Annotated in this window: 58 protein-coding genes (1 of these 58 cut by a window edge); 29 read left to right on the top strand and 29 right to left on the bottom strand. The window is 56.8% G+C overall.

Annotated elements, in window-relative coordinates; translation table 11 throughout:
* Positions 1–4, bottom strand: partial view of an aspartate ammonia-lyase gene (gene aspA / locus PLU01S_RS00290; RefSeq protein WP_074820866.1) — the 5' portion only. Its footprint begins 1,427 nt before the window's first position; only the first 4 of its 1,431 coding nucleotides appear in the window; its start codon is at positions 2–4; its stop codon lies off the left edge, out of view.
* Between the two features lie 168 nt (positions 5–172).
* On the opposite strand from aspA, the gene PLU01S_RS00285 reads away from it, so the two are divergent.
* The 5 genes from PLU01S_RS00285 to PLU01S_RS00265 all read left to right on the top strand — a co-directional run bounded on the left by PLU01S_RS00285 (position 173) and on the right by PLU01S_RS00265 (position 3,881).
* Positions 173–1,081, top strand: coding sequence for a LysR substrate-binding domain-containing protein (locus PLU01S_RS00285; protein ID WP_074821665.1), 909 nt, complete (start codon positions 173–175; stop codon positions 1,079–1,081).
* A 207-nt stretch (positions 1,082–1,288) separates the two neighbouring features.
* Positions 1,289–1,780, top strand: a complete 492-nt coding sequence (purE, locus tag PLU01S_RS00280) for a 5-(carboxyamino)imidazole ribonucleotide mutase (RefSeq protein ID WP_074820863.1) — start codon at positions 1,289–1,291, stop codon at positions 1,778–1,780.
* Entirely contained in the window at positions 1,780–2,862 is a 1,083-nt protein-coding gene (locus PLU01S_RS00275; RefSeq protein ID WP_074820861.1) for a 5-(carboxyamino)imidazole ribonucleotide synthase, read from the top strand. Before purE ends, PLU01S_RS00275 begins: the two co-directional genes overlap by 1 nt.
* A gap of 140 nt (positions 2,863–3,002) precedes the next feature.
* The gene (locus PLU01S_RS00270; protein ID WP_010796294.1) at positions 3,003–3,251 is read left to right on the top strand and encodes a GlsB/YeaQ/YmgE family stress response membrane protein; all 249 of its coding nucleotides are present in this window, start codon (positions 3,003–3,005) and stop codon (positions 3,249–3,251) included.
* 78 nt (positions 3,252–3,329) lie between these two features.
* Positions 3,330–3,881, top strand: coding sequence for a DUF3299 domain-containing protein (locus tag PLU01S_RS00265; protein ID WP_019367492.1), 552 nt, complete (start codon positions 3,330–3,332; stop codon positions 3,879–3,881).
* Between the two features lie 53 nt (positions 3,882–3,934).
* Here PLU01S_RS00265 and PLU01S_RS00260 read toward each other — a convergent pair whose 3' ends face one another.
* Positions 3,935–4,312 (bottom strand): glutaredoxin family protein, encoded by a 378-nt coding sequence (locus PLU01S_RS00260; protein WP_010796292.1) that lies wholly within the window; start codon positions 4,310–4,312, stop codon positions 3,935–3,937.
* Positions 4,313–4,507: 195 nt separating this feature from the next.
* Between PLU01S_RS00260 and PLU01S_RS00255 the strand changes: the two genes are divergently transcribed.
* The gene (locus PLU01S_RS00255; RefSeq protein ID WP_074820860.1) at positions 4,508–5,179 is read left to right on the top strand and encodes a uracil-DNA glycosylase family protein; all 672 of its coding nucleotides are present in this window, start codon (positions 4,508–4,510) and stop codon (positions 5,177–5,179) included.
* A gap of 92 nt (positions 5,180–5,271) precedes the next feature.
* Here the strand turns inward: PLU01S_RS00255 and PLU01S_RS26380 are convergent, their stop codons facing one another.
* From PLU01S_RS26380 to PLU01S_RS00225, 6 genes are all read right to left on the bottom strand, one after another.
* Entirely contained in the window at positions 5,272–5,442 is a 171-nt protein-coding gene (locus tag PLU01S_RS26380; RefSeq protein ID WP_353681960.1) for a lysozyme inhibitor LprI family protein, read from the bottom strand.
* Complete coding sequence (locus tag PLU01S_RS00245; protein ID WP_074820857.1) at positions 5,432–5,704, bottom strand: lysozyme inhibitor LprI family protein; 273 nt, start codon at positions 5,702–5,704, stop codon at positions 5,432–5,434. Before PLU01S_RS00245 ends, PLU01S_RS26380 begins: the two co-directional genes overlap by 11 nt.
* Positions 5,697–6,014 carry a lysozyme family protein gene (locus PLU01S_RS00240; RefSeq protein WP_083397798.1) on the bottom strand — a complete coding sequence of 106 codons (318 nt, stop codon included), beginning with the start codon at positions 6,012–6,014 and terminating at the stop codon, positions 5,697–5,699. The genes PLU01S_RS00245 and PLU01S_RS00240 overlap by 8 nt, the downstream gene beginning before the upstream one ends.
* A 262-nt stretch (positions 6,015–6,276) precedes the next feature.
* A complete protein-coding gene (locus PLU01S_RS00235; protein ID WP_074820853.1) occupies positions 6,277–6,978 on the bottom strand; it encodes a hypothetical protein in 702 nt (233 codons plus the stop codon).
* Positions 6,979–7,052: 74 nt separating this feature from the next.
* The gene (locus PLU01S_RS00230; protein ID WP_139208651.1) at positions 7,053–7,550 is read right to left on the bottom strand and encodes a hypothetical protein; all 498 of its coding nucleotides are present in this window, start codon (positions 7,548–7,550) and stop codon (positions 7,053–7,055) included.
* A 177-nt stretch (positions 7,551–7,727) separates the two neighbouring features.
* Positions 7,728–8,126: an acyl-CoA thioesterase gene (locus PLU01S_RS00225; protein ID WP_037030601.1), complete on the bottom strand. Its 399-nt coding sequence runs from the start codon at positions 8,124–8,126 to the stop codon at positions 7,728–7,730.
* 539 nt (positions 8,127–8,665) lie between these two features.
* Between PLU01S_RS00225 and PLU01S_RS00220 the strand changes: the two genes are divergently transcribed.
* Positions 8,666–9,976 (top strand): MFS transporter, encoded by a 1,311-nt coding sequence (locus PLU01S_RS00220; protein WP_010796267.1) that lies wholly within the window; start codon positions 8,666–8,668, stop codon positions 9,974–9,976.
* A 24-nt stretch (positions 9,977–10,000) separates the two neighbouring features.
* Here the strand turns inward: PLU01S_RS00220 and PLU01S_RS00215 are convergent, their stop codons facing one another.
* The gene (locus PLU01S_RS00215) at positions 10,001–11,179 is read right to left on the bottom strand and encodes a M20 aminoacylase family protein (RefSeq protein WP_074820848.1); all 1,179 of its coding nucleotides are present in this window, start codon (positions 11,177–11,179) and stop codon (positions 10,001–10,003) included.
* A 30-nt stretch (positions 11,180–11,209) separates the two neighbouring features.
* Positions 11,210–12,517: an MFS transporter gene (locus tag PLU01S_RS00210; protein WP_074820845.1), complete on the bottom strand. Its 1,308-nt coding sequence runs from the start codon at positions 12,515–12,517 to the stop codon at positions 11,210–11,212.
* A 299-nt stretch (positions 12,518–12,816) separates the two neighbouring features.
* On the opposite strand from PLU01S_RS00210, the gene PLU01S_RS00205 reads away from it, so the two are divergent.
* The 8 genes from PLU01S_RS00205 to PLU01S_RS00170 all read left to right on the top strand — a co-directional run bounded on the left by PLU01S_RS00205 (position 12,817) and on the right by PLU01S_RS00170 (position 23,954).
* Positions 12,817–13,788 (top strand): phosphate ABC transporter substrate-binding protein PstS, encoded by a 972-nt coding sequence (locus tag PLU01S_RS00205; protein ID WP_074820842.1) that lies wholly within the window; start codon positions 12,817–12,819, stop codon positions 13,786–13,788.
* 128 nt (positions 13,789–13,916) lie between these two features.
* Positions 13,917–16,172 carry an ABC transporter permease subunit gene (locus PLU01S_RS00200; protein ID WP_010796263.1) on the top strand — a complete coding sequence of 752 codons (2,256 nt, stop codon included), beginning with the start codon at positions 13,917–13,919 and terminating at the stop codon, positions 16,170–16,172.
* Between the two features lie 60 nt (positions 16,173–16,232).
* On the top strand, positions 16,233–17,903 hold the full coding sequence (pstA, locus tag PLU01S_RS00195; RefSeq protein ID WP_074821661.1) for a phosphate ABC transporter permease PstA: 1,671 nt from the start codon (positions 16,233–16,235) through the stop codon (positions 17,901–17,903).
* 74 nt (positions 17,904–17,977) lie between these two features.
* Positions 17,978–18,799, top strand: a complete 822-nt coding sequence (gene pstB, locus PLU01S_RS00190; RefSeq protein WP_037030598.1) for a phosphate ABC transporter ATP-binding protein PstB — start codon at positions 17,978–17,980, stop codon at positions 18,797–18,799.
* A gap of 323 nt (positions 18,800–19,122) precedes the next feature.
* Complete coding sequence (gene phoU / locus PLU01S_RS00185; protein ID WP_010796260.1) at positions 19,123–19,848, top strand: phosphate signaling complex protein PhoU; 726 nt, start codon at positions 19,123–19,125, stop codon at positions 19,846–19,848.
* A gap of 127 nt (positions 19,849–19,975) precedes the next feature.
* Complete coding sequence (locus tag PLU01S_RS00180; protein WP_074820839.1) at positions 19,976–20,827, top strand: response regulator; 852 nt, start codon at positions 19,976–19,978, stop codon at positions 20,825–20,827.
* A gap of 111 nt (positions 20,828–20,938) precedes the next feature.
* Complete coding sequence (locus PLU01S_RS00175) at positions 20,939–21,841, top strand: peptidoglycan DD-metalloendopeptidase family protein (protein WP_074821658.1); 903 nt, start codon at positions 20,939–20,941, stop codon at positions 21,839–21,841.
* 208 nt (positions 21,842–22,049) lie between these two features.
* Entirely contained in the window at positions 22,050–23,954 is a 1,905-nt protein-coding gene (locus PLU01S_RS00170) for a sensor domain-containing diguanylate cyclase (protein WP_074820836.1), read from the top strand.
* 57 nt (positions 23,955–24,011) lie between these two features.
* Here the strand turns inward: PLU01S_RS00170 and PLU01S_RS00165 are convergent, their stop codons facing one another.
* The 3 genes from PLU01S_RS00165 to phoB all read right to left on the bottom strand — a co-directional run bounded on the left by PLU01S_RS00165 (position 24,012) and on the right by phoB (position 27,490).
* Complete coding sequence (locus PLU01S_RS00165; RefSeq protein WP_074820833.1) at positions 24,012–25,379, bottom strand: hemolysin family protein; 1,368 nt, start codon at positions 25,377–25,379, stop codon at positions 24,012–24,014.
* Positions 25,380–25,448: 69 nt separating this feature from the next.
* Positions 25,449–26,783, bottom strand: a complete 1,335-nt coding sequence (gene phoR / locus PLU01S_RS00160; RefSeq protein ID WP_074820830.1) for a phosphate regulon sensor histidine kinase PhoR — start codon at positions 26,781–26,783, stop codon at positions 25,449–25,451.
* Between the two features lie 17 nt (positions 26,784–26,800).
* Entirely contained in the window at positions 26,801–27,490 is a 690-nt protein-coding gene (phoB, locus tag PLU01S_RS00155; RefSeq protein WP_010796254.1) for a phosphate regulon transcriptional regulator PhoB, read from the bottom strand.
* A gap of 151 nt (positions 27,491–27,641) precedes the next feature.
* Here phoB and PLU01S_RS00150 point away from each other — a divergent pair, with 151 nt between their 5' ends.
* The 7 genes from PLU01S_RS00150 (at position 27,642) to PLU01S_RS00120 (ending at position 35,628) form a co-directional block, all read left to right on the top strand.
* Entirely contained in the window at positions 27,642–28,445 is an 804-nt protein-coding gene (locus tag PLU01S_RS00150; protein ID WP_074820828.1) for an IclR family transcriptional regulator, read from the top strand.
* Positions 28,438–29,412, top strand: a complete 975-nt coding sequence (locus PLU01S_RS00145; protein WP_074820826.1) for a 2-dehydro-3-deoxygalactonokinase — start codon at positions 28,438–28,440, stop codon at positions 29,410–29,412. Before PLU01S_RS00150 ends, PLU01S_RS00145 begins: the two co-directional genes overlap by 8 nt.
* Positions 29,405–30,031, top strand: coding sequence for a 2-dehydro-3-deoxy-6-phosphogalactonate aldolase (locus PLU01S_RS00140; RefSeq protein WP_074820823.1), 627 nt, complete (start codon positions 29,405–29,407; stop codon positions 30,029–30,031). The genes PLU01S_RS00145 and PLU01S_RS00140 overlap by 8 nt, the downstream gene beginning before the upstream one ends.
* Positions 30,032–30,086: 55 nt before the next feature.
* Complete coding sequence (gene dgoD / locus PLU01S_RS00135; RefSeq protein WP_010796250.1) at positions 30,087–31,235, top strand: galactonate dehydratase; 1,149 nt, start codon at positions 30,087–30,089, stop codon at positions 31,233–31,235.
* Positions 31,236–31,430: 195 nt separating this feature from the next.
* Positions 31,431–32,816 carry a sugar porter family MFS transporter gene (locus PLU01S_RS00130; RefSeq protein ID WP_010796249.1) on the top strand — a complete coding sequence of 462 codons (1,386 nt, stop codon included), beginning with the start codon at positions 31,431–31,433 and terminating at the stop codon, positions 32,814–32,816.
* 81 nt (positions 32,817–32,897) lie between these two features.
* Positions 32,898–34,226: an MFS transporter gene (locus PLU01S_RS00125; RefSeq protein WP_074820820.1), complete on the top strand. Its 1,329-nt coding sequence runs from the start codon at positions 32,898–32,900 to the stop codon at positions 34,224–34,226.
* A gap of 184 nt (positions 34,227–34,410) precedes the next feature.
* On the top strand, positions 34,411–35,628 hold the full coding sequence (locus tag PLU01S_RS00120; protein WP_074820817.1) for an aldose 1-epimerase family protein: 1,218 nt from the start codon (positions 34,411–34,413) through the stop codon (positions 35,626–35,628).
* A 59-nt stretch (positions 35,629–35,687) separates the two neighbouring features.
* On the opposite strand, the gene PLU01S_RS00115 is transcribed toward PLU01S_RS00120, so the two are convergent.
* Positions 35,688–36,161 carry a glycine zipper domain-containing protein gene (locus PLU01S_RS00115; protein WP_074820813.1) on the bottom strand — a complete coding sequence of 158 codons (474 nt, stop codon included), beginning with the start codon at positions 36,159–36,161 and terminating at the stop codon, positions 35,688–35,690.
* Positions 36,162–36,396: 235 nt separating this feature from the next.
* Positions 36,397–37,509: a cobalamin-independent methionine synthase II family protein gene (locus PLU01S_RS00110; protein WP_074820809.1), complete on the bottom strand. Its 1,113-nt coding sequence runs from the start codon at positions 37,507–37,509 to the stop codon at positions 36,397–36,399.
* A gap of 141 nt (positions 37,510–37,650) precedes the next feature.
* Between PLU01S_RS00110 and PLU01S_RS00105 the strand changes: the two genes are divergently transcribed.
* Positions 37,651–38,127, top strand: coding sequence for a GNAT family N-acetyltransferase (locus PLU01S_RS00105; protein ID WP_074821655.1), 477 nt, complete (start codon positions 37,651–37,653; stop codon positions 38,125–38,127).
* Here PLU01S_RS00105 and PLU01S_RS00100 read toward each other — a convergent pair.
* The 8 genes from PLU01S_RS00100 to yrfG form a co-directional block, all read right to left on the bottom strand.
* On the bottom strand, positions 38,124–39,113 hold the full coding sequence (locus tag PLU01S_RS00100; protein WP_074820804.1) for a zinc-dependent alcohol dehydrogenase family protein: 990 nt from the start codon (positions 39,111–39,113) through the stop codon (positions 38,124–38,126). The genes PLU01S_RS00105 and PLU01S_RS00100 overlap by 4 nt on opposite strands.
* Positions 39,114–39,153: 40 nt before the next feature.
* Positions 39,154–40,161 (bottom strand): LLM class oxidoreductase, encoded by a 1,008-nt coding sequence (locus PLU01S_RS00095; RefSeq protein ID WP_010796242.1) that lies wholly within the window; start codon positions 40,159–40,161, stop codon positions 39,154–39,156.
* Positions 40,162–40,281: 120 nt separating this feature from the next.
* On the bottom strand, positions 40,282–40,743 hold the full coding sequence (locus PLU01S_RS00090) for a nucleotidyltransferase family protein (protein WP_233432096.1): 462 nt from the start codon (positions 40,741–40,743) through the stop codon (positions 40,282–40,284).
* Between the two features lie 198 nt (positions 40,744–40,941).
* Positions 40,942–43,263, bottom strand: coding sequence for an FdhF/YdeP family oxidoreductase (locus PLU01S_RS00085; RefSeq protein ID WP_074820801.1), 2,322 nt, complete (start codon positions 43,261–43,263; stop codon positions 40,942–40,944).
* 2 nt (positions 43,264–43,265) lie between these two features.
* Positions 43,266–44,114 carry a formate dehydrogenase accessory sulfurtransferase FdhD gene (gene fdhD, locus PLU01S_RS00080; protein ID WP_074820798.1) on the bottom strand — a complete coding sequence of 283 codons (849 nt, stop codon included), beginning with the start codon at positions 44,112–44,114 and terminating at the stop codon, positions 43,266–43,268.
* Positions 44,115–44,229: 115 nt separating this feature from the next.
* Positions 44,230–45,117 carry a LysR family transcriptional regulator gene (locus PLU01S_RS00075; RefSeq protein WP_074820796.1) on the bottom strand — a complete coding sequence of 296 codons (888 nt, stop codon included), beginning with the start codon at positions 45,115–45,117 and terminating at the stop codon, positions 44,230–44,232.
* A gap of 133 nt (positions 45,118–45,250) precedes the next feature.
* Positions 45,251–45,856: a chorismate mutase gene (locus tag PLU01S_RS00070; protein ID WP_074820793.1), complete on the bottom strand. Its 606-nt coding sequence runs from the start codon at positions 45,854–45,856 to the stop codon at positions 45,251–45,253.
* Between the two features lie 141 nt (positions 45,857–45,997).
* Positions 45,998–46,684 (bottom strand): GMP/IMP nucleotidase, encoded by a 687-nt coding sequence (yrfG, locus tag PLU01S_RS00065; RefSeq protein ID WP_074820791.1) that lies wholly within the window; start codon positions 46,682–46,684, stop codon positions 45,998–46,000.
* A 135-nt stretch (positions 46,685–46,819) separates the two neighbouring features.
* Here yrfG and nudE point away from each other — a divergent pair, with 135 nt between their 5' ends.
* Positions 46,820–47,386 (top strand): ADP compounds hydrolase NudE, encoded by a 567-nt coding sequence (gene nudE / locus PLU01S_RS00060; RefSeq protein ID WP_010796235.1) that lies wholly within the window; start codon positions 46,820–46,822, stop codon positions 47,384–47,386.
* 53 nt (positions 47,387–47,439) lie between these two features.
* Positions 47,440–48,276 (top strand): 3'(2'),5'-bisphosphate nucleotidase CysQ, encoded by an 837-nt coding sequence (gene cysQ, locus PLU01S_RS00055; RefSeq protein ID WP_010796234.1) that lies wholly within the window; start codon positions 47,440–47,442, stop codon positions 48,274–48,276.
* A 2-nt stretch (positions 48,277–48,278) separates the two neighbouring features.
* Here the strand turns inward: cysQ and PLU01S_RS00050 are convergent, their stop codons facing one another.
* The 3 genes from PLU01S_RS00050 to PLU01S_RS00040 form a co-directional block, all read right to left on the bottom strand.
* A complete protein-coding gene (locus PLU01S_RS00050; RefSeq protein WP_074820788.1) occupies positions 48,279–48,734 on the bottom strand; it encodes a YiiD C-terminal domain-containing protein in 456 nt (151 codons plus the stop codon).
* Between the two features lie 62 nt (positions 48,735–48,796).
* Positions 48,797–50,185, bottom strand: a complete 1,389-nt coding sequence (locus PLU01S_RS00045) for an ATP-binding protein (RefSeq protein ID WP_074820785.1) — start codon at positions 50,183–50,185, stop codon at positions 48,797–48,799.
* Positions 50,182–50,859, bottom strand: coding sequence for a response regulator transcription factor (locus tag PLU01S_RS00040; protein ID WP_010796231.1), 678 nt, complete (start codon positions 50,857–50,859; stop codon positions 50,182–50,184). Before PLU01S_RS00040 ends, PLU01S_RS00045 begins: the two co-directional genes overlap by 4 nt.
* Here PLU01S_RS00040 and PLU01S_RS00035 point away from each other — a divergent pair.
* Entirely contained in the window at positions 50,858–51,271 is a 414-nt protein-coding gene (locus tag PLU01S_RS00035; protein WP_074820781.1) for a hypothetical protein, read from the top strand. The two genes, PLU01S_RS00040 and PLU01S_RS00035, sit on opposite strands and share 2 nt — an antisense overlap.
* A 235-nt stretch (positions 51,272–51,506) precedes the next feature.
* The gene (locus tag PLU01S_RS00030) at positions 51,507–52,337 is read left to right on the top strand and encodes an NAD-dependent protein deacetylase (protein WP_074820778.1); all 831 of its coding nucleotides are present in this window, start codon (positions 51,507–51,509) and stop codon (positions 52,335–52,337) included.
* A gap of 61 nt (positions 52,338–52,398) precedes the next feature.
* Here the strand turns inward: PLU01S_RS00030 and PLU01S_RS00025 are convergent, their stop codons facing one another.
* Both PLU01S_RS00025 and PLU01S_RS00020 read right to left on the bottom strand, forming a co-directional pair.
* On the bottom strand, positions 52,399–52,614 hold the full coding sequence (locus PLU01S_RS00025) for a hypothetical protein (RefSeq protein WP_010796229.1): 216 nt from the start codon (positions 52,612–52,614) through the stop codon (positions 52,399–52,401).
* Positions 52,615–52,866: 252 nt separating this feature from the next.
* Positions 52,867–53,760, bottom strand: coding sequence for a LysR family transcriptional regulator (locus PLU01S_RS00020; RefSeq protein ID WP_083397797.1), 894 nt, complete (start codon positions 53,758–53,760; stop codon positions 52,867–52,869).
* Between the two features lie 95 nt (positions 53,761–53,855).
* On the opposite strand from PLU01S_RS00020, the gene PLU01S_RS00015 reads away from it, so the two are divergent.
* Entirely contained in the window at positions 53,856–54,605 is a 750-nt protein-coding gene (locus PLU01S_RS00015; RefSeq protein WP_074820772.1) for a CTP synthase C-terminal region-related (seleno)protein, read from the top strand.
* Complete coding sequence (locus PLU01S_RS00010; protein ID WP_074820770.1) at positions 54,605–54,916, top strand: antibiotic biosynthesis monooxygenase family protein; 312 nt, start codon at positions 54,605–54,607, stop codon at positions 54,914–54,916. The genes PLU01S_RS00015 and PLU01S_RS00010 overlap by 1 nt, the downstream gene beginning before the upstream one ends.
* 31 nt (positions 54,917–54,947) lie before the next feature.
* Here the strand turns inward: PLU01S_RS00010 and PLU01S_RS00005 are convergent, their stop codons facing one another.
* Positions 54,948–55,469 (bottom strand): lysozyme inhibitor LprI family protein, encoded by a 522-nt coding sequence (locus PLU01S_RS00005; protein WP_244901219.1) that lies wholly within the window; start codon positions 55,467–55,469, stop codon positions 54,948–54,950.
* Between the last annotated feature and the right edge of the window lie 98 nt (positions 55,470–55,567).

The following is a 55,567-nucleotide window of genomic DNA, read 5'->3' as shown; positions in this document are numbered from 1 at the left end:
ACATGATAGGGGATCACTTCCCGGTGGGTGGCAAAAGCCTGATGCGTTATACAATAAGGCTTCCAGCCAGACGCTGACCAATGCTGTATCGGCGCACCCTATGCCGAAATTGCATATGATGTGATGTGACGCGTCAGGATCGGCAGGCGTATCCATCCCCTTGAGTATGACCATGAACCTTGAACTGAAATGGCTTGAAGACTTTATTGCCCTGGCTGCCACCCATAGTTTTTCCCAGGCGGCCGAGCGCCGCTTCGTGACTCAACCTGCGTTCAGCCGACGCATTCGCAGCCTGGAGCAAAGCCTGGGGCTGACCCTGATTGACCGATCGCGTACACCAGTATCGCTGACCGAGTCCGGACAGCTCTTTCTGGTCACCGCGCGCAGTGTGGTGGAGCAGCTTGGCGAAGTGATCCGCCACCTTCATCACTTGGAAGGCGGGCAGGGCGAGGTGCTGCAATTTGCGGCGGCACACTCCCTGGCGCTGGGGTTCTTTCCGGGATGGATTGCTCGTCTGCGAAGCGAAGGGCTCAACATTGCGAGTCGCCTGATTGCCACTAACGTCGGCGAAGCGGTTCATGCCTTGAGGGAAGGCGGCTGCGATCTCATGATGGCGTTTTACGATCCCGACGCCGCCTTGCAGATGGACCCGGAGATCTTTCCCTCCATTCATCTGGCGCTGACCTCAATGCTACCCGTTTGCGCAGCCAGGGAAGACGGCTCGCCGTTGTACGACCTGGAGAGTGGGCAGAACTTTCCCTTGCTTGCCTATAGTGCCGGGGCCTTTCTCGGGCGCTCGGTCAATTTGCTGCTACGTCAGCGCAAGCTGCGCTATACCACTGTCTACGAGACGGCCATGGCCGATAGCCTCAAGAGCATGGCCTTGCAGGGGCTGGGTATTGCCTGGGTTCCGCAGCTGAGTGTGACCGCTGAGCTCTCCCGGGGAGAGCTAGTACCCTGTGGCGGTGAGCAATGGCAGATTCCACTGGAGATTCGCCTGTATCGCTGCTCGCTCGTGCGCAAGGCAGCGGTGAGGCTGTTATGGCGCAAGCTCGAAGCAGGCGCCGGGACGACTGCGTGAAGTGCCTCTGGACAGGCGGCCAGACATGAAATAGCCCGTCGCTATAAAAGGTCGTTCAACCCCTTTGTCCGGTCTGGCTTTACGGTATACTCAGTGGCCCTTGAGGCCGGTCTACATACCGGTCTGCATATACAAGCCACGTGCGGTCCTCCGACGTGGCTTGTTGGTTTCTGATGCGCCTGCGGGCGCCTGACAAGAGGCACGACGATGAGCGCACTCGTAGGCGTGATCATGGGCTCCAAGTCCGACTGGTCTACCTTGAGCCACACCGCCGACATGCTGGAAAAGCTGGGCATTCCCTTTGAAGTGAAGGTGGTCTCTGCCCACCGGACTCCCGACCTGCTGTTCCAGTACGCTGAAGAAGCGGCGGGGCGCGGCATCGAGGTCATCATTGCAGGCGCAGGCGGTGCAGCACACCTGCCAGGTATGTGTGCAGCCAAGACGCATTTGCCTGTACTGGGCGTGCCGGTGCAGTCTTCCATGCTGTCAGGCGTCGACTCACTCCTGTCGATCGTACAGATGCCCGCGGGCGTTCCTGTCGCCACCCTGGCCATCGGTAAGGCGGGCGCGATCAACGCGGCGCTGTTGTCGGCCAGTATTCTGGGCAGCAAGTATCCCGAGTATCACGAGGCGCTGAATCGCTTCCGTGAGGAGCAGACGCGTACCGTTCTGGACAATCCGGATCCGAGGGAAGCCTGATGAAAATCGGAGTCATCGGCGGTGGCCAACTGGGCCGCATGCTGGCGCTGGCGGGTACTCCGCTGGGTATGGATTTTGCATTTCTGGACCCTGCTCCGGATGCCTGCGCTGCCGCATTGGGCGAGCACATTCGAGCCGACTACAGCGACCAGGATCATCTGCGTCAGCTGGCGGATGAGGTCGATCTGGTCACATTCGAATTCGAGAGTGTGCCCGCTGAAACCGTCGCGTTCCTATCCCAGTTCGTTCCGGTTTTTCCCTCGGCGCAAGCCTTGCGTATCGCCCGTGATCGCTGGTTCGAAAAAACCATGTTCAAGGATCTGGGCATCCCGACGCCTGAGTTTGCCGACATCCAATCCCAGGCTGACCTTGACGCTGCCGCCGTACGCATCGGTCTGCCGGCTGTGATGAAGACACGTACCCTAGGGTATGACGGCAAGGGTCAGAAGGTCCTGCGCAGCCAGGCGGATGTCGAAGGCGCCTTTGCCGAGCTGGGTAGTGTACCGTGCATTCTTGAAGGCTTTGTGCCGTTTACTGGCGAGGTATCGTTGATTGCCGTACGTGCTCGTAACGGCGAGACACGTTTCTATCCACTGGTACACAACACCCATGAAAGCGGAATCCTGCGGCTGTCTATTGCTAGTACAGATCATCCCTTGCAGGCGCTGGCGGAGGACTACGTAGGCCGTGTACTCGACAAGCTCGATTATGTCGGCGTGCTGGCGTTCGAGTTCTTTGAGGTCGATGGTGGGCTGAAAGCCAATGAGATTGCTCCTCGTGTGCATAACTCTGGTCATTGGACCATCGAGGGCAGCGAAAGCAGCCAGTTCGAGAACCATCTGCGCGCTGTGGCTGGATTGCCGCTGGGCTCAACCGCGAAGGTAGGTGAGAGCGCCATGCTTAACTTCATCGGCAAGGTCCCGGCCGTGGAGCAGGTTCTGCAAATCGACGATTGTCACCTGCATCATTATGGCAAGTCATTCAAGGCGGGCCGCAAGGTTGGGCATGCCACACTGCGTTGCAGCGATGCGGCCACATTAAGGGCACGTATTGCTGACGTCGAAACCTTGATTAAAGCGTGACCGAAACGGGCCCTCTTCGCACGAGGGTCCGAGTTCCGCTTCGCTTGATAAAAATTCGCTGAACCCCTGCGTTTTTCTTGCTGTCGGATTAAGCAAGCGGCACATGCCGTATCGAGCAAACCACAGAAGGGGAAAGATTCATGGGCATTATTGGAACCATCATCATCGGCCTCATCGTTGGCTTGATCGCACGTTTCCTCAAGCCTGGCGACGACAGCATGGGTTGGATCATGACGATCATCCTGGGTATCGTCGGCTCGCTGGTTGCCACCTACGGCGGTCAGGCTATCGGTATCTACCGTGCAGGCGAGGGCGCCGGTTTCATTGGAGCAGTCGTCGGTGCCATCATCGTCCTGTTCATCTGGGGTATGGTGACCAAGCGTCGTTAATTTCCCGTCCGGGCAGTTGGGTTCAATGCCAAGAAGCTTCACACTAGTGCAACCCAATTGCCCGATACTCTTCTTGCCATGCGCTATCTCATCCTCGCCGTACTGCTTCTTTTTTCCCAGATTACAACTGCCGTAGCCCGAGAAGGCGAGCCGCCTGAGACCGATTGGCTGGCCCTCATGCCAGAATCGGATCGCAAGGCACTGGAAGACATGCCCGAGATCACCCATGACACGCCCGAATTACCAGGCGGTTTTGAGAGCAAGGGCGGACTCAAGCAAAAAGACAGCAACCTGCCGGCCGTCATGCATTCCACGCGCACAGTGGCTGCCATGAATGGGAAGACAATTCGCCTGGGCGGTTATCCGGTTCCGCTGGAAAGCAACAGCAAAGGCAATTTCACTGAATTTTTCCTGGTGCCCTATCCAGGTGCCTGCATCCATGTTCCACCGCCACCGCCTAACCAGATCGTACTGGTGCGCTTTCCAAAGGGCGTTCCCTTACCGGATATCTACGAGCCTTATTGGGTTATAGGGGCGATGAAGATCGAAAAGGTGGATAACGATCTGGCCGAAGCCTCATATGCCATCGACGCTACTAAAGTCCGTAAAGTAGAAGAAGCCGATCTGTAATCAGTGCAAGCGATAAAGCTATAAAAAAGCCCGACATGATCGGGCTTTTTTATTTAGCGGCTCGCGGGCGCGAAACGTTTGTTCAGATACGCAATGATATCGTTGGACTCATACATCCAGGCGGTACGGCCTTCTTCCTCGATCCGGAGGCAAGGCACCTTGATACGTCCGCCACCTGCCAACAAGGCTTCGCGGTGCTCCGGATCCTTCTTGACGTCACGTAGAGCAATGGGCAGGTTCAGCTTGTGCATGGCTCGGCGCGTCTTTACGCAGAATGGACATGCCTGAAACTGATACAGCGCAAGTCCGGCTGTTTGCTCTTCTACCTGCTTCTGCGCTTCGGCGCTTCGCTTGAGCTTACGCGGGCGTGTCAGCAGATCCAGCCCAACAATGGTTTGGCCCAGGCCAATTCGCAGCGCCTTGATCAACATGTATGGCTATCCCTATAGATGTGAGGCGGGGGAGTTTACCCCATTGCACCGTAACGGAACGGCAATTGGTCGGCGTGAAGCTGCTATCGATGCGATTGAGAAAATGGGTATGGGGCGGAGCGCTACCCGAACCCATGAATTCTTTGCCTTTCTGATCGGTCACATAAACAAGAAGCCGATTACTAAGGATGTCCTATGCCTCTCGACCCAAAGATGCAACAAGCCTTTCGTGAGATCGCTAGCACCATTGAAGGCATCGATACAGAGGTCTATGAGAAGTACCAAAAGGATCCACTGGATCCCATTATTGGCTTGGGGCGTAAGGATGCACCTGTTGGTTTCTTTGGCCGGGATCCGGGGCGTGATGAGGTCAAATACGGCGAACCCTTTATCGGTGCCGGCGGACAGATCGCTCGCAAGGTCATTTATGAGCACTTGCATGGCAAGCCCATGCCAGACTTTGACGCGGGCCGCTCCCTGAGCCAGGAGTTTTTCTGGGCCAACACCGTGCCGTATAAGCCCATCGGCAATAAAGCCTGGTCCGAAAAAATCAAGAAACGCTTTCACCCACTCATGCGACAGTTATTAATCGAACAGTGGCATGGCCGTACCATCATCACTTTCGGCCGCGAGGCCTTTCTCTGGTTTGCCATCGACCAGCCCAAAGAAGAGAAACAACGCCTGGAAGCCTTCTGGAAAAGCGAAGATCGTTTTACAAACCATACCGAGGCCACGCTGACAGCAGAGGAGGGGAAAGGGCACGTGTTTACGCTATACCCACTTCCACATCCCTCGCCCTTGAATCAGGCATGGTTTGATAAGTTTCCGGGGCTTTTAAAAAAGAGACTTCAAGAGCTTCCGGAATAATAATTATCTATTCAGCTTTAGACTATTAATATAATATAACTTATATAATGGAGGAAGTAGTACAATTAAGTAATGCTGCTTAATAACTGAAATTAATATGGTTTGTTTTGATGTGTGTTATTTTTTGGGCGTAACTCTAAAAGTAAGCTTATTCTTTTTTTGGTTAAATCTGTTTTGCATTTATTTGTTTCCGTTTCATGAGCTAGCGTTCCCTCTTTTATTTCAAAAGTCTTTAATTCACAGTCAGCGTCTCTAAGTTTTATCCAAGTTCTCTGTGAGGTTATTAGTTTTTTTTATTAAGGAGTCTCCTATACCTACTGAAGGTTTGTTCTCCTTTTTTATTTCTTCTATGAGATTTTTGTAAGTTTCATTTAGTTCCCTGTCGGCTCTGGAATAATCAAGTTTAGAACATTTAAAAATTTGTTGAGTATTCTCTATATTAGCGCATGTTGTGCTAAGGTCTTCTTGAGCTTTTGCTTTTGGCAAAAAGAGAGCAATAATCACAAGGGGAAAAATTTTATTCATTACGGTTATTTCCATGGTTTCTTAGATAGTTTGCTCTATGTCTTGCCGGCTCATATTGTCTCATTGTTTGATTGTTTTCTATGTAATGAATGAGAATGTCCCTATTGTTAAGCATTCCAGCTTTCATTGGGGCCGGCCCTTTAGTGAATCCTTGGTATACAAAGTCTACCAGTATTTCTCTAATGGCAATATCAAGATTTTCCCAAGGGGTTCTTTCCACCTCATCTACTGTCCAAGTATTATAATTGTTTCTTGCTCTTTCTAAATAATCAGGATAGATAATATTGAAAAGATTTATCTGCTGGTCCATAGTTATGGTGCCAATGTCAGATTTGTATTCGCTTACAAATTCGTTCGCACTGTTTCCTGTTTTCCATGGGCTAGGGAGATTTTGTTAGCCTTTTCATGGTCGATGCCTGCACTAATCATATGATTGTAAATTTCCACTTGGCTTCTTGAACCCATATCATAACCTCGTCCAAGCGTTACTCCTGAAAGTTCATTTCCAGGCCAGTGTATAGTTCTACTGAACCAAGGAGATCCGGGGATATCATTGCCTTCAGCAACAAAAGTTACCCTGCTCGTACTACAGGACTTTGTTTAGATGAAAAATTTGCTAATAAACTATGCAAATGAAAGTGCCAGATTTTAGCGTTTTGTGGAAAATTAAGGTTACGAGCTAAACTTTGCCACCATGAGCAGCTTTCGATACGTATTTTTTCAATTTCCCAATCATTATTTAATTCTTCTTTGTATATAATTTTATTTAGTTCGCTCCATTTTTCATTACTGAAAAACCATTCGCTTTCATAATGGGTTAATAGAAAAGAAATGGATTGAGCGCTCCAAGGGAAAGCTAAAGCAATTTTAATTTCTTCAGGGGTAAGCTTTTTGTCATTGTCAATATCTATGATGTTATAGAGACGTTCTTTAATTGGGCCATTATCCGAAAGATCGATACGTGCCGCATAATCTGCCTGCTCGCTCTCATCTAGCTGGCCCGAATTATCAAAGTGGCAGGCTAGATGGTCCAAGTTGCACGGCGTCTCGCTAATAAAGTCAAATCCTTCCCATTCCCAAGGGCTATGACGCGTAGTAAGTTCGGACTGTTCTGTAAGCCATCCACTAATTTTGTTTCCCTGCTGGTCCGCTAAGATATTATCTAGGCGCCACCAAGTTCTAGTCTTGTTAGTTGTACTACCTGGCGATGTTTCGGTTACTGTAATCTTTCGATCTTGAGGATAATTATTGAGTACCTCAAGATTAAAAATCATGTCTACCCCAATTACCGTCCCTGTATCCGAAAGCTTGGGAGGATTAGAAGCGCTAATATCAGAGCGATGACTTATTAATTTACTAGCCCCCTTGTGAATTTTAAGTAAATTCTTTTTATCATCAGGAAGGCTCGCTGCTGCAGCTTTGGTTTTTCTATGAACGCAGGGACGTCTTCGCAGCTAAACACTTCCAAATGGAACATGGGTTCAGCAGCAGTATCGTCGTGGTTTTGATAGATACCTAAATGTCCTATGATTTCTCCGGCCCTTATAGGGTGGGGCGAATCCAGAACATGAATATCGTTTAGCGTAGGCGGGATTCTACTGGCCTGCAGAAATTCTTTATATACATAACCGCTAATATTCTTTATGCAGTCTTCTTTAAGGGGAAGGATGTCTTGACCTGAAATAAATTCTTTGATCTTGCAATAACGACCAGTATCTGTTTCTAAAGTAAAAGTTACATCTACAGGTATTAGTCCTGTAAGCAAGTTTTTATCTGAACCTATAGCAGCCTTGCGTATGTTTAGTCCTTTCTGCGGTGCCAGTGTTGGCTCAGTGTCATACGGCAAATGTGACCGTTTGAACATTTAGAAGAATTGATGACCCAGCGGTATTTGTTACCGAGACGAACGGTTACCTGTAGCAACCGTTGCGTCTAGAGTGGGCAAACTGCTACCAAGCGTGACGTGCTTTGCATAGGGCGCTTAACAAAAAACACCCTTGGCTGACCGTTTTTTTCGCAGAATCTAGCGGCGAGGAACGGAGCGGGTACGGCCGCTGCCGTCGATGGCGACAAAAACGAAGGCGGCTTCGGTCACCTTGCTCCATTCGTTGGAGAGAGGGTCATCGCTCCAGACTTCAACCATCATGCGAATCGAACTACGACCGACTTCCAGCGCCTGGGTATAGAAAGAAAGCTGCGCACCCACCGGAACCGGGACGAGAAATGCCATGCGGTCGATAGCAACCGTGGCGACGCGACCCTGAGCGATTCGACTGGCCATGGACGTGCCGGCCAGGTCCATCTGGGCGACGAGCCAGCCGCCGTAGATATCGCCAAACCCGTTCGTTTCGCGTGGGAGTGCGGTGATCTGCATGGCCAGATCGCCTTGAGGTATTGGATCTTCTTGTTCGAGTTCTTCAATCATGCGCGGGGCGCCCCTGGAGCCCTTTTCAATTTTGATGGCTGGGAGACCTTTTAAAGCAAGAATATGGCCAACCTGACCGGGCGTGTCGAATGTCGTCTGATCCTGGGCAGTATATAGACTGTGCCGGTCAGGTACGACAGGGTGTTGACAGTTTAAATAAATTCGCCGAACGGCTTGGGCGTCGGTATTTGAATTTGATATCGTGCAGGTTTGCACATGACAGACCCGACCGGGCCGTGTCATGGCTACACAGGTGATGGTTTGCGTTCAACCGGTTCGGGCCAGGTTCGCAATGTTGTCCACAAGATGACGGAGCGAACGTATCACGGCCCAGTGCTCACACGGCTTTTCATTTCCCTGGTTCTCGCTCTTGTATTAATGTCTCGTCTCCGCCTCGTGCGGATTTACGGCCTCCCTGCTTAACTAGGGGAGACGTTCACCGGTGTAGCTCGAACCTGTGTGCGGGAAAACCCTGCTTGTCCAGGTTCCACGGTCTAGCGCGAACGTGTGCATATAATTCTAACGAGACTTGAGCCATGAGACCGCAATCCCATTCCGCCTTGCCCGAATCACGCCCGTTAGGGCGCAGTGACTATAAGACCCTTTCCTTGTCCGCCTTGGGTGGCGCGCTCGAATTTTACGACTTCGTGATCTTCGTGTTTTTCGCCGCCGTAGTAAGCAAGTTGTTCTTTCCTGCCGAGATGCCCGAGTGGCTGCGCCAGATCCAGACCTTCGGCATCTTTGCCGCGGGCTATCTGGCACGTCCGCTGGGGGGCGTAATCATGGCCCACTTTGGCGATCTCTTGGGACGCAAGAAGATGTTTACGCTCAGCATCTTCATGATGGCGCTGCCCACGCTGGGCATGGGCCTGATGCCAACATACGCCCAGATCGGCATTGCTGCACCGCTGCTACTATTGCTGTTGCGCATCATCCAGGGGGCTGCCATTGGCGGTGAGGTGCCGGGTGCGTGGGTGTTCGTGGCCGAACATGTCCCGAACCGCCACGTAGGCTATGCCTGCGGTACGCTGACGGCCGGGTTGACCTTTGGCATCCTGCTCGGCTCGCTGATGGCGACGCTGATCAATACCGTATTTACGCCCGTTGAAGTGCACGATTATGCGTGGCGTTTTCCTTTCCTGATCGGTGGCGTATTCGGATTATTTTCGGTGTATTTACGCCGTTGGCTGCATGAGACCCCGGTCTTCGCCGAGCTTCAGCTACGCAAGTCGCTGGCCAGTGAAGTGCCGCTCAAGGCGGTCCTGCGTGATCACCGGGGAGCCGTTGTCGTATCCATGCTGCTGACCTGGATGCTGACCGCCGGTATCGTGGTCGTTATTCTCATGACGCCCACGCTGTTGCAGACTCAATATGGCTTCTCTGCTGCGGTAGCGCTCAGAGCCAATAGCCTGGCAATCGTGTTCCTGACCGTGGGTTGCATCATATCGGGCTCGCTGTCTGACCGCTTTGGCAGCGGACGGATCTTTTTGATCGGCGGTGCGCTCCTGGGAATCATATCCTGGACGATGTACGCCAGCCTAAAGACGCATCCGGAATGGCTGTTCCCGCTGTATGCGCTGGCAGGCTTGTCGGTTGGAGTGATCGGGAGCGTACCGCGTGTCATGGTACTGGCGTTCCCGGCCGAGGTACGTTTCTCGGGCCTGTCGTTCTCCTATAACCTGGCCTATGCCATCTTTGGCGGCCTGACGCCGATGATCGTGACGCTGATGCTCAAGCAGCACCCTTTGGGGCCGGCCTATTACGTGGTCGGCCTGGCCATTCTGGGCATGCTGGTGGGCGCCTGGCTGCTTAGCCAGGAGCGCCGTGTCGTACCGGTTGCGGCCTGATCCTTCGCGTACTCGAACGCTGCCTCAGACGAGGTAGCGTTCGGCAAGCTTGGCCCAGTAGCGTGCCCCAATGGGCAGTAGGGCGTCATTGAAGTCGTAGGCGGGGTTGTGCAGGCTGGCGCTGTTGCCATTGCCAATGAACAGATAACACCCCGGACACCGCTCAAGCATATAGGCGAAATCCTCGCTGGCGCTGATAGGCGCAAAATTCGGCACAATGGACTGGCTGCCAAAACACTCTTCTGCCACTGATCGTGCAAACGCAGTTTCCTGGGTATGGTTGACCAGTACCGGATAGCCGCGACGGTAATCCAGCTGGGCAGTCGCGCCAAAGCTTTCCGCTTGGGCCTGGGTAACCGCGCGGATACGCTGCTCCAGCTGATCACGCACGCTGTTGCTGAAGGCGCGAATCGTCAGCTTCATGTCTACCGCATCGGGAATGACGTTATTGGCATGGCCGCCATGAATACTTCCTATGCTGATGACCGCTGTTTCCAGCGGATCGATATTGCGCGACACGATGCTTTGCAACGCCATGATCGTCGACGCACTGGCGACCACAGGGTCGACGGCCTTGTGCGGTACGGCGCCATGACCACCCTGGCCGACAATACGCAGGTCGGCAGTATCGGCAGAAGCCATAGCCGGTCCCTCTACAAAGCAGAAGTGGCCGGCCGGTACACCTGGCATGTTGTGGAAGCCAAACACGGCATCGCAGGGGAACAGGTCAAACAGGCCGTCTTCGATCATGCGCAATGCGCCGCCAAGTCCTTCCTCGGCCGGTTGAAAAATCAGATGAAGGGTGCCGTCAAAAGCGCGTGTCTCAGCCAGATAGCGGGCCGCTGTCAGCAGGGTTGTGGTGTGACCGTCATGCCCGCAGGCGTGCATCCGGCCAGCATTGGCACTGGCATAGGGCAGACCGGTGGCCTCTACAATGGGCAGGGCGTCCATGTCTGCGCGGATGCCAAGTCGCTTGCTGCCCGAGCCGACCCTGAGCGTGCCAACCACGCCGGTGCCGCCCAGCCCCCGATGGACTTCATACCCCCAGGCGCTGAGCGAGGCGGCTACCAGGTCGCTGGTGCGACGCTCCTCATAGCCCAGCTCAGGATGCTGGTGGATATCCCGCCGGAGATTGACCATGTCGGGTAGAAAGTCTTCGATTTTCAAGGCAGCGTCGTCACGAAGAAGTGTATCGATAGGCATTTGGATTCCTCTTATTTGCGCGTGGCGAGATCAGTCGAGGTGGCGCTCCTGGAAGGCCAGTAGGCCGGCCAGACCGATGCACAGCATGACGATCAGGTACCAAGCAGGTGCCAGTGGAGCTTGTGTGACTTGCAGCAGCCAAGTCACGATGAACTGTGCCGTGCCACCGAACAGGGTGACGCCGATGGCATAGGTCATGGCAAGACCGGTCGCCCGGACCGAGCGGGGCAGGGACTCGCTGATAAGCAGTAGACCGGCCGTCATGTTCATGCCAAGAGCGGCAACGACGGTCAGGCGGCACAGCAGAGCCAGCCCCTGTGTATCGGGTGAGTCCAGCCAGGCAAAGGCAGGGTAGATAGCCAGAATGGCAACCACCAGGGCGACAGCGGCCAGACGCTTGTGGTGGCCGAAGCGGTCGGCCGCCAGCCCTGCGAACAGGGCGGATATCATCAGGACAGCACTGCTGGCGGTACCCATCCAGTAGGCCGTTGTGGCTGAAAGGTGCGAGACCCGGGTGGTGTACGTCGGCATGTAGAACAGGATGATGTAGGTCATCAGCGTGGCCGACATGATGATCAAAAGACCCAGCAGGAACCCTCGGGTATGGCTACGCAGAAAAGCCATGACCGGGGCGGCTTCTGGCTTGTCAGCGCTTTGTGGCTGGTAGGTTTCATCAACGTGGGCTCGGATGTAGAGGCCAACCGGAATAATCAGTAGACCGATCAGAAAGGGTACGCGCCAACCCCAGCTATGCAGCGCCTCTTCGCTGAGCGAGCCGTGCAGGATCGCAGCCAGCATAGCGCCCAGCAGGGAGCTGCCGCCCTGGCTGATGACCTGCCAGCTGACATAAAAGCCGCGCCGACCCCGGCTGGCTGATTCCAATAGTAACGCGGTGGCTGCCCCAATCTCGCCACCGGCTGAGAAGCCTTGTAACAGACGCCCCACCACTAGAAGCAGGGGTGCGAAAATCCCGATCTGGGCATGGGTAGGCGTCAAGGCGATAAACAGGCTGCCCAATCCCATGAGCAGAATGGTCAGCAGCATGGCCGCCTTGCGTCCGGCACGGTCGGCATAGGCACCCAGGACCATGCTGCCCAGGGGGCGCATCACAAAGCCAACGCCAAAGACAGCAACGGCCATGAGCAGCGAACCGTAGGGTGTATCCGAGGGAAAGTACAACTGGCCGATCAGACTGGCGAAAAAACTGAAGACGGTAAAATCGAACATCTCCAGCCCATTACCCAGGCTGGCAGCAGCGATCAGTTTGGCGCGGGGGAGTGGGGCGGCGACTGCCGATGGCGTAACGGAGGCGGCGTGCGAAGGAAGCGCATGAGCCATGGGGTATCTCCTTGGACGGCCAGAGGTCGATAGCTAGGCAAGCAAGGTTCGCGCCGGAGGGTGTCAACACGCTGAAAATGGCCTGATCGGCTAGAAACTGAGGGAAGAATCTGTGCTGTACAGGCGCCTGAGCGCAGCAGGCAGGCGCTACGATGGTGCACTGTGCACCTAATAGGGTGGGCGCGGCGGTCCATGGGCTTGGATGGCGTCACAATATGTTCATATTTTGGTCATATAGTGGCTCAATGCCCATTTATCGCTAATGGGCGCCACCCAATCATTCTTGCAAGGAATGTGGTATGAGATTCAAAAGGCTGATGGCCGCCATGACGTTTGCCGCTGTGGGACTCAGCGCAACGACTGCTGTAGCGGCCATCGACCCGGCGCTTCCGGATTACCAGAAGGCCAGTGGGGTATCGGGCAACCTGTCCAGTGTCGGTTCGGATACTCTCGCGAACCTCATGACTCTGTGGGCCGAGACCTACAAGCGCAATTATCCCAGTGTAAACATTCAAGTGCAGGCGGCCGGTTCCTCGACGGCCCCTCCAGCCCTGACCGAGGGTACTTCCAACCTGGGACCAATGAGTCGCAGGATGAAGGATTCTGAGGTTCAGGCGTTCGAGCAGAAATATGGCTACCGACCGACTGCGGTCCCGGTGGCAGTGGATGCGCTGGCGCTGTTTGTCCACAAAGACAACCCCATCAAGGGGCTGACCATCGAACAGGTGGATGCCATCTTTTCATCCACACTGCTCTGCGGTGGCAAACAGGACATCAGAACCTGGGGTGACCTGGGCATGACGGGCGAGTGGGCCAACCGGCCTATTCAGTTGTTTGGCCGAAACTCGGTATCCGGCACGTACGGATATTTCAAGGAAGAAGCGCTGTGCAAGGGCGACTTCAAGCCAAACGTGAATGAGCAGCCGGGCTCCGCTTCGGTCGTGCAATCCATTAGCCAGTCGCTCAACGGCGTCGGTTATTCCGGTATCGGGTACAAGACATCCAGCGTACGAACCGTACCGTTGGCTAAAAGAGGATCGGATAAGTATGTGGAAGACACTGAGCAGAATGCCCTGAACGGTAGTTATCCACTGTCCCGCTTCCTTTATATCTATGTGAACAAGGCACCCAACAAGCCCCTAAGTCCGATGGAGAGCGAGTTCCTGAAGATGGTGCTGTCTAAGACAGGGCAAGAGGCAGTCGTGAAGGACGGTTATATTCCGATTCCGGCCAAGGTTGCCGAAAAAGCCAGGAAAGATCTGGGCTTCTGAGCCCGGCTTCTTTTACAGTTGCCCGCCCGTGTTCTGCACGGGTGGGCGTTGGCATGTCTTATTACTGTCATCTGATTGTCATATCTCGTCTTTAGGCTCTGCGCGACGAAGGACCAGGCTTCCTATTCATGAACCAAACCCGATCCCCTGCACGCATCGATTTCGATACGCCTGCGATGCGTCGCAAGCGCCGCTGGCGAGCCAGCATGGATCGTTTCACGCGGTGGTACGTGCTGGTCGGTGGGTTGGCCGTGCTGGCGGCGATCACTCTGATCTTCTTCTACCTGGCCTATGTGGTCCTGCCGCTCTTCAAAGGGGCTACGCTGACAGCCGAGGCCGTACAGACACCTGCCTGGCTACAACAGGCCGGAGCGCCACTTGTGCTTAGCGTGGAGGAACAGAACGAAGTCGGCATGCAGGTCACCCCGGCGGGCGATCTGGTCTTTTTCAGGGTCAAGGATGGTACGGAGCTGAGTCGGCAGGCTTTGCCGATTCCCTCGGGTACCCAGGTGGTTTCGGTTGCCCAGGACCTGGTCAAGCCGGTGCTGGCACTAGGGCTCTCTAATGGACGGGCACTGCTGGTCCGACATATCTATAAGTCGACTTATCCTGAAAACAAGCGGGTCATCGTGCCTCAGGTCGATTATCCCTACGGGCCGGCACCGGTCGTGGTCGATCCTGAGGGGCGCGCCCTGGAGCATCTGAGCCTGACGGCAGGCGAAGGCGAGTTGACCCTGGCCGCGTCCAATGCATCCGAACTATTAGTGTTCAAGCTGACCCGTACGGAAGACATGCTGACGGGCGAAACCACCCTTGAGCAGCAGCGAATCGACTTGCCTCGCCTCTCACAAACGGTGCAGGCGTTGCATCTGGACCCTCGGGGTCAATGGCTGTATGTGATTAATGGGCGCTCGGCAGCAGATGTTTTTGATCTGCGCGACCGCACCCTTAATGGTCATTACAGACTGATCGATGATGCGCATAACCAGGTTACCGTGACGGCGCAGTTGCTTGGCGGGATTTCGCTGCTCGTAGGCGATGCCAAGGGAGGTATCAGCCAATGGTTCATGGCACGTGGCAAGGACGGCGAACCCCAGCTTCAGCACATTCGCACTTTCCATCTCAAGGACGCGCCGATCACGCAGATCGTGGCCGAGCAGCGGCGCAAGGGATTTATCGCACTGGATGAAAAGGGCAACCTGGGCGTTTTCCACAGCACCGCCGGGCGTACGGTGCTGGCCGAGAAGATCGCTGACGGCAACGGCCGGCTGGCGCTCTCGCCGCGGGCCAACCATGTCCTGCTTGAGCGTGACAGCCAGCTCATGAATTTCGCGCTTGACAATCCACACCCGGAGATCTCCTGGTCAGCCCTGTGGGGCAAGGTCTGGTACGAAAACTACGAAAAGCCGTCCTATGTCTGGCAATCCACCTCGGCAAGCAATGACTTCGAGCCCAAGCTGAGCTTGGCACCACTGACCTTTGGTACGCTCAAGGCCGCGTTCTACGCCATGCTGCTGGCGGCCCCGCTGGCTATTGCTGCCGCGGTCTACACCGCGTATTTCATGGCGCCGCGCATGCGCCGCAAGGTCAAGCCGGTCATTGAACTGATGGAAGCGCTGCCTACCGTAATTCTGGGCTTTTTCGCCGGTCTGTTCCTGGCTCCTTATGTAGAGGGTCATCTGCCAGGAATTTTCAGCCTGATCCTGCTGGTACCGATCGGTATTGTCCTGGCAGGGCTTGTGTGGTCGCGGCTGCCTGAATCCATTCGCTTCCGCCTGCCCGACGGCTGGGAAAGCCTGCTGCTTATTCCTGTGGTGCTGCTTACAGGCTGGTTTGCGCTGAGCATGAGCCCTCATCTGGAAACCTGGTGGTTCAATGGTGATATGCGTTTGTGGCTGCATGAGCACCACATTACCTATGACCAGCGCAACGCCTTGATCGTAGGCCTGGCGATGGGGTTTGCCATCATCCCGAATATCTTTTCCATTGCCGAAGACGCCATTTTCAGCGTGCCGCGCAGCTTGACTTACGGCTCGCTGGCGCTGGGCGCAACGCCGTGGCAGACCCTAACCCGGGTCGTGATCCTGACGGCCAGCCCAGGCATTTTCTCAGCCTTGATGATTGGTCTGGGGCGTGCCGTAGGCGAGACCATGATCGTACTGATGGCTACCGGTAACACCCCCATCATGGATGCCAATATCTTCGAAGGTATGCGGACCCTGGCGGCCAACGTGGCGGTGGAAATGCCGGAGTCGGAAGTTGGCGGCACGCATTACCGCGTGCTGTTCCTGGCGGCACTGGTGCTGCTTTCCTTCACCTTCGTGATGAACACGCTGGCGGAAATGATCCGTCATCGACTGCGTAAGAAATATGCCTCGTTGTAAGCGCTGCCCTGGCGGCTGTAGCACCCTGGAAGGGGCTGGAACTGATAAGTGAAGAACTCCGTGAAGCAGGACTCCCTGAAGCAGTGGTTCAAAAGCGGTGCGCCGGGTATCTGGTTGAGCGGGGGCGCCGTGGCCATTGCTGTGATCATGACCATTGGTTTGATCGCCATCATCGCCGTGCGCGGTCTGGCCCATTTCTGGCCGTCTGATGTGATCGAGGCGCGTTATGCCGTACCCGGCGAGACGCCCCGCATGATCATGGGTGAGGTTGTCCAGACCGAAGGGGTACCTCGGGAGCGACTCAAGAGCGCCGGACTGCCTGTCGAGGCGGAAGGATCAACCCTCATGACTCGGCAACTCGTCAAACTGGGCAACCGGGAGCTGTACGGCAGTGATTTCGTCTGGGTCGTAGGTGATTGGCTTCAGGAACAGAAATCTCCCAAGGATGCTATTGCGCTGGAGCGCCGCGAATGGGGCAACTTCTACGGTTATCTGGTCAACGTCAAGGAGGCGGGCAGGGTCGTTGCGGAAGGGGATGCGGCTCTGCCGGCGATGCGTGAACGTCTCAAGCGCATCGATTCGCTGGCTAGCCGGATCAGCCGTATCGAGAAGGTCGAGATTGGTGGTGTCAACCACAATATCGAGCGTCTCCGGCTCCAGATGCGTAGCCTTGAGCTGGACGATCGGCTTGACGCGGCTGCCCAGGCGGATCTGGCTGCCGAGCGCAGCGAGCTGGATGCCCGCTACCATGACCTCGAGACACAGCTGAACGCATTGCGCCAGGAGTTCGAACGCGACAGCCTCACGGTGCGGGATGCCTCCGGGCAGGAAACCGAGATTCGCCTGGGTAACGTCGTCCACGCCTACCAGCCCAACGCCATGAGCAGCCTTCAGAAGCTGGGCTTCTATTTCGCCAAATTATGGGAGTTTCTGTCTTCCGATCCACGCGAGGCCAATACCGAAGGCGGGGTGTTCCCAGCTATTTTCGGAACGGTGATGATGACCTTGATCATGGCTGTGATCGTGACGCCTTTTGGTGTGATTGCTGCTGTGTATCTACGCGAATATGCCAAGCAGGGGCTGATGACGCGCCTGATCCGTATTGCCGTCAACAACCTCGCCGGTGTTCCAGCCATCGTCTATGGCGTATTTGGGTTGGGTTTTTTCGTCTACGTGCTGGGCGGTTCGATTGACCAACTGTTCTTTCGCGCGTCGCTGCCGGCTCCGACCTTTGGGACACCCGGCCTGCTGTGGGCCTCCCTGACCCTGGCTATTCTGGCTGTACCGGTGGTGATTGTAGCGACCGAAGAAGGACTGGCCCGAATTCCAAGAAGCGTACGCGAGGGGTCATTGGCGCTGGGTGCGACTCAGGCTGAAACCCTGTGGCGCGTCGTGCTGCCGATGGCCAGCCCGGCCATGATGACAGGGCTGATCCTGGCGATTGCGCGCGCAGCGGGCGAAGTGGCGCCGCTGATGCTAGTGGGCGTGGTAAAGCTTGCGCCGACACTGCCCGTGAATCTGAATTACCCCTATCTGCACCTGGATCAAAAGATCATGCACCTGGGCTTTCATATCTTCGATGTCGGCTTTCAGAGCCCGAACGTCGAAGCGGCCCGGCCGCTGGTTTATGCCACGGCGTTGCTGTTGGTCCTGGTGATTGCTGCGCTCAATCTCTCGGCGGTGGCGATCCGTAATCGCCTGCGGGAGAAGTATCGGGCGATGGACAACTAAACGAATCCGGGCGCTCGGCATACCGTGGCGCCCCAACGCGGCCGAGAGGCCCAATGGAGTCATCCATGCGTGAAATGCAACGGCCGAGGTTCGGGCTCAATGTTGGCAGGCGTGAGCGGCAAGGGCTTGACCCGGCGGCTGAGCCCGTGGCCCTGGAAGTACCCGGCTTGAACCTGTTCTATGGACAGAAGCAGGCGCTGTTCGACATCAACCTGAACATTCCCAAACAACGTGTCACATCTTTTATCGGGCCTTCGGGCTGCGGCAAGTCCACGCTGCTGCGTTGCTTCAACCGGATGAACGATCTGGTCGATGGCTGCCGGATCAATGGCGAGATTCGCCTGGATGGACAGAATATCTTTGCCAAGGGGACCGACGTGGCCGAACTGCGGCGCCGGGTCGGCATGGTATTCCAGAAGCCCAACCCGTTTCCCAAAAGCATCTATGAAAATGTGGTTTATGGCCTGCGCATTCAGGGCATCAAGAAAAAGCGCATGCTTGACGAGGCCGTTGAGTGGGCGCTCAAGGGGGCTGCACTCTGGGAGGAGGTCAAGGATCGCCTGCATGAGTCGGCACTGGGCCTCTCCGGCGGTCAGCAGCAGCGTCTGGTGATTGCCCGAACCATCGCTGTGCAGCCGGAAGTGCTGCTACTCGACGAACCCAGCTCCGCCCTGGATCCGATCTCTTCGCTCAAGATCGAGGAGCTGATCTATGAGCTGAAGACGCGATACACCATTGTCATCGTGACGCACAACATGCAGCAGGCCGCTCGTGTATCCGATTACACGGCTTTCATGTATATGGGCAAGCTAATCGAGTATGGCGATACCGACACCGTGTTCACCAACCCGACCAAGAAACAGACCGAAGATTACATTACAGGGCGTTACGGGTAATGAAACCGTCACACTCTATAGCCTACCTTATGTCTATTTAACTATCGGGTTTCCCACTGAAAGGTGTTGCTGACCAGGAAGTCAATCACTACCCCTATACTCAAGCGCGTTTTTGCCGATAACCCAATCGGGCGCTGCGCATGGCTTCAGGTGGTGTTACCGCTCAGCATCTTTTCAGAAAGGAATCTAAATAAACCGGGCAGTCTGACGATACAGTGGCAATCACAGCTTTATAGGTAAGCAGTGCCACGTAGTTGATGCGGTCTGTTCCAGGGAGCGCCGCCCGAGGGGGTTGGCTCCATTCTTTACAGGACGACAACGCCATGATCAGCAAAGAAAGCCTCAACCACCACATATCGCAGCAGTTCAACACCGAACTCGAAGAGGTCCGTAGCCATCTGCTGGCGATGGGTGGGTTGGTCGAGAAGCAGGTCAGTGATGCCGTAAGTGCCCTGATCAACGCCGACTCCGGTCTGGCGCAGCAGGTGCGGGAAATCGATGATCAGATCGACATGATGGAGCGCAACATCGACGAAGAATGCCTGCGCATCCTGGCGCGTCGGCAGCCGGCAGCGTCGGACCTGCGTCTGATCATCAGCATTTCCAAGTCGGTGATCGACCTTGAGCGGATCGGCGATGAGTCCTCGAAAATTGCACGTCGTGCCATCGAGCTCTGTGAAGACGGTGAAGCCCCGCGTGGCTATGTGGAAGTGCGCCATATTGGCGAACAGGTACGCAAGATGGTTCAGGAGGCACTGGATGCGTTCGCGCGCTTTGATGCTGAGCTGGCCCTCTCCGTCGCCCAGCACGACAAGATCGTCGACCGTGAATACAAGACGGCGATCCGCGAACTGGCGACCTACATGATGGAAGACCCGCGGGCAATTTCCCGCGTACTCAGCGTCATTTGGGCGCTGCGTTCGCTGGAGCGCATTGGCGATCACGCCCGCAACATTGCGGAGCTGGTGATCTACCTGGTCCGTGGAACGGATGTACGCCACCTGGGGCTGACCCGGATGGCAGAGGAAGTCAACAAACCGCGTGACTGATGCCATGGCCCCCGACAGGAAGGCGGCCATGTTCTCAGCTACGCTTTTGGGCTGCGAGTAAGCTTGCTTTCCCGACGTGGCGTTCAGCGATCCATGAAGCTGCGCTCGGGGCTTCATGGAGTAATCGATGGGTAAGGTATCTGTACTGATCGTGGATGACGCACCATTTATCCGCGACTTGATCAAAAAAGGGCTACGTAGCCAACTTCCGGGTATCGAAATGGAGGATGCAGCGGACGGACGCAAGGCTCAGGCAATGTTGAGCAAGCAGTCTTTCGATCTGATCCTGTGCGATTGGGAGATGCCGGAGATGTCCGGTCTTGAGCTGCTGACGTGGTGCAGAAGCGAACCGGCTCATCAGAAAACACCTTTCATTATGGTGACTAGCCGTGGCGACAAGGACAACGTCATGCAGGCCATTCAGGCGGGTGTTTCCGACTTTGTTGGCAAGCCGTTCACCAACGAACAACTGATCACCAAGGTCAAGAAGGCCCTGAGCCGTGTCGGCAAGCTGGAAGCACTCGTGGCTCGCGGTCCTCAGCGTGCAGCCTCGGCTTTTGCCAACGACTCGCTGAGCGCATTAACCGGTAGCCAGCCCGGGCAGGCTGCAACGCGTGCTTCTTCCGGGGGTGGAAAAGTCAATTTTGGGCAAGGGCAACTGCGCTTGGCCAATACCAGCATGGCTTGCGTAATCAAGGCCCTGAGCCTCAAGGAAGCCGTTCTGATCGTCAAGCGGGGCGATGTCCTCCCTCAGGTGCTGGATAACGCTGTGCTGGATCTGGAGCAAGGTGAGGAGGCGCAGGAAATTGCCCGCCTCAACGGTTACCTGCATTCCGTTGCAGCGCTGGAACCCAAGCCCTCCAGCGAGTGGCTACAATTATTCTTCCGCTTTGTAGACCATGATCCGGCCAAGCTGGATTACCTGTCCCGCCTGATCGCCCGCGGTACGGCGCAAAAGCATTACGTTCCCGGCGCGTAAGTTTCCATCATGCCGGTGCCGATCATCACATCCCGACGAGTGAAGCCTCGTCGGGAGCGTGTTCCACTGATAGGCTTGCGCCCCCTGAAAAGCGCCTGGTTCTGCACCTGCATGTTGAAACGTCTCTTTTTGCTATGTGGCTCGTTCACGCTGGCGGCAGCGACGTGGGCTTCTCCCATCTACAAATACACGGATGCCAACGGTGTGGTGACCTATACGGACAAGGTTACCAAGGGTGCCAAGGTACTTGTCTTCGAGGACGATACCAACGAGCGTATCGAGCGTCAGGTTCGACTGAATACAAAAAAATTGGGCAACGAGACTGTTTTCGAGGCCCGTAACGATCTGCTGGTGCCGGTTCAGGTCGAGCTTCGTCTGGATCAGCTCAAGAACGTGGCTGGTATCAACGAGTCAGCTTCGGTCCGCCGCGTTCTACCCCCCAACAGCACCATTACCCTGATGCGCTTGAAGAAGGAGGTGCAGGGAGTGGAGATTCATTACAAGCCGACCTTCAACTATGCGATGGGCGACCCAGGACAGGGCGCGCGAGATTATGCCTATCCGCTGCCATGGGTGGGAGGGCCGTTCCGGATCAGTCAGGGGGCAAACGGTGCGTTTAGCCACAACACGCCCAGAGGACGTTACGCCATAGATATTGCGATGCCAGAGGGCACGCCCATCATTGCGTCGCGTCCAGGTACTGTGGTCAAGGTTGAAAACGATCAGCAGCAGGGCCGTAGCGCCAACCCTTCGGGCAATTTCGTGCGTGTCTTGCATGATGACGGCACCATGAGTGTGTACCTGCACCTGATGCAGGGCTCGGTCAAGGTGCGGGAGGGACAGCGTGTGATGACCGGTACGCCGCTGGCGCTGTCCGGCAATACGGGTCACAGCACCGGTCCGCACCTGCATTTTGTGGTACAGCGCAATACGGGACTGGCGTTGGAGTCGATTCCATTCCGGTTTGCCCAGCCGGTCGACAGCCTGCCTAATTTTGCTGTGGGTGGGCCGTAACGCTTGATTGTTTTGCGGTTTACCTCTCAAATTTCTTTCTAGCGTCGTTCTGACTCGCCATACTTGTCTCATTAGAGAGCGGCGGGTTGTTGGGAACGCCCAGTAATTGCAAGCTTTCGGTTGTTTGCAGTGATGGAATGCTGCATAGAAAGCCTTGCTTTCTTAACGTATGAACCGAGCATTCTCAGGTTTGGTCGAGGAATGACTGATGCGTCTGTATGGGGTAATGCTGTTCTGGATCGTGTTCTTCAGCGCGTCGCTGCAGGCTGAGACCTTGTTCGATCCATTGCCCCAGGCGGTGATTCTGAACGACGCGCAGGAGAAGGTCTCGCTGCACTCGGTGAGCTACCTGCAGGCTTCCGCTACCCTGACCTTCGAGCAGGCAGCGGCGGCAGGGCTTGAGGATCGCTGGCAGTCACTGGGGGATGAGACGGTCAATCTGGGTCGGCAACAGATCGGCGCCTGGCTACGCTTCGAAGTGCATAACCCCACCGATCGCGCTCAGCAGCGCTACCTGGTGATTCAGCCACCCATTCTTAATCAGGTCGATGTGCGGGTTCGCTCCCAGTCCAGCGAGTCATGGGGGCCGGTCGAAACCGCTGGGGATAGCTTGCCCATGAGCATACGCTCCCTCAAGGAGCGGGCGTTTGTCTTTCCTCTAACCCTTTCGGCAGGTGACAAGGCGTTCGTCTACCTGCGCCTGCGCTCCTATGAGCCGATGCTGGTTCCGATGTGGCTGATGACACCGGAGCATTACCAGGCGCAGGAGAAGACTTCGCTCGCCCTGCTGACGCTCTTCTTTGGCTTCATGCTGGCCCTGCTGGTTTATAACGGTAGCCGGTACTGGCGGCAGCGCGACCCCAATCATTTATGGTATTGCCTCTACTTGGTCAGCATCCTGGGCTATGAACTCAGCCTGACCGGCATCGGCCAGCGCTATCTATGGCCGGAGTGGCCTGCGTTTTCCATCCGAACTTATGTAGGCTTTGGCTGCTTGAGCTTTCTTACGGCCATCGTGTTTGCCCGGCGCTTCCTCAATGTGGATCGCTACCGGGGATGGCGGCTGATCGTCCTGGGATTGATCGGTTATTGGGCCTTGGCAGCAGCATTGATTGCTATCGAGCCGATGCTGGTCCGCTTCCTGATGATCGAGCCGGCAGGTCTTGTGAGCTGCCTGCTGGGGATTGCCATGACCCTGTCGTTGTGGCGAAAGGGCAATCCGTCGGCCAAGTACCTGGCCATTGCCTGGTCCGTACTGGCGGTGAGCACGATACTGATGCTCATGGCCATCCTGGACTGGATCACGCTATCACCGTTTATTCTGGATGCGCAAATCATCGGCTTTGCCTTCGAGTTCATGCTGCTGTCCGTTGCGCTGGATATCCGCCATGACCATGAGGGCGCCGAGCGTTTGAGCATACAGAAGAAAGCCCTTTTGGCCAGCAATCAGCAGGTGCAGCGGCATAAGCAGGCTTTGCAGGCTCAGCAGCAGACACTGGAGCGGCAGCACAAGCGTAACGAGGAGCTGCAACAGCATATCGAGGCGCAGGTGGATGTGCTCGAGCGGGCCAATGAGGCATTACGAGCAGCCAATGACGAGGTCATTCGTCTGAGTACGATCGATACCCTGACCGGAGCCTTGAGCCGTCCATGCTTTGATCGCCACTTCACCGAAGAGGTCAACCGCGCCAAGCGCAATCAGGTGGTTGTGTCGCTGGTCGTGATCGACATTGACCATTTCAAGGAAATCAACGATGCCTTTGGCAGCCCGCTCGGCGATGAATGCCTGCGAGCGCTGGCCGGTCTGCTGAAGAACTACACTAAGCGCGCAGGCGACATGGCCGCGCGCTTCCGGGATGACACGTTCGTGCTTGTCCTGCCGGCCACTGGCGAGGCTGATGCAGTGGCGCTGGCCAATCGGATCTGCGCCGAAACAAGTATGCTGCGCCTGGAGTACGGCAGTGCAACCGTCAGCTTCAGCGTTAGCGCCGGCATCGCCAGTATCGTGCCGACCCTGGACGACAGTGACAAGAGTCTGATCAACACGGCGCTCAAGGCGTTGAGCCATGCTAAACAGGAAGGCCGCAACCGCGCCTACTTTGGCGAAGTGTAAGCGTGTATGAAAAGAAAAAGGCCGGCATCAATGCCGGCCTTTTTTTATGGGCATCGATCAGTGATGACGTGGGGCATCTTCTTCGCCGCCCAGCTTGATGACTTTGGCCAGAATGATCTTCGGACCTTTCATCTTCTTGATGATGATGCGCAGGCCTTCGGCTTCCAGAACCTCGTCCTCTTCAGGTACGCGCTTCAAGCTGTCATAGACGAGGCCGGCCATGGTGTCCGCTTCGACATGATCCAGGTCGATGTGCAACAGGCGCTCGATCTTAAACAGCGGGGTATCGCCACGGACGAGCAGCTTGCCGGGCTGATAGGCCAACACGCCACGCTCGGCTTTGCGGTGCTCGTCCTGAATATCGCCGACCAGCACTTCCAAGACGTCTTCCATGGTAAGGAAGCCTACGACCTTGTGGTCAGCCTCTTCGACCAGCACGAAATGCGCGCCGCCCTGGCGGAATTGCTCGAGCAGGCGGCTGAGCGGCATGTGCTTGGAGACACGCTCAAGCGGGTGGATCAACTCGTCCAACTCGAACGACTCGGCCTGGGAATCCAGTCCGGCGATTGCCAGCAACAGGTCCTTGATATGCAAGACACCGATGAATACGTTCTCTTCCTCGTTGTAAACCGGGTAGCGGCTGTACTTGTGACGACGGATGATGGTCAGGATCTCTTCCAGCGAGGCCGTGTGGTCCAGGTAGATGAGGTCCTCACGTGAGTTCGCCCAGTCCACTACTTCCAGCTCTTCCAGCTCGACCGCCGACGCCAGCACACGCATGCCTTGGTCAGTAGGATCCAGCGCGCGGCTGGAGTGTAGAATCAGCTTGAGCTCATCACGGCTGTAATGGTGCTCGTGATCGCCATTGGACGAGCCCTGGCCGGCGATACGCAGAATGGCGTTTGCGCTGGCATTGAGCAGCCAGATGGCGGGATACATCAGCCAGTAGAACAGGTATAGCGGGACGGCTGTCCATAGCGATAGCAGATCCGGCTTGCGGATAGCCCAGGATTTGGGCGCCAGCTCGCCGACCACGATGTGTAGATAAGAGATGATAAAGAAGGCTGTAAAGAACGCGATGCCATGTACAAGCTCAGGCGTATCTACTCCAGCCATGCGGAGCAGAGGCTCCAGCAGCTCGGCAAAGGCAGGCTCGCCCACCCAGCCCAGACCCAGGGAGGCCAGGGTAATACCCAACTGGCAGGCGGACAGATAGGCATCGAGCTGGCTATGCACGGTACGCAGGATACGGCCGCGCCAGCCATGGCTTTCAGCCAGACCTTCTACACGTGTGGCGCGCAGCTTGACCATGGCGAACTCGGCGGCTACGAAAAAGCCGTTGAGCAGCACCAGCAGCAGCGCAAAAAGAACAAGACCGAAGTCAGCGAAAAGTATTGAGGTATCGAAACTAGGGGAAGGGTCCATTAGGGGTTCAAAGTGATAAAAGTTGGCCCTAGCATGGGGGTCTGACGAGCGACTTTCAAGTCTCGCTCATCAGTGTTGGTGTACGGCTATTGCAGAGGCCGTCATGGAGGCCGTCTGGGAGGGTTCGAAAACGCAGGTGAAAACGCTGCCCTTGCCGGGAGTGCTCTCGATTTCAAGGTGTCCATGATGGCGGATCAGGACATGTTTCACGATGGCCAGCCCCAGGCCCGTACCGCCGGTGCTGGAGGCTCTGCTGGCATCCACCCGATAAAAGCGCTCTGTCAGGCGGGGTAGGTGACGCGCCTCGATGCCCGGCCCGCTATCGGAAACCGACATCTGGGCACCATGGGCGTCCTGCCACCAGCGAATCCTGATCTGACCACCGTCCGGCGTGTACTTCACAGCGTTGAAAACGAGATTCGAAAAGGCACTGCGCAGCTCGGCTTCGCTGCCTTTCAGGGCCAGACTCGCGTCGGCATCCAGGGTGATCTTGTGGCCGCGCTGGCCTGAGAGCGCACGTGCATCCTGCTGGATGATTTGCAGAAGTGGCGTTACGGCGACGGGTTTGTTTTCGGCAGGGTAGTCGGTCGCTTCCAGTTTGGCCAATAGCAGCAGGTCATCAATCAGGTGCTGCATGCGGCTGGCCTGTTGCTGCATCTGGCCAAGGGCCCGCAGCCAGCGCGGATTGGTATCTTCGGCGGCGTTATCGACCAAGGTCTCCAGATAGCCGGCGATCACGGTCAAAGGCGTACGCAGCTCGTGGGAGACGTTCGCAACGAAATCCTTGCGCATCTGTTCCAGTTGATGAAGGCGGCTCACGTCCCGGACGAGCAGGAGACGATCACCTTCACCGAAGCGCGTAATCAGGATGTGAAGGTGCTGATTAGCATTCACGGGCGAGGCCAGTTCCAGCGGCTCCTGATAGTCACCCTTGTTGAAGTATTCATAAAATTTGGGATGGCGGACCAGGTTGGCGATGGGCTGACCATAATCCTGCGGCTGACGCAGCCCCAGGAGCTGTTCGGCGGCACGGTTCCACCATTCCAGGTTGCCGTTGCGGTCGATGAGGATAATGGCATCCCGCAGCGCCGCAGTAGAGGCCTGGGCTCGTTCGATCACAGCTTCCAGGGCGTGGCGCTTTTCACGTTCGCGGCGCTGGGCATAATAGAGACTGTCAAAGATCTCGCCCCAGAAGCCATTGGCCTCCGGGGGTTCCACCCCTTCTTCGGCCGTGGCCAGCCACTTCTGAAGACGGACGATGTGGTAGGACATCCATATCAGATAGATGAACAGGCCGGCAGCCAGCATGGCGCCATAAGCGTCTGTCAGCCAGCCCAGGGGAAGGCAAATAGCCAGGAGCAGACAGATATGGCGGGCCAGCAGTGAACGCCAATCCATGTTCAAGGCAGCACATCCCGTTTTTAAAGTTTGGTCGAGAAACGATAGCCCGTTCCGCGTACGGTCTGCACAAGATTTTCGTAGGTTTCACCCAAGGCCTTACGCAGACGGCGAATGTGCACGTCTACTGTACGCTCCTCGACATAGACGTTGCCGCCCCATACTTGATCCAGCAGCTGACCGCGGGTGTAGGCACGTTCCTGGTGCGTCATGAAGAACTGCAGCAGACGGTATTCGGTCGGGCCCATTTCAGCCGGTGAGCCATCAATGGTCACGCGGTGGCTGATGGGATCGAGAATCAGGCCATTCACTTCAATCGGCGTTTCGCTGTCGTATGTGCCTGTACGGCGCAGTACCGCTTTCAACCGGGCGACCAGCTCGCGAGGCGAGAAGGGCTTGGTGATGTAGTCATCGGCTCCTACTTCCAGACCCTGGACCTTGTTGTCCTCGTCGTCCTTGGCGGTGAGCATGATGATCGGGATCGCATCCGTCAGCTCGTCACGCTTCAGGCGGCGCGCCAGCTCAAGGCCGGACGTACCCGGCAGCATCCAGTCGAGCAGGACCAGATCGGGCTTGCGGTCGACGATTAGGGCATGAGCCTGCTGCGCATTATCTGCTTCCAGGCATTCATAACCCGCCATTTCGAGCGCAACCGCGATCATCTCGCGAATGGGCGCCTCGTCATCGACGATAAGAATCGACTTGCCCGCCATGGTTCTCCTCACTGTTCTGCACGATGCTCGCGCATTAGATAACCAAATTGTTGCAGTCATGTGACAAGTCGTCGAACACTTCTTTATCCCATAATATGGGATTAGTATTCACATATTGAGATTGCAGTTTTAAAGGAATAGAGTGAGCGCCATGTCTGATCAAAACAACAACGCGCCTGCTGGCGCTCAGGCACTGTTTCGAGGCCTGGCCGTTATCGATGCCATCGCTCAGGGCGCCCGTACGCTGGCTGCCATCGGCGAGGTGATCGGCTGTACGCGCAGCACCACCCATCGGTTGGTCAATGCACTGGTGCAGGCTGGCTATCTGCGTAGCGTTGCCGGTCAGTATCAACTGGGAGCCAAGCTTATCGAACTGGGCTTCAAGGCCCGTGACCAGCTGCCGCTGACCAACCTGGCGCGGCCCCACCTGCAGCGGCTCGCGGCGTTGACCCAGGACACCGTTCATCTGGGCGTGCGGGAGGGCGGCGACGTGCTCTACCTGGACAAGCTTCCCGGAGCTCGCGGCCTTGAAATGCGCTCGCGCGTCGGGCTGCGCATGCCGTTGGCCCTGACCGGGGTAGGCAAGGCCCTCATGCTTGATCTGCCCGAATCCGAATGGCACCTGCTCTATGAGGAAGGCCTCAGGCGGCGCGCCGGGCAACCGGGCCTGCGCGAGGACTTTACGCCCTGGCCGGACTATCTGGCCCAGCAGCAGGCCTATGCCGCAGGTGGCTACACTTTTGATCTGGAAGAAAACGAGCTGGGTATTCGCTGCGTGGCCGCGCCTATTCGCGATGCCAGCGGCGCCATCGTGGCGGCCTTGAGTGTCGCCAGCGCGATTCCCTATATGCCTGAAGCACGCCTGCGGGATCTTTGCCCGGATGTCATCGCTTGCGCACGGGCCATTTCCTTTGACCTTGGATGGACAACCTCGGGTGGAATCAGTCATGAATGAAACGGCAACGCCACGTCTGATCAGCCTCGATTGGGGCACCTCATCACTACGCGCGTATCTGCTGGGAGATAACGGCCAGATATTGGATACCCGCTCGCAGCCCTGGGGCATTCTGCATACGCCTGAAGGTGATTTCGCCAAGGCCTTTCGTGAGCTGGTCGGTGATTGGCGCGCACAATGGCCATCCGTACCCGCCATTGCCGCCGGCATGATCGGCAGCCGGCAGGGCTGGCGTGAGGTTCCTTATGTGGACTGCCCGGCCGATGTGGATAGCTTGGCAAAAGGCCTGCTGACGTTCGACAGCGGTTGCGGTGAGCTGAGCCTGATCCCCGGCGTGATGCAGCGTGGCGCACTGCCAAACGTATTGAGAGGCGAGGAGACTCAGATCTTCGGAGCGCTCGAACTGGAGCCTGCATTGGCCGATCATGCCTTGCTGGTGCTGCCCGGCACGCACAGCAAGTGGGCAACGATCCGCAGTAGCCGGCTCGATCACTTTTCCACCTATATGACCGGCGAGCTGTTTGCCGTCCTGCGTGAGCATTCGATTCTGGGTCGTCCTGCGCGGGAAGAGGGCAGCGAGCCGTCCAACGACGCCTTTATGCGTGGCCTCACCAATGCCCGTGAGAGTGGGGCGGAAGGCGTTATTGGCCGTCTGTTCACCACCCGCAGCCTATTCCTGGCCGGTGATCTGCCCGCGCGCCACAGCCTGGACTACCTCTCGGGCCTGCTGATCGGTGAAGAGCTGCGCAGTGTTGTGGCCAGCCTGAAGGGAGCCGTCTGCCCACCGCTGGTATTGATTGGCGATCCGGCGCTGTGTCGCCGCTATCAGGACGCCCTGGCCTTTTTCGAAATTACCGATGTACGTCTGCTTGAGCAGGCCACCCGTACCGGCTTGTGGCGCATCGCCTGTGCAGCCGGTCTGGTGACTGCCGCCACCCCTTCTCAGGAGGATACCCGCCATGTTTGACGCCTGCATGAAACAACTGCCCCTGATTGCCATTCTGCGCGGCATTACGCCTGCGGAGATCGTGCCGGTCGGCAAGGCCCTGTACGAGGCCGGTTTTCGTCTGATCGAGATTCCATTGAACTCGCCTGAGCCTCTGGAAAGCATCCGTCTGCTGTCTGCCGAGTTGGGCAACGACTGCCTGATCGGTGCCGGAACCGTACTGACCGAGCGCCAGGTGGCGGACGTAGCCTTTGCCGGTGGCAAACTGATTGTGTCGCCCAATGCCAACCTGGCGGTGATCCGCGCGACCAAGGCGGCCGGGCTGATCAGTGCACCGGGTGTGGCAACGCCATCCGAAGGCTTTGCAGCACTGGAGGCGGGAGCCGACTCGCTCAAGCTGTTTCCGGCTGAGCAGCTGGGTCCGGCAGTGGTCAAGGCATGGCGTGCGGTTTTCCCGAAGGAAACGGCCCTGCTGCCGGTCGGTGGGATCACGCCCGACAACATGGACGTATACGTCAAGGCGGGCGCCAATGGCTTTGGTCTGGGTTCGGCCATTTACAAGCCGGGCATGACCTCTGAAGACGTCAGCCGCAGCGCGCATGCGTTTGCTGCTGGCTGGAAAGCGCTGATCGGCCAGTAATCATCGGATTTGACCTGGGCCGATCCGCCGGCCCTGAACGCATCGAGGCACAACAATGAAAATCACCAAACTGACCACTTATATCGTTCCTCCGCGCTGGTGCTTTCTGAAGATCGAAACCGATGAGGGTATTACGGGCTGGGGCGAGCCAGTCCTTGAAGGCCGCGCCCATAGTGTGGCGGCGGCTGTGGAAGAGCTGGCCGACTACCTGATCGGCAAGGACCCGCGCAATATCGAGGATCACTGGACCGTACTCTATCGCGGTGGTTTCTACCGGGGCGGCGGTATCCATATGAGCGCCCTGGCGGGTATCGATCAGGCCTTGTGGGACATCAAAGGCAAGGCGCTGGGCGTACCGGTACACGATCTGCTGGGCGGCCAGGTCCGCGAAAGCATCCGCGTCTACTCCTGGATCGGCGGCGACCGTCCAGCCGAGACAGCGGCCCATGCCCTGGAGCGCAAGGAAAAGGGCTTTACCGCTATCAAGATGAATGCCTCGGAAGAGATGCAGTTCGTCGATACCTTCGACAAGGTCGATCAGGTCATCGCCAACGTCGCGGCCATCCGTGACGCCTGCGGACCGCATTTTGGCATCGGTGTAGACTTCCACGGTCGTGTTCACAAGCCGATGGCCAAGGTCCTGATCAAGGAGCTTGAGCCCTACCGTCTGATGTTTATCGAGGAGCCAGTGCTCAGCGAGAACTATGAGGCGCTCAAGGAAATCGCTCTGATGAGCAATACACCGATTGCACTGGGCGAGCGTCTGTACTCCCGTTGGGATTTCAAGCGCATCCTGCAGGACGGCTATGTGGATATCCTTCAGCCTGACCCGTCCCATGCCGGTGGCATCACCGAAACGCGCAAGATCGCCAACATGGCCGAGGCCTACGATGTGGCGATTGCGCTGCATTGTCCGCTTGGCCCGATCGCGTTGGCGGTCAACCTGCAACTGGACGCCAACTGCTACAACGCGTTCATCCAGGAGCAGAGCCTGGGCATTCACTATAACCAGGGCAATGACCTGCTCGACTACATCAAGAACCCGGAAGTCTTCGACTATGGCGATGGCCACGTGAAGATCCCGCAAGGCCCGGGGCTGGGTATCGAAGTCAATGAAGAGTACGTGATCGAGCGTGCCGCCATTGGCCACCGCTGGCGTAATCCGATCTGGCGCCACAAGGACGGCAGCTTCGCCGAGTGGTAAGCCCTGGCCTTCAGGTCGTGAAGACGAGCCGGACGCAAGAAATGCGTCTGGCTCGGCATTTTTCACATCTTGTAACGAACCTGAGTAGAGCCTGACGAGTCACTGGAAAGCCAGGTTGATAGCAAATTCACATGCCTGCATTTGCTGAGGGACCGGCATTACAAAAACAACGCCCAAAAGGCAGGAGTCCAGTTTATGACGAGTAGTACTCATACCGCCGAGAAGACCAAGGGAACCGCGGTGTTCACCTGCATTCTGGCGGCTTTGGCCGGGCTGATGTTTGGCCTGGATATCGGCGTGATTTCCGGCGCCACGCAATTCATTCAGCAAGAATTTCAAGTTTCCGACCGCGTGATCGAGTGGATCGTCAGCAGCATGATGCTTGGCGCTGCCCTGGGTGCACTCGGTGCCGGCTGGATGTCCGCTGCCCTGGGTCGCAAGCGTTCGCTGATTCTGGGTGCCATTCTGTTCGTGTTGGGGTCGGTACTGTGCGGTTTCGCCTGGTCGCCGAACTCACTGATCGTCGGTCGCTTCATTCTGGGCTTGGCTATCGGCATCGCCTCCTTTACTGCTCCGCTGTACCTGGCTGAAGTGGCGCCTGAGCAGATCCGCGGCTCGATGATTTCGCTGTATCAGCTGATGATCACGGTTGGCATTCTGGCTGCGTTCCTGTCCGATACCGCGTTCAGTTACAGCGGCGCCTGGCGCTGGATGCTGGGCATCATTGCTATCCCCGGTGTGCTGTTCCTGCTGGGCGTTCTAGCACTGCCCGATAGCCCGCGCTGGCTGATCATGAAGGGCCGCAAGAAAGAGGCACTGGACGTCCTGCACAAGCTGCGCGGCAATGAAGAGGTGATCCAGCAGGAAGTGCGTGATATCGAAGAGCAGCTGCGCATCCCGCAGCGTGGCTGGCAGCTGTTCAAGGAAAACGCCAACTTCCGCCGCTCCGTTGGTTTGGGCGTACTCCTGCAGATCGTCCAGCAGTTCACCGGCATGAACGTAGTGATGTACTACGCACCGCGTATTTTCGAAGGCATGGGTTACGACACGCATGCGCAGATGTGGTTTACCGCTGCGGTGGGCCTGACCAACGTACTGGCAACTTTCATTGCTATCTTCCTGGTGGACCGTTGGGGCCGCAAGCCGATTCTCTATACCGGTTTCATCGTCATGGCGGTCGGTATGGGCATCGTGGGCACCATGATGAACATGGGTACACTGAGTCACGGCCAGCAGATCTTCACCGTTGCCATGCTACTGATCTTTATCGTGGGTTTTGCCATGTCGGCCGGTCCGCTGATCTGGACACTGTGCTCCGAAGTGCAGCCACTCAAAGGCCGCGATTTCGGTATTGGCTGCTCCACCTTCACCAACTGGATCGCCAACATGATCGTCGGCGCTACCTTCCTGACATTGCTCAACGTCATCGGCAACGCTGCAACCTTCTGGCTGTATGGCGCACTGAACGCCTTCTTCATCCTGTTGGTGTTCTGGCTGGTTCCGGAAACCAAGGGTGCAACGCTTGAGCAGATCGAACGTAACCTCATGAGCGGCAAACCACTGCGCGATATCGGGCAGTAACGTTTGCAGGAGACCACCGGCGGCTATCGCCGGTGAGTCATCCCCGTTGTGTATAACAAGTCCAAGACAGGTGTAACGGTGATGCAACATTCTTCAACCCGCACGGCGTACAGCCAGACCCAGGCCCAGGTGCAAGCCCAGCCTGCGTCACGCTCGCGCTACTTCATCATGGTCTTGCTGTTCGTCACGGTAGTGATCAACTACCTGGACCGCAGTAATCTTTCCATCGCCGCCCCCCACCTGGCTCAGGACTTGAACATCGATCCCGTGCACATGGGGCTGATCTTGTCGGCGTTCGGCTGGACCTATGCCGCCATGCAGATCCCGGGCGGCTGGCTGGTGGACAAGGTGTCTCCGCGAGTGCTGTACCCGATTGCCATTGCGCTCTGGTCCCTGGCAACCATCGGCCTAGGCTTTGTCGGCAGTTTTATCGGCCTGGTAATCCTGCGTCTTGCAGTCGGTGCGCTGGAAGCGCCGGCGTATCCCATCAACAACCGGGTGGTAACGACGTGGTTCCCGGAAGGGGAGCGCGCCACCGCCATCGGGTTTTATACGTCCGGACAGTTCGTCGGGCTGGCGTTCCTGACCCCAGTACTCATCTACCTGCAACAGACGTTCGGCTGGCACATGGTCTTTGTGGTAACAGGCGGGATCGGTATCGTCTGGGCGGCGATCTGGTATCTGATCTACCGTGAGCCAAAAGACTTCAAAGGTGCCAATGATGCCGAAGTGGCGCTGATCGAGCAGGGCGGCGGCCTTGTAGATCTGGAGAAAAAGAATCAGTCCCGCGCTGCGTTTCGCTGGGCGGATCTGTGGGCCGTGCTCAACAAGCGCAAGCTGTGGGGCATCTACATTGGTCAGTTCTGCCTGAACTCCACACTATGGTTCTTCCTGACCTGGTTTCCGACTTACCTCGTCAAATACCGCGGCATGGATTTCATCAAGGCGGGCTTTCTGGCTTCGGTGCCTTTTCTGGCAGCGTTTCTAGGCGTTATCTGCTCGGGTCTGCTATCCGACTGGCTGGTGCGCCGTGGCGTTTCGCTGGGCATGGCACGCAAGCTGCCCATCATCAGCGGCCTCTTGATTTCCACCTGCATCATTGGCGCGAACTTTGTTGACACGCCAGCGCTGATCATTGCCTGTATGGCGATCGCCTTCTTTGGTAACGGTCTGGCGTCGATCACCTGGTCAATGGTGTCGGCCCTGGCACCTGCACGCCTGCTGGGATTGACGGGAGGCATGTTCAACTTCATCGGCAACCTGGCATCCATCAGTGTGCCGATCGTGGTTGGCCTGCTGGTGGATGGCAACAACTTTGCCCCGGCTATCACCTATATCGGCATCACGGCATTGGTCGGCGCGCTGAGTTACGGGCTCGTCGTCGGCAAGGTCGAGCGCCTCGAAGAGTAATAACTCTCAAGTCAGGGTGTCGGGCAGGCACCTTGACCTACCTCTCGTTTCCTGTCTCCAACCTCGTAAATCCGAAATCCGGCACATGCAAACGTGCAGGGTTGTTCTACACTTTTCTCACGCTGCTAAATCGTTTCAGCCAAAGGGCAGCGAGGTATAACAACAAACAAAAAGGAAATCGGACATGAACGCATCTGCTCTGCTTGCCAGCTTCGGATTGCTGGCAGCTGCCTCTTCAGCGTTTGCCTGGGATTACACGCTGATCGACTCGAACAAGCCTGCTGAAAACTGGAGCATCACCAGCGAGCAGCTTGGCGTCAAAACGGACAAGCCTTTTTCAGTCACTCTCAAGACGTTGCATGGCGGTCGTCAGGAAGGGGTAAGCCTGATCGAAATCGATACCGGCGCGATGAAAATGACCGTTGTGCCGAACCGCGGCATGAACGTGCTTTATGCCACCGCCGGTACGGTACGCCTGGGGTGGGACTCGCCTGTGCATGAGGTCGTCAACCCAGCCTTCATCGAGCTCAACGGCCGGGGCGGGCTGGGCTGGCTGGAAGGTTTCAACGAGATGGTAACCCGTTGTGGCTACGAGTGGGTTGGCCATCCGGGCATGGATAATGGAGAGCTGCTAACCCTGCATGGTCGTGCGGCCAATATTCCAGCGTCCAAGGTCGTGCTGACCATCGATGAAAAGCCGCCATATGCCATTCACTTGAAAGGCGAGCTGCGCGAGCAGGCATTCAAGAAGGTGGATTTTCTGGTTGATACTCAGCTGACCACGCAACCGGGCGCCACCCAGTTCACCCTTCATGATCGGCTGACTAACCAGGGCGACTACGAGAAAGAGTATCAAGCGCTCTACCATAGCAATTTCGGTACGCCACTGCTGGAGGAGGGTGCCAAGTTCGCCGCGCCAGTGCGTGAGGTCTCGCCATTCAACGAGTACGCCAAGCGTGACCTGAAAGAGTGGCAAACCTACCGGGGCCCTACCAAAGGCTTCGACGAGATGGTGTACAACCTGTTTCCTTATGGAGATGCCCAGGGCAACAGCCTGGCGGTATTACATGATAAAGCTGGCAAGCAGGGCGTCAGCCTCGCCTTCAACGTTAACCAGTTACCCGCCTTTTCCCTGTGGAAAAACACGGACACCCAGGGGCAGGGTTATGTGACCGGTCTGGAGCCAGGCACCAGCTTTTCCTATAACCGACGCTTCCAGCGTGACTTGAAGCTGGTACCCAGGATCGGGCCAAAAGAAACCCGTGACTTTGAGATTACCTACAGCCTGCTCAGTGATGCGGGTGCGGTAAACGAGGCACTCAAGCGTGTCGATACGATCCAGCAAGGCCGCCAGACCGATGTACGTGAAACACCGCTGGTGGACCTGAGCAAAGAGAAATAGTGGCGGTAAATGAAAAAGGGCCACAGACGTGGCCCTTTCTTTTAGCGCTAGGGTAGGGATCAATCGTCCCAACGACCGTGGCGCTTCCAGTGTTTCTTGTGGTGACCACGGTGCCAGCCGTTGTCATGGGCATAACGGCGGTCATCGTAGCGACGGCCACTGTGGTGACGGTCGCCCGAATCGCCCATGCTGCTGCCGAGGGCTGCACCGCCGCCGCCGCCCAGGGCGGCACCCACCATAGCGCCTGTGCTGCCGCCTACGGCCTTGCCCAATACGTTGCCACCCGCGGCGCCAAGACCGCCGCCAATGGCTGCTTCTGTTTTATCGCCACGCTTGGCGCCTACCGCACCGCCCGCAGCACCACCCAGACCTGCACCGATCGTGGAGCCCGTGCTTCCGCCTACGGCATTTCCTACAACCGAGCCTAACACCCCGCCTAGCGCACCACCGATACCGGCCCGCATATCGTCGCCCGCCATCGCGCTAGTACCTACCAGGCTCAGGGACAACAGAAGGATCGAGGAGTACTTCATAATCAAAACTCACTGTGAGGATGATGGCGCCGATCCTCGTGATTACCGCTTCGCTTGGCAAGTGGAATCTGCTTAAGGGTGCGATAACTTCCACAAAAGGCAAATGTATGAATTTATTACAGAAACTTTATTACGGAACGGTAGTCTGCACCTTTTTATCTTGATCGAAATGTAGCGGAAAAGGGCAGGTTTACGCTCTAAAGCGCCCCTTTTCAGTCAGCCAGTCATGCGCTGATCAGGCCCCTCCCCAGACCTCTCGGGCCACGTCTACTACGCGTTGCAGCTTGGCCCACTGTTCCCCTTCCGAGAGCAGGTTGCCTTCCTCTGTCGAGGCAAATCCGCACTGCGGACTCAGGCAGAGCTGGTCCAGGTTGGCATACCGCGAGGCTTCCTCGATACGGCGCTTGAGAGCATCCGGACTTTCCAGTTCGCCGCTTTTTGTCGTGACCAGTCCCAATACAGCCTGACGCTTGCCCTTGGGCAGGTAGCGTAGGGGTTCGAAACCACCGGCGCGCTCGGTATCGTATTCCAGGAAGAAAGCATCGATATCCGTGTTGCCAAACAGCACTTCCGCCACCGGCTCGTAGCCACCTTCGCTGATCCAGGTCGAGCGGAAGTTGCCCCGGCAGACATGCAGGCCGATGCGCAAGTCATCCGGGCGACCAGCCAGCGCCTGATTGAGCACGCTTGAATAGATCTCGGCCAGACGTTCCGGATCATCACCGCGCTCGCGGGCGGCGGCCTTTTCCTTTTCTGAGCAAAGGTAAGCCCAGACGGTGTCATCGAGTTGGAGATAACGGCATCCCGCCTCGTAAAAAGCATTCACAGCTTTCTTGTAGGTGTTGGCAAGGTCAGCAAAAAACTCCTCCATATCCGGATAAACGCTCTCACTGATGTTCTTCCGTCCGCCCCGGAAGTGCAGCACGCTAGGGCTTGGAATAGTCATCTTGGCCACACTGCGAGTGGTAGCGCTGGCCAGGAACTTGAAGTCTTCCAGCATCGGATGCCGGGTAAAGTCTAATTTACCCGTGACCTTGATCCCTCGGGATTTGGTCTGTTGACCGTGGAACTGAATACCCTGGTCTGCCTCGTAGCCTTCTACGCCGTCGAGCTGCTCAAGAAAGTCGAAATGCCACCAGGCGCGGCGGAACTCGCCATCCGTCACTGCAGGAAGCCCGAGGGCTTCCTGCTTGGCGACAATCTTGCGGATCTCATCATTCTCAACCGCACGCAGTACGTCTCGCTCCATTTCTCCGGTCTGATAGCGGCGACGGGCCTCCTTCAGAATCGGGCTGCGTAACAGGCTGCCTACAGAGTCGGCACGAAAACGAGGGAAGTGGCTGGACATAGACTTACCTTGCGACTAGCTAAATGAATATTTCTCATGATCATTCAGTAGACTAAACATTTCTAGCGTCTATGCTTCATGGTCACTATCAAGATCATTCATGAAGGTACTGTTTCAGCCTGGCTGAAGGTAGGGATACACATGCTTCGAAAAGCAAAAGACGATGAATATGAGCACATGGTTTCGATTTGGCTGGCCGCCTCCATCCTGGCCCATGATGGTGTCGCGCCCGACTTCTGGTGCAGCCAGCGGCAGGATATGAAGAAAAAGTACCTGCCCAGCGCCGAGAACTGGGTATATGTGCGGGACGATACGGTTCTCGGGTTCTTCTCGCTGCAACAGAATGTGCTGGCAGCCTTATTTGTCGACCCGGACCACCAGGGCGAAGGCATTGGCAGCGCGCTGCTGGAGCACGCCAAGTCCCTTGAGTCGCGCCTCGAACTGTCTGTCTATAGCATGAACAGTCGTGCGGTAGCCTTTTACGAGCGGCATGGTTTCAGGACTATGGACGAGCGCTTCGATGACATGACGGGCCAGTGGGAAAAGGTCATGCATCTGAAACCGGAGCTGGAAAGCCGTCCCGGCGCGAATGATCGGGACGGCTCGTCGCTGGGTTAAACCGTTACGACGATCTTGCCAACCTGCTGATTGGACTCCATGTACCGGTGCGCCTCAACGATCTGGTCCAGCGGGAATGTCTTGGCAATCTGTGGCTTCAGCTTGCCCTGGGTCAGGCCGTCCAGAATGAAGTGTTTGGCCTTGGCCAATCGATCAGCATCCTGAGTGATTTCGAACAGCTGATAGCCGCGAATGGTCAGGTCCTTGCCCAGCACATCCATCACTGGCAATGACAGGTTTTCAGTGCTCAAGGCGCCGTATTGGAAGAAAATGCCCAGGAACGAGAGCGCTTTCAGAATCTTGGGCACGTCTGGTCCACCCACTGGATCAAAGGCGATACGCGCGCCCTTGCCATCGGTGAGCTTTAGCACTTCATCCGTCAGATCCTGTTCTTCCGTTGCGATGACATGTTTCGCGCCTGCCTTGAGCAATGCCTGTCGCTTGTTACTCGTCCGGGTGAGGGCAATCGGCGTTGCGCCGACAAAATTGGCGATCTGGATTGCAGCGAGGCCAACACTGCTGGAGGCCGCACGAACCAGAACGGTATCGCCCGCCTTCAGTCCGGCAATATCGACCAGCGCGCCATAGGCCGTGGTAAACATCATCCAGGTAGCGGCAGCCTCTTCGAATGAAAGCGTGTCGGGGTGCTTGACGACGGCATGGGCAGGCGCATTTACCAACTCTCCGTACAAGCCATACTGTTCGAACGAGAATGCCGGTATGACGCTGACGGTGTCGCCCACGGTAAACTCAGTTACGCGGTCGCCGACTGCCTCGACAACACCCGCGGCCTCGTAGCCAAGAATGGCGGGGAAGACTGGCTGATGCGTGTATTGGCCAGCGCGATACATAGCTTCAGCACGGTTCAGGCCCAGCGCTTTGGTGCGAATCTGTACTTCACCTGGCTGAGGTGGGCGGACGTCTACGTCTTCAATCTTGAGTACATCTGGGCCACCGGTTTCATGAAAGCGTACGGTACGGGGCATGGAGCACTCTCCCTTGTTAAGTCTGAGTTCTCTTGAGTCCTCACGGCTCAAGAGGTTCATGGGAAGGGAAGTGCGGCAAGACATATTCAGCCAGTTCCTGAACCACTTCCTTGGCCGGGCGGCGGGACGACTTCAGATTCAAAGCGGCGTGGTTCACCCCTCGGCGTTGCATATGCTCAAGATAATCCACCAGGTAGCGACGACCAATCCTGAGTCCGGCATGAATAGGCATGGGGGCCTGGTCCGGATCTTCAGCCAGATCGAAGAACATGCCCTGGGCAAAAGGCTTGAACGTCTCTTCGCCCGTGACGCGCTTGATGGTTTCGCGCCACAATGTGGTAATGGCCGAGACATGCTCGACGCCAATGAAATAGTAGAACCAGCCGTCGGCATTGGCGGCAATCCAGTCCATTGCCTGACGGCTACGACCTGTAACGAAGGCAGGGATGCGGCCGTTGAATGGTTTGGGGACCAGATCGGCCAGCCCCTGCAGATCGCCAAAGCGGTCGAAGTCACCGTTAGGGAAAGGCGTTTCGCTGGCCAGGCGGAACATCTCGAACGCTTCGCGGAAGCGGTCGCCGCGCTGCTCGTACTCATCTTCCAGGCCAAAGGCGGGATACTCGACAGGTCGATCTCCCGAGGCGATACCCAGCACGAGCCGCCCGCTGGAGAGCTGGTCAACCGAGGCGGCCATTTTGGCCAGGTGCAGCGGGTGGCGCAGGGTGATCACGGCACTGCCGGTCGCCAGCGTAATTCGTTTGGTGGTGCCGGCCAGAAAGCCCAGGTAGGTAAACGCCTCGAAGACCTGCCCCATGTCGCCAAAACCTGGATCGTAAAACGGTACGTCCCTGGCCCAGAGCGCAGCGAAGCCTAACTGATCGGCCAGCTGCGTCAGCTCGGCGTGATGCTCAAGCGAAGGTCCCGGCTCGTTCGGGTAGCTTGCCACCGGCAGAATAAAGCCCAGGGTAAGCCTGTCCGGCGCGAAGACCCGGTTAAACCCATTGTGGTGAGCGAAGGGATGATCGAGGGGGAGCGATGCAGCGTTCATAAGGTTCCTAGGTCCCTGAGCCTGATATCCATGATGACCGGTCTTCCATGAGTGTAATCGGTAGGCAATGGAGTCTCATGGGTTGTTCGAGTTCGAAAAACAATTTTTCCTGTATGGCAATCAGTCTGGCAGGTGGGGCGGTATAGGTGCTGCAGGTAGAAACCGAAGTTTCGGCCACCGGCGCGCCCAGCCTTTCTCGTGCTGTCGTTGCCTGAAAACCTCCGGTTTGTAACGCTTTAGGTTAGGCGTTACGTGCAGCTTGAAGAGACCATGCTGAACAAACGGGCTGGCGATTTCGATCTGTCCGCTAGTCAGGAGGCGGGCCGCTAAGGCCGTTTCCATCTCCACCCAATAGCTCATGGCATCCAGGCTGCTGTGATAGGGCGCATCCCCGTTACGCTTATGCATACGGGCCTGATTCTTGACGGACCAGGGCAGGGTCGCACAGGCCCTGAGCCGATTCTCAAGCTCAGTATCTCTCTCAGGGTCACGGCAGGCAGGGTCAAAATAGATGACGTCGATGTCCGTCAGCGGGGTAGGAACCGTGTAACCGTGCAGGTGATCCCAGACCAGATTGCGCACGAATCCGGCGGCTACCAGGCATCCGGCAAGTGCAACTGGGCAACACAGGCCAGCACTTGGCAGCGCAGCGGGTCTTCAGCTATCCAGTCAGGGAGGCGATGCATGGGAAAGAGAGGATGGCCTTGGGCCCTTTAGTATAGAGCCCAGCCATAAAAAGCAGCCTGCCGCCTGTATCGACGGCAAGCTATTCGCTCGGTATCAGGCGACCGAAGCGATGGTGTTGCTTTGCGCTGGCTCCACGCGAATGGCTACGAATTTGGAGGTAGGCGTAAAGCTGTCCTTACCGTAGCTTTCCAATGGCACCAGCGGATTGGTCTCAGGATAGTAGGCCGCCGCCTGACCTTCAGGAATATCGAACGGCAGCAGCGTAAAGCCACTGACACGACGCTCGATCCCATCGTCCCACAGCGAGACCATGTCCACCTTCTGGCCTGGCTCATAACCCAGGCGGCGGATGTCCGCTTCGTTGACAAAGACCACGTCACGCTGACCTTTCACACCCCGGTAACGGTCATCCAGGCTGTACACCGTTGTGTTGTATTGATCGTGCGAACGCATGGTCTGCAGGATCAGGTCAGGCTTCTGGCCATTCTGGCGAGCCGCTTCCGGGATCAGATTCTCTGGCAACTGGCTGGGCGCAAAGTTGGCCTTGCCAGTCATCGTGTTCCAGACGCGATCACGTGCCTTGTTGCCCAGGTAGAAACCGCCAGGATTGTCCAGGCGCACGTTGAAGTTCTTGAAGCCCGGGATCACATCGGCGATCAGGTCGCGGATGCGGTCGTAGTCTTCAATCAACCACTCCCAATCTACAGGGTGGTTGCCCAGTGTTGCCTTGGCAATCCCTGCAACAATGGCCGGCTCGGAGCGCATCTGGCGAGACAGTGGCTTGAGCACCCCTGCCGAGGCATGGACCATGCTGAAGCTGTCTTCTACCGTAATGGCCTGCTTACCGCTGGCTTGCAGATCCAGCTCGGTACGGCCAAGGCATGGCAGGATCAGCGCTTGCTTGCCTGTCACCAGATGGCTACGGTTGAGCTTGGTCGCGATGTGTACGGTCAGGTCGCAATTGCGCAGTGCCTGATGAGTCCGCGGTGTATCCGGTGTCGCCTGGGCAAAGTTGCCGCCCAGTCCGATAAAGACCTTGGCATCGCCCGCCAACATGGCAGCGATGGCCTCCACCGTGTTATGGCCGCGCTCACGGGGTGCCTTGAAGTCGAAGCGCTTTTCCAGGGCATCGCTAAGCCAGGCCGGAGCCTTCTCATCGATCCCCATGGTACGGTCGCCCTGCACATTGCTGTGACCGCGAACCGGGCACAGGCCAGCGCCCGGCTTGCCCACATTGCCGCGCAGCAGTTGCAGGTTGGCGATTTCCTGAACGGTAGGCACAGAGTGGCGATGCTGGGTCACACCCATGGCCCAGCAGATGATCACTCGCTCAGCCCTGGCATACATGCGTGCGGCCTGCTCGATCTCCGCCAGGGTCAGGCCTGACTGCTCCACAATCTGTTCCCAGGACGTAGTATCCAGCACGGCCAGGTAACTATCGACACCCAAGGTATGGTTCTGGATGAAGTCATGGTCGAACACCGGTGACGTGCCGTTCAGCTGCGCCTCACGCTCCCATTGCAGCAGGAACTTGGCTATCCCACGCATGGCCGCCATGTCGCCACCCAGGGCTGGGCGGAAATAGGCCGTATTGGTCGGGCGCGAGTTGTTGGTCAGCATCTCGACCGGGCTCTGGGGATGCTGGAAGCGCTCCAGACCACGCTCCTTGAGCGGATTGAAACTGACTACCTGAGCACCGCGCTTCACAGCGTTGCGCAACACCTCAATCATCCGTGGATGGTTGGTGCCAGGGTTCTGGCCCACCACGAAGATCGCATCGGCGTGCTCCATGTCCTCATAGGTCACCGTACCCTTGCCAACGCCTATGCTGCGGCCCAGGCCTACACCACTGGCCTCGTGGCACATGTTGGAGCAGTCCGGGAAATTGTTGGTGCCATAGGCCCGCACGAACAGCTGATACAGGAAGGCAGCCTCGTTGCTGGCACGACCGGAAGTGTAAAACTCGGCCTGGTTAGGGTTTTCCAGCGCCTTCAGGTGTTTGGCGATGGTCTGGAAGGCATCATCCCAGCTGATCGGCACATAGTGATCAGTCGCCGGGTTGTAGCGCATCGGCTCGGTCAAGCGGCCCTGGTATTCGAGCCAGTAATCGCTTTGCGTGCTCAGGCTGCTGACGCTGTGCTTGGCAAAGAACGCAGCATCTACACGGCGGCTGGTCGCTTCCCAGTTCACCGCCTTGGCGCCGTTCTCGCAGAACTTCACCAGGCCGTTTTCCGGTGCTTCACCCCAGGCGCAGCCAGGGCAGTCGAAGCCGTGGTCCTGATTGGTCTTGAGCAGGGTCCGGATATTCTTGACGGCCTTGCCGCTGTCGAGCCAGAAGTGCACGACACTTTTCAGCGCACCCCAGCCCGCGGCAGGGCCTTGATAGGGTTTATAAGAAGATTTTTGCTTGCTCATGACTACTCCCGATGTTCTGGAATGAGCGGCGCCGGGCTGTACACGCGAGGCGGAGACTGATGAGGTAAATGAATAAGGTTGAGACGATGCCGACGGGCCCATTCCACGGCGAGGCCAGTGGGCGCGGACAGAGTGACAAGCGTTGCCAGGTTGGCGCGAACCGCTTTGTGGATCAGCTCCAGGCTGCAGCGGCTGGTCACCACGACAAAGCCGGCACGGGTATTGACCTTCTGGCGCATCAAGGCGCCGATCAGCTTGTCCAACGCGTTATGGCGGCCGATATCTTCACGGCAAAGGCCTAGCTCACCTTCGGCATTGGCAAACAGTGCCGCATGGACGGCGCCACTACGCTGACCCAACTGCTGAGCCTCGTTGATACGCTGGCGCAGATTGGCCAGATGCTCGGCAGGTGGCAGCTGCACCTTACGCAGCCGATCCAGTTGCGGCAGTGCCTGCTCAAGCGCCTCGACGCCACACAGGCCGCATCCGCTGGTTCCGGCCATCTGGCGACGCTGGCTTTTCAAGGCCCAGAACGTCCGGCTGGAAATTTCGACCTCAACATTCAGGGCTTCACCGACGCGGCGTACCTGCATGCCATAGATGTCGTCGATGGAATGAATGATTCCAGCGCTTAAACTCAGGCCCGCAACGAAATCCTCGATGTCGGCAGGTGTAGCCATCATGACGGTGTGGCTGATGCCATTGTAGGAAATGGCAACGGCACACTCTTCAGCCAATGGCGTCTGGCCAGTGACTTCCGGGTTCTTCAGCTCGGCATAGGTATACCCGTGCAGCGCTTGGCTGGCGGGCTGTTCCGAGGGTGTATCAGCATGCGGATTCGAGCGGGACATAGCAGCAATTGGCCTGCGGCTGTTTGACACAGATCAAAGCCTAAGCCTATTAAGGTGCGACGTCTAATCGCTGGTACCGATATGGCGATAGATGGGGCTTATCAAGCGACCGTTTTCATTTACCTGAGTACAGCAGGCGCGCTTCAGCAAAACAGGCTTCGGCCACTGGCAGGCGCGGCGCGGTACGCCGGATGATCAGCCCAAGCGGTGCCAGGGCTCGCCCACCCTGAATCGGAAGCAGGCAAGAGTGCTCGGTCAGCGCGTCGAACCCACCTTTGAGTGGCATCACGGCGCAACATAGTCCCGCATTGACTGCTTGCAGGAGCAGATGCACGGCATCGCTTTCCAGTACAGGCCGGGGCGTGAGGCCACGACTGCGAAAACCGTGATCGACCGATTGGCGAAAGTGCATTCCTCCCGTGAGCAGACCCAGGGGCAAATCGGCTACCCGTTCCCAGCTCAGCTCCTGCTCGTCGAACTGAAAATGACGCTGGTCGAACAACAAGCCCATTCGGGTTTCGGTCAGTGACTGGCTTTCAAACATCTGATCGTTGAGATGGCTGAGATAGGAGATTCCCAGGTCGAGCTGGTTGCTCGCCAGCTGTTCGAGAATATGCTCGGTACTCAACACTGATAACTGAAAGCGCAGATTGCTGTGCAACTGGCGCAGGTGATGCAGCAGAGGCATAGGGTCATAGCTGGCCAGGGGGACGATCCCCAGGCGCAGGGTGCCAACCAGCTGCCCTTTATAGGCGGCGGCTTCCGCATAGAGCCCCTCATGTGCCGCCATAAGGGTCCGGGCCCAGGCCAGAATACGCTGGCCCGCCTCGGTAAAGCCTTCGAAGCGCTGACCCCGACGTACCAGCTCAAGTCCCAGCTCTTCTTCAAGGCTACGCAGGCGCATGGAAAGGGTTGGCTGAGTGACGTAGCACCGTTCGGCCGCTTGGCCGAAGTGGCGCGTTTCATCCAGGGCAATCAGGAATTTAAGCTGTTTGATGTCCATGATCAGGCGGACAGGCTTCCGGCAGCATGAAGGCAGAATCTATCAGCATAGCGCTGTAGATAGAGTAAGGAACAGAATTGAATGACGAAGGGTGCCTGCCGGGTTCCCCATGGCAGGCACGTCAGGCCGTACGTTAATCAGTGGCAGCCACCTGCTGCTGCGACCCCTGGCAGACATTGGCCATACCGCGGACTAACGCCAGCCGATGCAGAGAATCAAGTGCATGTGCCGTGGCATAGGTGCTCACCGCACGGGCTGCGACATGTGGGCAGTCCGGCGCCTTGCGTAGCGGCTCGGCAGCCTGGAGTGCATCGAGCAGCTCGCTCTGCAGCTGATCGAGCTGCTTACGAACCACGGCAAGGTCCGGGCGCGTCTTGTTGGGTGCCTTATCGATGGCATGCCAGCGATCCAGCAGTCCATACTGGACCCACTTGTTAGCCTCGATCTGATCGGAAAAGAAGCGCTGCGCATCATCGGGCTGCAAACCGTGAGCGGCGGCTTCATTACGAACCCGGGCCAGGACATCCGCCTCTCGTTGGGTGTCGAGGACCGGCTTGCCGCTGTCCCATTTGCTCAGCGCAACCTGATCGGCCGTTGAGGTGCGAGCGTTGATCTTATCAAGCAAAGGCGTAAAGCCACTCGTGTTCTGGGCAGCATCGGCCGAAGCACAGAACACAAGCGTAAGGGCAGACAACCAGACAGCGCCGCGAAGCGGCAGGGTGCGTCGAAAAGCGTTCATAGAGGCAGTCCTGAAAAGGTTAACCAGGGGACTAAACGCCGGCCCAGTGCATCATCACTTCACACTGGGTCGCGCTGAAACGTTGCGCCGCTTCGCCGGCAGGGTCAACCCAGGCATGAGGCGTCTGTGCGCAGGTCACGCTCAGGAGTGTGACGTAGCCACCGTCTCCTGGGGTGGTAGCAGCTCTCGATAATCGTCTACCGCCTCGAATTCAGCGGTGTCCCGCGGGCCCTGGCGACTATCGGGATTACGTACCGCCAGAAGGTGAGCGATGCCATACCGCTGGGCGCTGCGTAGAACGGGTAGGCTGTCGTCGATGAACAGTGTACGGGCCGGGTCAAAGCCGAAGTCCTGCTGCAGTGCAAACCAGAACTGCTGGTCTTCCTTGGGGAAACCATAGTCATGGGAACTGATCATCCGGTCAAAATAAGGCGCAAGCTCGATACGTTCAAGCTTCAGGGAGAGCGAGTCCCGATGGGCATTAGTGATCAGGGCGACCCGCTTGCCTGCTGCCTGAATGGCAGACAGAAACGTATCGGCATCGGGGCGCAAGGCAATGAGATGGGCAATATCCCGCTTTAGCGCGGCGATCGAAAGCCCCAGTTGAGCGCTCCAGTAGTCCAGGCAATACCAGGTCAGTTTGCCGGCATTCTCCTCGAACAGTGGCTCCAGTTCGGCCATGGCCCACTCAAAGGACTGGCCATGATGCTTGGCGTAGCACTGCGGGAGATATTCCAGCCAGAAATGATTGTCGAAGTGTAAATCGAGCAGCGTGCCGTCCATATCCAGCAAGACGGTGTCGATCTGATTCCAGGCAAGGGTAGGCATGGCTTCCTCTTTTGGACTCCACCGTAACCGCGGTGAGCCATCTCTTCGTGATTACGCCAAGACAGATCGTCCCGGCCACGGATTATTAAACAAGGCGCGTTATGATAGCCGACCCGATTCGCTCAGGAGCCGTTTATGCGCCAGAAACCCGCTGTGCTTGCCCGGCAGATCGTTGCCAAGAGTCGTCTTTTCACGGTTGAAGAAGTCGAGCTGCGTTTTTCCAATGGTGAAGAGCGAACCTATGAACGACTGGCCAACAAGGGGACCGGCCCGGGCGCGGTCATGGTCGTGGCCATGCTGGACAACGAGCATGCCCTGTTGATTGAAGAATACTGTGGCGGCACCGAAGATTATCAGCTGTCCCTGCCCAAGGGGCTTGTCGAGATGGACGAGACCGTACTGGAGGGCGCCAACCGTGAGCTCAAGGAAGAAGCCGGTTACGGTGCCCGCCAGCTCGAATATCTGACGCAGCTCTCTCTGTCGCCCGGCTACATGAATCAGAAAATTCATGTCGTGTTGGCGCGCGATCTTTATCCCGAGCGTTTGCAGGGCGATGAGCCCGAACCGATCGAGGTAGACAAGATCAGCCTACGCGAGCTATTCAGTCTGATGGATAATCCCCGGTTTACCGAAGGACGCGCACTGGCTGCGCTCTATTTAGTGCGGGATCTGTTGATCCAGCGTGGCGAGTTCGTCGCCTGACATTTACTGTGCGGTCGTTATTGAGGCGGCCTCATCTGCCTGTGGAGGTTTTTATGATGGTACCCGTCTCCATTACCGCACCGCTGGTGCTCAACGTTGTCGACCTGGTCCGCCAGGCCGGTGCCGCGATCCTTCCTTTCTGGCGCAATGACGTGGCCGTGACGGAAAAGGCCGACGCCTCGCCGGTTACCGCCGCTGATCTAGCTGCCCACCGCATCATCAGCGAAGGCTTGGCCGCGCTGACCCCGGACATTCCGGTACTCTCGGAAGAAGCGTGTGATATTTCGCTGGAGGAGCGTGCCCGCTGGCGCTGCTGGTGGGTCGTCGATCCGCTGGATGGCACTAAGGAGTTCATCTCCGGCAGCGAAGAGTTCACCGTCAACATCGCCTTGGTGGAAGAGGGGCGCGTTGTGTTTGGTGTGGTCGGTGTGCCCACCCGTGACCTGTATTACTGTGGCGGAACAGAAATGGGCGCCTGGCGTATACGGGGAGAGGACGGCGAAGAGATCAATGTCCGGCCTACACCTGTACAGGGCTTCACCGTCGTTGCCAGCCGCCGACACAGCAGCCCTACTCAGGAGCGACTTCTGGCTGGGCTGGGTGAGCATATGGGCGAGATCAAGCTGGCCAATGTCGGCAGCTCGCTGAAGTTCTGTCTGCTGGCTGAAGGTGCGGCGGACTGCTATCCCCGACTAGCGCCAACTTCTCAATGGGACACGGCAGCGGCTCAGGGCGTCCTGGAAGGGGCGGGTGGCGTCGTACTCAACCTGAACGGTGAGCCACTGACATACGAGGCGAGGGAGGATTTTCTCAATCCCTACTTCCTGGCCTTGCCGGCCGAGGCACATTGGCGGGACACGCTCGTTGAGCTGGCATCCCGCCAGGCCTGATATTACTTGTGCAGCACGTACTGCCCGGTGAAGCGCACTCCGTCTTCACCGTTGGCGGCCAGAATACGTGAGTGCAACGTCAAGCGGCCACGACCGCGACGGCGGAACATGGTCTCGAAACGCTGCCAGTCACGCTCGTCCGGCGCATCGCACAGCGCAATGGCGTCTGTGGTCACAGGCAGCGGATAGGTAATCTGACCTTCCTGAATCACGATATGGCCTTCCTCTTCCAGGCCTGCTTCGCGCAGGCGCAGGTAGAGCCAGCCCCAGCCCGCCAGTACGGCGATGCAATAGAGGCTTCCACCAAACATCGTGTGGGCGTGATTGACGTTAGCATCGAGCGGCGCATGCAGACGCAGGGAATGCGCTTCCCAACTCTTCACCTGTAGGCCAAGGGCCTGAGTGATCGGGATATCGCGGTACAGCAGTGATTCCAGGTGGCGGCAATCGCGTTCCATGCCGGGGTCCTATAGAGCAAATGGCGGGGGTAACAGGGCAGACGCAAACATTGACTTGCAAGTCACATCCGGACTTCATTGTGCCCTAATCGAGGACGTTCAGGGGAGACACTCGGCAGACGGAAGCGAAAACGAGCACCACCTAACGAAGAATCATCAATTGTCAGGGCGCTGCGGTAGCCTTCAAGGATATCCTGCACGACGGCCAGCCCGATGCCTTGACCAGGGTGGCGGCTGTCGATGCGTACGCCTCGCCGCAGGACGGTCTCGCGTCGCTCGGCTGGAATACCGGGGCCATCATCCTCGATATCGATGATCCAGCTGTCGTCGATGAACTCAGCGCTGACCTGTACTTGAGTCAGGCACAGGCGATAACCGTTCTCCAGCAGGTTGCCAAAGACTTCCAGCATGGCGGCTTCCTCCGCCTGAACTTTCATACCCGGCGGGAAATGCAGTGACGCCTGGACTTTCTTCTCGGCGTACACCTTGTCCAACGTACTGAACAAGGACTCCACGAGCGGCTGCAGTTCCAGTGGCCGGCTCAATACCGCACCGCGCCGTGTGGCACGTTGCAGCTGGAAAACAACCTGTTGATTCATGCGCTCAATCTGAACCTGAAGCGCAGACACCTCATGCTCCAGGCTGGGTTTTCGGCGCAGGTCTTCTGTCACGCCCTGCAGAACGGCCAGCGGGGTCTTCAGGCTATGGGCCAGATCACCCAGCGTGTCGCGATAGCGCTCCCGTTGCAGTCGCTCGAAATCGAGAAGGCGATTGAGGGAGCGGATCAGGCGGCTAATCTCGCTAGGTACATTCTTCTCGTCGAGCAGATCACGCTGGTCAGTCTCGATGGCATCCAGCTGGCGGCTCAAGCGATGCAGCGGACGCAGGCTCCAGTGCAGTCCTACCGCCAGAAGAATCAGCAGGGCAAACAAGACGCCGCTTAACCAGAGCGTAACCTGATGCATAAAGCCGCTGCGCAGGCGATCGTATTCCTCGGCCGGCTGCATGGTGACGATACTGAAGCCTGCTACGGGCGGGTTGCCCAGCAAGACCTCTCGGTCAAAGACGAAAAAGCCGCGCCCCTCGTCATCCGTAGTCTTGACCAATTTAACGCCGGTTCCGTCGAAGGTGGGCCGGTAGTTGGGACGCTCGCGTACGGCAGAGCGGGAGCGCCATAGCAGACGACCGTTCTGGTCGTATACATAACCCAGGATCGGCGATTGCGGGCGGTCAAAGACCTCCTCCGCGATCATTTCCGGCATGGCCAGACGCCCATCAATGGCCCGGGCCGCACCAATCAACGTGTTGGCGTTAGCCTCAAGGCGCGCCGCCACAAAGTTTTCTACCGTCCCGTCAAACGCCTTGCCAATGGCTGGGATCATCAAGCCCAGGCAAATGATGACCAGAAGCGCCGCACTCAATAGCAGGCGCAGGCGGAACGATCGAATCATTGGCAGCGCTCGGTAAACAGATATCCACGTCCGCGGACGGTCTCGATGGGCTGCATACCGCATGACGCTTCCAGCTTGCGTCGCAGACGGCCAACCAGTACCTCGATGACATTGCTGTCATGCTCGCCGTCATCGTCGTAGAGCTGCTCCATGAGGCGCTCTTTCGTGATGACCTGCTGATGGTTGCGCATGAGGTATTCAAGCAGACGATATTCATAAGCGGTCAGCTGCAAAGGCTGCTCTTCATTGAAGGCCTGCTGGCGACCAAGGTCCAGACGCAGATTACCGGCCTTGATGCTGGGTTGGATGAAACCGGCCGAGCGGCGCAGCAATACATTCAGGCGCGCTTCCAGCTCTTCGAACTGAAACGGCTTGACGACATAGTCGTCGGCACCAGCGCCCAAGCCTTCCACCTTGTCCTGCCAGCTACCGCGAGCAGTAAGGATCAGAATCGGCAGGGCCATGCCCTGAGTGCGAAGCTGACGGATCAGATCAAGACCGCTCATGCCGGGCAGACCCAGGTCCACAATCGCCAGGTCATGGTGGAATTCGCGTGCGTTATAAAGGGCTTCCTCGGCATTGCCTACGGCATTGACCACATGCCCAGCTTCGCTAAGGCGCACCTTGAGGTGGTGACGGAGCAGGTTTTCGTCTTCGACGACGAGAATTTTCATGGGTGTTCCTGAATGTTCGGCAAACAAAGGTCAACTCGAATCGATAGGGCATTATCCTCGACTTCTGACCAATACGGTGAGTGATGTGCCCCTCTATCAGGGCAAGTACTCAATAAAGGAGGATAAAGGAAAGGTTTCTGGATATGCGTCATTTGTATCAGGCAAAAAAAACCTCTCCGATGGGGAGAGGTCAGGAGCACTTCATGGGGATCGAGAAACTGCCACTGGGGAAAGTGGCTATGCACCACCAGGGATGAACTGGCCTGTGCACAATGGAGCTGCAAGGAACATCGCCGAAGAACATGAGAAGGTTACCGATGCATGTGAACTGGCTGCGTCGATCGGAGCGGGGAACGCAACAGCCAGCTGGGGATACATCATGATCGGGCCTCCTCACTGGAGCATCTTCTGACAGTTTCAGACTACGCCAGGGTGGCTGAATACTTTCTGAATCCGTGCTGAACAAGAGCTGAACGATACGAGATCGACGTTTTTTGAACCAAAGGGCGACCAATGGTCATCTTTTACAGCGAGACAACGGCATTCTTGTTAAAGGCGCACTGAAGCTGGCCGGCTCCTGTCTATCAAGGCTGGCGTTCAGAGTTATCGCCTAAGCTAATCCATTACTAGACGATATAGATGCCGTCATGCTTGATTTTGAAACCGAGCTGTCTGATCTGAAAGCGCTTATCTACCGCTATCAACCGCTGATACTGACAGGCGCGGGTATCAGCACCGCCTCGGGTATCCCGGATTACCGCGACGTCAATGGCGTGCGCCGGGGCAGGGCACCCATGATGTTTCAGGAGTTCATGAACTCCCCTGAGGCTCGAAAACGATATTGGGCCCGTAGCATGGTAGGTTGGCCCGCCGTGCGTGATGCCATGCCCAATGCCACGCACAAGGCGCTGGCTGAATTGGAGGCGGGGCGGCGAATTTCGGGCATCGTTACGCAGAATGTAGATGCGCTGCACGGGAAGGCTGGCAGTCACCATGTTACGGAGCTGCATGGCAACCTGCACCGAGTCGTGTGCATGGATTGCGGCAACCGCATGTGGCGCGAGGACGTCCAGAGCGAGCTGAGGGCGCTTAATCCGAATGTACAGGGTATCGATGCTGTCCTGGCACCTGATGGCGATGCCCATCTCGCAGCGTCCTATCTTGAAGGCTTTCGCCTGGCGGGTTGTCCCTGTTGCGGCAGTGAATGGCTCAAGCCGGATGTCGTGTTCTTTGGTGAAGGCGTGCCTGCACATGAGGCGGAGGCAGCATGGGAGGGTGTTCGGCATGCCGATGCGCTGGTTGCAATCGGTACGTCCCTGATGGCCTATTCGAGCTTTCGGCTATGCAAGTTGATCGTAGAGCTTGGCAGGCCTCTTATTCTGATCAATATCGGCAAGACGCGCGCCGATACGATATGCACATTGAAGATTGAGCAACCCTGTCAGGAGGTGCTGCCCTGGCTGGTGGCGCAACCTTAATGGTCAGGCAAGAGAAAGGCGCCAGAGGCGCCTTTCAATAAAGCAGATTGACCGCAACTCTTTAATGCCGAATGGCGAAGCGTTCAGGCGTTTGCAGACTGATCACCGAGCTGAATGCATCGCGCAGTGGCTTGAGTTCTTCAGGGCTTTTTTCGCCACGATGAACCTGAGCAATCATGGCGAGTGCGTGCTCGATCAAATCATTGGCGGCCTGTAAATGATCCAGCAGAGAGTCAATTTCTTGCTGTGCGGATAAGCAGGAATTTGATTGAGCCATAGCGGCAAGCTTTCCATAAATGAGCAAAGTATGTTGGCTTGGTGTCGAGCGGGGTTACAGCGCACCATTAACCAAGAGGCGCACAGCCTACATTAATCAAACTATAAAATCTGATGCGGCGAGCATATAGACTGACTCTTGGTGTGCCTCGGCGACCAATGGCATTTAAAGGCCTCTTTTGCGCAGCGTTTCTTCTCACATTTATGTCGCGGAACCTTGGCTAAAGTGATCCGGTTAAAGGATGCTGGGCCTTCATAAGTGAGTCGGTCGCTTGCCGTTCTGATTCAGAGAAATAGCCTCGCTTAAGGCCCTGTAAAGGGTATGCACTGGCTGCAATACACGACCGCCTGCCCGTATGAGAATCCAGAGCTCACTTTCGCAGTTGATCAAGGGAGCGCTTAACGGGCAGAGTTCGGGAGCTGTTTGCAATACAAAGCAGGGCAAGATGGCCACGCCTAATCCTGAGCGCACCAGCTGCGTAACGGCATGTATGCTCTGGCAGCGATACCTTGGGACGAGGGTTGGATAGTTAAACGTGCGCCACGTGACGGTGGGGTGATCGCTGAAAGAGTCATCGAGTGATACCCAGGTCAGCGCATCCCACGGCTTATCCTGAATCTGACTTAGATAAGACGCATGTCCATACAAGGCATACGGCACTTTTCCCAGGCAGCGACCTACAAGGTGTTCCGGCGGTGTCTTCGTCAGCCGTATAGCGATGTCGGCATCCCGCCGGCTCAAGTCAGCGAAACCGTCGGATGTCGATATTTCCAGCATCAGCTGCGGATAGTCTGGTAAGACATCTCCAAGCGCCGGGGCCACAAGATTTGCCAGTACGGATTCGGTACAGGTCAGTTGTACGGTGCCCGCAATGGAGTCGGCTTCCAAAAGACTGGCCCGCGCATTGTCCAGGGCATGCTCAGCCCGTTCGGCTTGATCCGCTAACAGCAAGGCGGTGGGCGTAGGTAAGTAGCCGGTCCGTTTCTTCTCAAATAACTCAAGCCCTAACGATGCCTCAAGACGCCTGATAGAGCGAAATACGGTAGACACGTCTACGCGAAGCCGCTCGGCAGCACGTGAAAGCGAGCCCCCCCTTACCAAGGCAAGAATCAGCGCAAGATCAGAATAGTCGAGTCGATTGTGCATATGTGCAAGGACAGTCTGCCGAGGCGCCAATAGTGGTCAACAGGGTCTCTTTTTATAGTGCCTGCCCAAGAAGCAAAACTATAGAGGAGAAGTCTATGAGCGCACCGGTGAAAAACCTTATACCAGGTAGGCAAAGCGTTCGGATTGCGCTGGTAGGTGACTACAACCCTGAGATCAAGGCGCACCAAGCCATCATCCAGGCGTTGCACTTGGCTCAAGCCGCTCTGAATATTCCCTTGGTATTCGAGTGGATCGCTACAGCCAATATAGAAGAAACGACTTTCGAAGAAGCTAATGGCGTTTGGTGCACGCCTGGAAGCCCGTATGACAATGAAGAGGGTGCGCTATCTGCTATTCGATACGCCAGAAATCACGGCCTCCCGTTTTTAGGCAGCTGCGCAGGATTTCAGTATGCATTGATCGAATATGCACGCAATGAGCTGAACCGGGCCAACGCAGCGCATGCTGAAACAGCACCGGAACGCGATGACCCGATAGTCTCTCCGTTAGCCTGTGCGCTGATAGAAAGAGGCGAACAGGTAGGATTCACTTCCAGCTCACGTATAGCCGAAGCGTATGGTGTTATAGAAAGCTACGAGGAATACCGCTGTGCATATGGTCTTAATACAGCGGTCGGGCTAGAGATTTTGTCCGGCAAGCTTAAAGCTGTCGGACACAATGCTGCTGGAGAGGTGAGGGCGGTCGAACTGCACGATCACCCCTTCTTTATTGCAACACTCTTTCAATCCGAGCGTCAGGCCTTGAAGGGACTCCTGCCTCCCCTTGTTAAAGCCCTTATAAAAGCCTCTGCCACTCATGCCGTTTCGTCAGGGAGGAACAAATAATGAGCCTTCCCTCTCCGCCATGCTACGCAGTCATTTTTGTTTCCAAGCAAAGTGCTCAAAAAGATGGCTATGAGGAAACAGCCGAGCACATGCTCGAATTGGCCAAAAGGCAGCCAGGGTTTCTAGGCGTCGTTTCCGTAAGAGGCGAGAACGGTACTGGAATCACCATTTCTTATTGGACCGATGAAAAGGCCATAAAGGCATGGAAAGATCAGCCTGAGCACCAGCAGGCGCGCTGGCAGGGACGCACCAAGTGGTACGAAGGGTACAGTGTGCAGATCGTAAAAGTGGAACGTGCTTACTCTTTATAAGAGCAAACACAAGAGACCACGTGCGGCCAACTTAAAGAGAGGGGTCCTGCTCTGTAAAACGGCTCAGCTCATCAGCACGAGCTTTGGTCATATCCAATAGGCAGGATGCCGTATTCAGCGCATCAATCGTACCGCCTGTTGCATTGGTATAAAGGCTACAGTTGGCGTCTCGATATTTGATCCACAACCGTTGAGTCTCTTTGAGCTTGGCTTTCTGTGGATCGCTAAAGGTAGCCATCGTGTTCTGATAGGCTTCATTCAGCCGAGTATCCTGAAGCTTTGTTTCGGCAGATATACAGCTCAGCATGTCTCTGGTAGTGCCTTTGGACTCATCAAGGCACGTATTAAAGGTAGCCGAGTAATCCTCTTCATCCATTGCAAATGCCGGTTGAAAGGCAACAAGAGCGGTAAGTCCAAAAGCAAATAGGTAGAACCTCATGTATTCCTCGCTTGTTGGCGTGCTGCTTTTCCAAAGGATCTGGTGATAGACAATAGGGATACTATTAAAGTGGTATGAATCAGACGTCCTGAAAGAGAAGCTCGGTACATCCATAAGAAACGCGTGTAGTAACACCTTGAGGCAGTCTGGAAGCTATATATAGGATTTTATCGAATCCTATTCAAATAAAGCTTGACCTGTGAGCGGAGAGA

Origin of the sequence: Pseudomonas luteola NBRC 103146, assembly GCF_002091675.1 — a bacterium.
Lineage (GTDB): Bacteria > Pseudomonadota > Gammaproteobacteria > Pseudomonadales > Pseudomonadaceae > Chryseomonas > Chryseomonas luteola.
Note: the sequence above shows the minus strand (reverse complement) of the source record. Positions and strands in the feature narration are given on the sequence as shown.

What these genes read in the sequence shown, in the direction of transcription:
- PLU01S_RS00270 (WP_010796294.1), top strand. Translation starts at nt 3,003, where the DNA reads ATGGGCATTATTGGAACCATCATCATCGGCCTCATCGTTGGCTTGATC.
- PLU01S_RS00175 (WP_074821658.1), top strand. Translation starts at nt 20,939, where the DNA reads ATGTTGAAACGTCTCTTTTTGCTATGTGGCTCGTTCACGCTGGCGGCA.
- dgoD (WP_010796250.1), top strand. Translation starts at nt 30,087, where the DNA reads ATGAAAATCACCAAACTGACCACTTATATCGTTCCTCCGCGCTGGTGC.
- PLU01S_RS00015 (WP_074820772.1), top strand. Translation starts at nt 53,856, where the DNA reads ATGAGCGCACCGGTGAAAAACCTTATACCAGGTAGGCAAAGCGTTCGG.
- PLU01S_RS00095 (WP_010796242.1), bottom strand. Translation starts at nt 40,161, where the DNA reads ATGAACGCTGCATCGCTCCCCCTCGATCATCCCTTCGCTCACCACAAT.
- PLU01S_RS00120 (WP_074820817.1), top strand. Translation starts at nt 34,411, where the DNA reads ATGAACGCATCTGCTCTGCTTGCCAGCTTCGGATTGCTGGCAGCTGCC.
- PLU01S_RS00245 (WP_074820857.1), bottom strand. Translation starts at nt 5,704, where the DNA reads ATGAATAAAATTTTTCCCCTTGTGATTATTGCTCTCTTTTTGCCAAAA.
- PLU01S_RS00265 (WP_019367492.1), top strand. Translation starts at nt 3,330, where the DNA reads ATGCGCTATCTCATCCTCGCCGTACTGCTTCTTTTTTCCCAGATTACA.
- PLU01S_RS00180 (WP_074820839.1), top strand. Translation starts at nt 19,976, where the DNA reads ATGGGTAAGGTATCTGTACTGATCGTGGATGACGCACCATTTATCCGC.
- PLU01S_RS00050 (WP_074820788.1), bottom strand. Translation starts at nt 48,734, where the DNA reads ATGGAACGCGATTGCCGCCACCTGGAATCACTGCTGTACCGCGATATC.
- PLU01S_RS00220 (WP_010796267.1), top strand. Translation starts at nt 8,666, where the DNA reads ATGAGACCGCAATCCCATTCCGCCTTGCCCGAATCACGCCCGTTAGGG.
- PLU01S_RS00170 (WP_074820836.1), top strand. Translation starts at nt 22,050, where the DNA reads ATGCGTCTGTATGGGGTAATGCTGTTCTGGATCGTGTTCTTCAGCGCG.
- PLU01S_RS00130 (WP_010796249.1), top strand. Translation starts at nt 31,431, where the DNA reads ATGACGAGTAGTACTCATACCGCCGAGAAGACCAAGGGAACCGCGGTG.
- PLU01S_RS00150 (WP_074820828.1), top strand. Translation starts at nt 27,642, where the DNA reads ATGTCTGATCAAAACAACAACGCGCCTGCTGGCGCTCAGGCACTGTTT.
- PLU01S_RS00085 (WP_074820801.1), bottom strand. Translation starts at nt 43,263, where the DNA reads ATGAGCAAGCAAAAATCTTCTTATAAACCCTATCAAGGCCCTGCCGCG.
- PLU01S_RS00035 (WP_074820781.1), top strand. Translation starts at nt 50,858, where the DNA reads ATGGGTGTTCCTGAATGTTCGGCAAACAAAGGTCAACTCGAATCGATA.
- PLU01S_RS00140 (WP_074820823.1), top strand. Translation starts at nt 29,405, where the DNA reads ATGTTTGACGCCTGCATGAAACAACTGCCCCTGATTGCCATTCTGCGC.
- PLU01S_RS00165 (WP_074820833.1), bottom strand. Translation starts at nt 25,379, where the DNA reads ATGGACCCTTCCCCTAGTTTCGATACCTCAATACTTTTCGCTGACTTC.
- PLU01S_RS00070 (WP_074820793.1), bottom strand. Translation starts at nt 45,856, where the DNA reads ATGAACGCTTTTCGACGCACCCTGCCGCTTCGCGGCGCTGTCTGGTTG.
- cysQ (WP_010796234.1), top strand. Translation starts at nt 47,440, where the DNA reads ATGATGGTACCCGTCTCCATTACCGCACCGCTGGTGCTCAACGTTGTC.
- PLU01S_RS00145 (WP_074820826.1), top strand. Translation starts at nt 28,438, where the DNA reads ATGAATGAAACGGCAACGCCACGTCTGATCAGCCTCGATTGGGGCACC.
- PLU01S_RS00010 (WP_074820770.1), top strand. Translation starts at nt 54,605, where the DNA reads ATGAGCCTTCCCTCTCCGCCATGCTACGCAGTCATTTTTGTTTCCAAG.
- PLU01S_RS00285 (WP_074821665.1), top strand. Translation starts at nt 173, where the DNA reads ATGAACCTTGAACTGAAATGGCTTGAAGACTTTATTGCCCTGGCTGCC.
- PLU01S_RS00125 (WP_074820820.1), top strand. Translation starts at nt 32,898, where the DNA reads ATGCAACATTCTTCAACCCGCACGGCGTACAGCCAGACCCAGGCCCAG.
- PLU01S_RS00275 (WP_074820861.1), top strand. Translation starts at nt 1,780, where the DNA reads ATGAAAATCGGAGTCATCGGCGGTGGCCAACTGGGCCGCATGCTGGCG.
- PLU01S_RS00115 (WP_074820813.1), bottom strand. Translation starts at nt 36,161, where the DNA reads ATGAAGTACTCCTCGATCCTTCTGTTGTCCCTGAGCCTGGTAGGTACT.
- PLU01S_RS00075 (WP_074820796.1), bottom strand. Translation starts at nt 45,117, where the DNA reads ATGGACATCAAACAGCTTAAATTCCTGATTGCCCTGGATGAAACGCGC.
- pstB (WP_037030598.1), top strand. Translation starts at nt 17,978, where the DNA reads ATGCAACGGCCGAGGTTCGGGCTCAATGTTGGCAGGCGTGAGCGGCAA.
- PLU01S_RS00110 (WP_074820809.1), bottom strand. Translation starts at nt 37,509, where the DNA reads ATGTCCAGCCACTTCCCTCGTTTTCGTGCCGACTCTGTAGGCAGCCTG.
- PLU01S_RS00040 (WP_010796231.1), bottom strand. Translation starts at nt 50,859, where the DNA reads ATGAAAATTCTCGTCGTCGAAGACGAAAACCTGCTCCGTCACCACCTC.
- PLU01S_RS00025 (WP_010796229.1), bottom strand. Translation starts at nt 52,614, where the DNA reads ATGGCTCAATCAAATTCCTGCTTATCCGCACAGCAAGAAATTGACTCT.
- PLU01S_RS00005 (WP_244901219.1), bottom strand. Translation starts at nt 55,469, where the DNA reads ATGGATGTACCGAGCTTCTCTTTCAGGACGTCTGATTCATACCACTTT.
- PLU01S_RS00260 (WP_010796292.1), bottom strand. Translation starts at nt 4,312, where the DNA reads ATGTTGATCAAGGCGCTGCGAATTGGCCTGGGCCAAACCATTGTTGGG.
- PLU01S_RS00205 (WP_074820842.1), top strand. Translation starts at nt 12,817, where the DNA reads ATGAGATTCAAAAGGCTGATGGCCGCCATGACGTTTGCCGCTGTGGGA.
- PLU01S_RS00240 (WP_083397798.1), bottom strand. Translation starts at nt 6,014, where the DNA reads ATGGACCAGCAGATAAATCTTTTCAATATTATCTATCCTGATTATTTA.
- phoU (WP_010796260.1), top strand. Translation starts at nt 19,123, where the DNA reads ATGATCAGCAAAGAAAGCCTCAACCACCACATATCGCAGCAGTTCAAC.
- PLU01S_RS00100 (WP_074820804.1), bottom strand. Translation starts at nt 39,113, where the DNA reads ATGCCCCGTACCGTACGCTTTCATGAAACCGGTGGCCCAGATGTACTC.
- PLU01S_RS00235 (WP_074820853.1), bottom strand. Translation starts at nt 6,978, where the DNA reads ATGATTTTTAATCTTGAGGTACTCAATAATTATCCTCAAGATCGAAAG.
- PLU01S_RS00105 (WP_074821655.1), top strand. Translation starts at nt 37,651, where the DNA reads ATGCTTCGAAAAGCAAAAGACGATGAATATGAGCACATGGTTTCGATT.
- PLU01S_RS00255 (WP_074820860.1), top strand. Translation starts at nt 4,508, where the DNA reads ATGCCTCTCGACCCAAAGATGCAACAAGCCTTTCGTGAGATCGCTAGC.
- PLU01S_RS00200 (WP_010796263.1), top strand. Translation starts at nt 13,917, where the DNA reads ATGAACCAAACCCGATCCCCTGCACGCATCGATTTCGATACGCCTGCG.
- PLU01S_RS00210 (WP_074820845.1), bottom strand. Translation starts at nt 12,517, where the DNA reads ATGGCTCATGCGCTTCCTTCGCACGCCGCCTCCGTTACGCCATCGGCA.
- fdhD (WP_074820798.1), bottom strand. Translation starts at nt 44,114, where the DNA reads ATGTCCCGCTCGAATCCGCATGCTGATACACCCTCGGAACAGCCCGCC.
- PLU01S_RS00030 (WP_074820778.1), top strand. Translation starts at nt 51,507, where the DNA reads ATGCTTGATTTTGAAACCGAGCTGTCTGATCTGAAAGCGCTTATCTAC.
- PLU01S_RS00020 (WP_083397797.1), bottom strand. Translation starts at nt 53,760, where the DNA reads ATGCACAATCGACTCGACTATTCTGATCTTGCGCTGATTCTTGCCTTG.
- nudE (WP_010796235.1), top strand. Translation starts at nt 46,820, where the DNA reads ATGCGCCAGAAACCCGCTGTGCTTGCCCGGCAGATCGTTGCCAAGAGT.
- phoB (WP_010796254.1), bottom strand. Translation starts at nt 27,490, where the DNA reads ATGGCGGGCAAGTCGATTCTTATCGTCGATGACGAGGCGCCCATTCGC.
- PLU01S_RS00215 (WP_074820848.1), bottom strand. Translation starts at nt 11,179, where the DNA reads ATGCCTATCGATACACTTCTTCGTGACGACGCTGCCTTGAAAATCGAA.
- PLU01S_RS00045 (WP_074820785.1), bottom strand. Translation starts at nt 50,185, where the DNA reads ATGATTCGATCGTTCCGCCTGCGCCTGCTATTGAGTGCGGCGCTTCTG.
- yrfG (WP_074820791.1), bottom strand. Translation starts at nt 46,684, where the DNA reads ATGCCTACCCTTGCCTGGAATCAGATCGACACCGTCTTGCTGGATATG.
- purE (WP_074820863.1), top strand. Translation starts at nt 1,289, where the DNA reads ATGAGCGCACTCGTAGGCGTGATCATGGGCTCCAAGTCCGACTGGTCT.